The organism is Pseudomonas sp. NBRC 111130 (assembly GCF_001320485.1).
In the GTDB taxonomy this organism is placed as follows: domain Bacteria; phylum Pseudomonadota; class Gammaproteobacteria; order Pseudomonadales; family Pseudomonadaceae; genus Aquipseudomonas; species Aquipseudomonas vlassakiae.
This window is the reverse complement of record NZ_BCBG01000033.1, coordinates 1-57,671: the sequence shown is the minus strand read 5'-3', so window position 1 is coordinate 57,671 and position 57,671 is coordinate 1. Positions and strand designations below refer to the sequence as shown.

Sequence of the window (57,671 nt, the reverse complement as noted above, 5' to 3'; positions counted from 1 at the left end):
CTTCGCGCCGCCGAAAGCCTGGTGCAGGCTGCCGCGCGAGCCGGGGTGGAGCTGCCTGTTTCCTGCGGCATGGGCATCTGCGGTGCCTGCGTGTGCCAGGTCGTCGAGGGTGAGCCGTTGCACCGCGACGACTGCCTGAGCGAGGCCCAGCGCAGCAGCGGCGAATGGATCGCACCCTGCGTCTCGGGGGCTCGCAGCGCTCGCCTGGTGCTGGACGCCTGAACCCGCGCAAATGCGCTGATGGCCCGTGCACAGCACGCGAGTCCCTTGTGGGAGCACTTTTTACGAAAGGGCCGCCAACACTGCATTCACCATGCTGCTGAAAGTAGCCGGAGAGTCCACGACCCGCGCAGGGGCTTTCACTTGCTCGTCGGCTCGCGTGCCGCGTCGGGCCTGATCGGCAGTGGCCGACAGCTTGACGATGACCACTTCGCGGCGGGGGTTGATGTAGATTTTCTGCCCGAAGCGCCCGCTCGCCTCGACCGAACCATCGCCATCGTTTTTCTGGAACCAGTAATTGCGGTAGCCGTAGCCAGGGCGGACCGGGCCGAGGTTGCCTTGGGCAAAGACTGCCGGGTCTGCGGGCTGGAAGGTGCTGTGCACCGCCTGGTTGAAGCTGTCGCCCTTGGCCTCGCGGGCCAGTTCGCGGCGCACCAGTTCGGCGAAGCGAGCGGTGTCGCGCAGGTTGCAACTGATGCCGCCACTGGCCATCTCGGTGCCCAGCGGGTCGACCTGCACGTAGGCATCGTCCTCGGCGAAACGTGACCACAAGCGCTGCTCGACCAGTTGCGCCCAGTTCAGCCCGGTAATGCGCCGCAATGCCCAGGCCAGCGCTTCCGGCGAGCCGTTCTGGTAGAAGAACGGTGCGTGGCTGCCCGGGTTCGGCGCCTGCTGCACCTGCTGGAGGAAGCTGTAGATATCCCCGGGCATGCCCTCACCCCGTGGTATCAGCCCGGTGGCGGCAAACAGGCCGAGGTCCGGCGGCATCTGTGCTGGGTATTGCACTGCCACCTGCATGTCGAGGTTGGCCTGCACGGTCGCCTCGCCAAACGGCGTGCCGCTCAGTTCCGGCACGTAATGCGCCAGCGTGCGCTGCGGGTCCAGCGCCCCCTCGGCGATCAGCTGGGCAGCAATAAGGCCGGTGACCGACTTGGTCATCGAGGCCCAGATATGCGGCTGGCCAGGATGGAAACCTTCTAGATAGCGCTCGTACACCACCTTGCCGCGGTGCAGCACGATCAGCCCGTCGGTGTTGGTCTGCTGCAGGTAATCGGCCAGCGTCAGCGCTTGCTCGCCAGCACCGAAGGTAACCTGGTCGAGCGCCGCCCCGCTGCCTTCGGTCAAGACCAGCGGTTTAGCCGCACGGCCGATGGCACGGGTCGGCGACACCTCGCGGGCATGGCGCATCGACCAGCGCAAGTAGGGTGGCTGAAAGGCATTGGCCTGGGTCACACGCGACTCCGGCGCTGGAGGAAAGCCTTGCATCACCCCCTGCCCGGGTGGTGCCGCCACGGCCAGGGCTGGAGCCAACGCCCCTGCCAGCATCAGGGCAAGGCCGGGCAGGTTGGGTGTTGGGTGCTGCAGAGTGCGCTTGGTCATGGTCCTGCTCCTTGGTTGCATCAGAAATTGGCGCCGACGCTGAACGCCACATAGTCACGGTCGCCGCGGGTGCCGTAATCGCCATCGAGGTAGTCGGTATAGGCAAGGCTTGCCCAGTACTGGCTGGCCAGGCTGACGTCCACGCCCAGGCTGATGGAACGCGAGCCTTCATTGAAAGCCGAGCCGTCTGCGGGTGAGTAACCCTTGACGTCATGGGCCCAGCCGAGGTTCGGGCGAATATCGAGGCCCGGAACAAGGGTCGGGTAGCTCCAGGTTGCACGCAGCCGGTAACCCCACGAAAAGGGCGTCACGAAGCCTTCGCCATTGCAGTCACCCGGGCTTTTCGAGATCGCCTGGCACAGGCTGTTGTCAGCCAGTTCACCGTTGCCGTAGGCACCGGAGCGACCGTAGCGCGGGCCGAAGCGCCCCTCCAGCCCGCCGACATAGGTAGCCCCTGCCTCGCCCATCAGCACCAACTGGTTGGCGCCCATGACCTGGCTGAACGTTTGCACTGCCGACACCTGGGCCTGGGTCACCTCCTTGCGCCGGTAGCCGTCGAATGGGGTGTTGTCGGTCGCCGGGCGCAGGCCATCGGCGTTCAGCGGGCTGCGTCCGGGCGCATTGAGCAACGATTGCAATATATCGTTGCCGTTGAGTTGCACCGGCATGTTCGGGCGGTAGCTCAGCTCACCTTGCACCGCGGTACCGTTACGCAAGGTGGTGGCGAAGGTCACCCCGTACATGCGGATATCTTCGGGGTATTGCGCCCGGTACTGCGATGTCCCCATGCGCAGTGCACCGGCAAGGGTCTGCCCGTTGCTGGACGCCAGAAAGGCGCCGCAGTTGGCCAGCGCCACGCCGACGTTGCCGCACAGCTGCCTGGCGAAGCTGGTATTGGCGTAGTAGCGGCTGCTGACGGTACCCACGTAGGGGAAGCGGCTGTGGTAGTTGGCGGCGAACACGCCGAATTCGGTATCGAGCGGTTCGACGTACCAATGCATCGACAAGCCCCATTGGCCACCGTTGCGCGCATCCTGGTCCGCACCCCGGGGCACGCGCACGCCCTCCTCCGTCAACATCACATCGAATGGCGCCAGGGCCTGCGCAACGGCCGGGTTGGTCACCATCTGCCCGCCGACATCGAGGCCCGTGCAGCCCTCAGGCATGAAGTCGTTGCCGGAGAAGAATGTTGCGCAGTTGTCCAGCCGGGTCTGCTCCCAGTCCAGCTGATAGAACGCGTCGAACGACAACGCCTGGTTGAGGTTCTGTGTCACATACAGCAGGTTGACCGGCGCCAGGGCGTCTTTCACCTCCGAACCGGGACGCCGCAGCGCCGCCTGGTTGAACGGGTTGACGACGTTCAGCCCACCCTGGATGAACAGGCTTTCGCCCCAATTGACCACCTGCTTGCCCAGGCGCAGCGAACCGGGCTCACCGTCGATATCGTAGAGGGCATAGGCAAAGGCATCGAGCAGCTCGGCGCCAGCCGTTTTCGCCGATACCTGACGGTTGTGGTCATCGATATCGACTGCCCGCTGATGATGGTCGCGCTGCGCGGTGTCATACCAGTAAGTGCCACGCAGGAACACGCCGACGTTGTCGCGGCGCAGCTCCAGGTCATGGGTGCCCTTGAACACCGCCGAAAACACGTCGCCTGCGCGGTAGTTGCGCCGCCCATCGTTGCCGTTGGCCGCCTGCAACTGCTGTTTGTCGGGGTTGGCGGTGCTCACGGCGGTACCGAACGACAGGGCCGAGTCGAAACGACCCTGCAACGGCCCAACATCGAACTGCACGCCCGCAACGGGGGTGGCAAGCAGGCAGCACGCAGCCGCCAGCGGCGCACGGCGCCGGCAGAAAAGAAAGGTTGCGCTCACTCTTAACCTCTTTTGGTTTTATTAGAGAGGGAAATGATGGGTTCAGCGCGGACGCGCCGGCCGCCCAGGCCGGCGGTGTCGGTGACGAGGAGTATCAGGCAGGTTCGCCGCCCCTCACAAATAGCGTCTTCAGATCAACGCCATGCCGATTCGTTATGGCGCGGGGTTGCGCCGTCAAACCGGCAGCAAGCGCTCATAGGCGCTGCGCAGCTTGGCCGGAATGGCAACCGGGCGGCTGCTGCTGCGGTCGACGAACACATGGATGAATCGGCCGGCCGCGCACGCTTCAGGTTCGCCCTCGACGAACACGGCCAGGGCGTATTGCACCGAACTGTTGCCCAGCCGCTCCACGGCAATGCCCACCTCGATGCGTTGCGGGAAGGCCACGGCGGCGAAATAGTCGCAGGCAGACCCTGCCACGTAGGCCACTACCGGGTCGCGGTGGACATCCAGGCCGGCATGCTCGATCAACCAGGTATTCACGGCGCTGTCGAAAAAACCGTAATAGACAACATTGTTCACATGCCCATACAGGTCGTTGTCGTGCCAGCGCGTGGTGATCGTCTGGAAGTGGCGGTAGGCGCCGCGCAGCGGGCGCTCCCTGGCCATTCAGAACGCCGCCTGGTAGAGGGCCAGCGCATCGGCGAGGCTCACCTTGCGCGGGTTGTTGACCAGCAACCGTTGCTGTTGCAGGGCGTCCTCGGCCAACAGCGGCAGGCTGTTGCGCGGCACGCCAACATCACGCAACCGGTTGGGCAGGCCGCAGCGTGGTGCCAGCTGTTCCAGCTCATCGATGAATTGGCTGCACAGCTGATGGGGGTCGCCAGGCACCAGGCGCTCGCCCAGCAGGGCTGGCGCCAGCGCCGCATAATCGGCAAAGGCTTCGCGCCGGTTGAAACGCATCACATGGGGAAGCACCAAGGCGTTGGCCAGCCCGTGCGGCACGTGGTAGCGCGCCCCCAACGGGTAGGCCAGCGCGTGCACTGCCGCCACCGGCGCGTTGGCGAAAGCCTGCCCGGCCAGGCAGGCACCGAGCAACATGGCCTGGCGCGCCGCCAGGTTGCCACCGTTGTGCACCGCCTGGTCAAGGTTGCCGGCCAGCAGCGTCAACGCTTCGCGGGCCAACAGGCTCGATAGCGGGTTGCGTTTGAACTTGCTGGTGGTGGCCTCGATGGCATGGACCATGGCATCGATACCGGTGGCCGCCGTGATTGCCGGTGGCAGGCCCAAGGTCCGCTCGGCGTCGAGCAGTGCCAGGTCGGGCAACAGCAGCGGGGAGATCACCGCCATCTTGGCCGCCTCGCCCGTGGTGATCACCGCGACCGGGGTGACCTCCGAGCCGGTCCCGGCGGTGGTCGGCACCTGGATCAGCGGCAGGCGCTGGCCCCTGGCCTGGTCGATGCCGTAGACCGCCTCCAGCGGTTGGTCACAGCCCGGGTGTGCCAGCAGCGCCACCAGCTTGGCAACGTCCATCGAGCTGCCACCACCGAAACCGACAATCAATTCCGCACCGATATAGCGCGCCCGCCCGACCGCGGCGAGCACGCAGGCGTGGCTGGGGTCGGCGCTGACTTCGCTGAAAATCGCCACGCTCAGGTGCGCCTGGGTAAAGCCTGGCAACACATCATCGAGCATGCCCAGGTTGACAATGCCCGGGTCGGTTACGATCAGCACGCGGCGCACGCCGCGTTGCCGGCACAGCTGCGCCAGGCGGCCGACGGCGCCGGTTTCGCACAACAGTTGGGGGGTGGTGGCAAAACTGAATGGCTGCATGGGGGTGTTCCTCTTGTTCTTGTGAGTGAACAACGGCGCAAGGTCAGAACGCGAAGTGCGCCTGATCAAGGCTCATCAGGCACTGCGCGCCGCCGCGCAACGCCTCGCAGTGGGCAGTGGCGCGCGGCAGCACCCGCCGCCAGTAGAACACCGCGGCCTGTATCTTCGCCTGGTAGAAGGCACTTTCCTGGCTGCCGGCGGCCAATGCCGCACTGGCGGTTTCGGCAGCCCGCAGCCACAGGGCGGCCAGCACCACGTAACCCGAGTAAGCGAGAAAATCCACCGACACCGCGCCGATCTCCTGCGGGTCACAGCGGCAGGCGTCTATGATTTCGGCGCTGAGGTTTCGCCATTCCTGCAGGCGCTGGGCAACTGCCTGGGCCATCCCGGCCAGCGCCTCGGCGCGGCAGTTGCGGGTCGCATCGAGCAGCTCATCGATCAGCAGGCGCAACTGCTCGCCGCCATCGCCAAGCAGCTTGCGGCGAATCAGGTCCAGTGCCTGGATACCGTTGGTGCCCTCGTACAGCTGGGTGATACGGCTGTCGCGCATCAGCTGCTCCATGCCCCATTCGCGGATGTAGCCATGCCCGCCGTAGAGCTGTACACCCAGGCTGGCGGCTTCCTGCCCCACATCGGTGAGAAACGCCTTGACGATGGGGATCAGCAAAGCCGCCCTGCGCCCGGCAGACGCCCGCGCCTCAGGCTGCGCGGCGCCGTGCTCCAGGTCCAGTGCCTGGGCGGCAAAAGCCGCCAGCATCCGGCAGCCCTCGCTGAGGGTCTTCTGGGTCAGCAACATACGCCGCACATCCGGGTGACAGATGATCGGGTCGGCCGCGCACTCGGGCGCCACCGGCCCGGCCAGGCTGCGCGACTGCAGGCGCTCGCGAGCATAGGCCAGGCCACCCTGGAACGCCGCCTCGGCAATGCCCAGCCCCTGCAAGCCGACCTGGAAGCGTGCATCGTTCATCATGGTGAACATGCAGGCCAGGCCCTGGTTGGCCTCCCCCACCAGCCAGCCGCGGGCGCCGTCGAAGTTCATCACGCAGGTCGCCGCCCCCTTGATACCCATCTTGTGCTCCAGCGCGCCGCAGGCGACTGCGTTGCGCGGCCCCAGGCCACCGTCATCGCTACATTCGAACTTGGGCACCAGGAACAGGCTGATGCCACGCACCCCGGCCGGCGCATCCGGCAGGCGCGCCAGCACCAGATGGACGATGTTATCGGTCAGGTCCTGCTCGCCGCCGCTGATGAAGATCTTGCTGCCGCTGATGTGGTAGCTGCCATCGCCCTGCGGCTCGGCGCGGGTGCGCAGCAGCGCAAGGTCGGTGCCGGCCTGGGGCTCGGTCAGGCACATGGTGCCGGCCCATTCGCCGCTGACCAGCTTGCTCAGGTAGTCACGCTTGAGCACCGTGCTGCCATGCCGGTGCAAGGCCAGCACGGTGCCCTCGGTCAGGCCGGAATAAATACGGAACGACAGCGACGCGCCCATCAGCATTTCGTGAAAGCAGGCCGCGACCATTTGCGGCAGGCCCTGGCCATCGTGCTCCACTGGGCCGGTCATGCCAGCCCAACCCTGCTCCACATAATGCCGGTAGGCCTCGGGGAAGCCATCGGGCGTGCGCACGCCGCCTTGCTCCAGGCGGCAGCCTTGTTCATCACCTTGGCGATTGAGCGGAGCAACCACCTCGCCGGCAAAACGGGCACCTTGTTCAAGGATGCCATCGATGGTTTCGCGGTCCAGTTCATTGCCCAGGCGAGCACAATGCGCCGTCACATCGAACACTTCGTGCAGCACGAAGTGCATGTCACGCAGGGGGGCTCGGTAGTTCATGCGCGGCCCTCACGTACGTCCGCCAGCTGTTTGCCAGCCGCCACCAGATGCATCAGCAACCCGGCTGGCCGCCAGTGTTCGCCGAACAGCCCTTGCAGGCGTTCGAGCCGCGCCAGCACCAGGCTCAAGCCCTGCTGGTCGGCCCAGCGCATCGGCCCGCCGACGGCGGCCGGGAAGCCATAGCCGTGCAGGTAGACCCGGTCGATGTCGGCGCTGCTGCTGGCTACAGACGCCTCGAGAATCCTGGCGCCCTCGTTGACCAACGCCAGCAGGCAGCGCTCGCGGATTTCGTCGTCGTCGATCTGGCGCTGGTGCATGCCCAGGTCCTGGGCGACCTTGCGCACCAACGAATCGACCGCGGGGTCATGCTCGGCATCGCGGCTACCCGGGGCGTAACGGTAGTAGCCCTGGCCGCTTTTCTGCCCGAACCGCCCTTGCGCGCACAGGGCGTTGTCGACCTGGGCCAGCGGTGCCTCCATGCCCTTGCCGGCCAGCTGGCGCGCTCGCCACTCCAGGTCGATGCCGATCACGTCATACATGCGAAACGGGCCCATGGCCATGCCGAACGCCTGCAGTGCCTCATCCACCTGCCGTGGCGTTGCGCCTTCGAGCAGCAGCTTGCGCGCCTCGGCCACGTAGCTGGCGAGCATGCGGTTGCCAATGAAGCCTGGGCAATTGCCGGCCACCACCACTTCCTTGCCCATGCGCTGGCCGAGGGCCTGCGCGGCATCGAGCACGGCAGGCGAGGTACGCTCGCCGCGCACGACTTCCAGCAACTTCATGACATGGGCCGGGCTGAAGAAATGCAGCCCCAGCACCTGCTCTGGCCGACGGGTCACCGCAGCGATGGCGTCGATGTCCAGGGCCGAGGTGTTGCTGGCCAGGATGGCGTCGGCCTTGAGCGTCCGGTCCAGCGTACGGAAGATCTCCTGCTTGAGCGCCAGGTTCTCGTACACCGCTTCGATCACCAGGTCCGCCTGCGCGAGGTCGTCAAAGGCGCTGACCTGGCGTACCCGCGCCAGGCAGGCATCGGCCTCGGCCTGGTCGATACGCCCCTTGGCCACCTGCTGGGCCCAGGTCTGCGCGAGCATTGCCAGGCCGGCTTGGGTGGCGCTGGGGTCGTTATCCAGCCACAACACCGCAAGGCCTGCTCGGGCCAGGCTGATGACGATACCGCGGCCCATGGTGCCGGCGCCGATCACCGCCGCCTGCTGAAGGGTGTAGGGAGTACTCACGGGTGACGCTCCTGATGGAGGTTGAGAAGGCATTTGCCTCACCCTAGTCAGGCGCCTACTATTTTTGAAATTTTCATTTTCCATCCCATGTATTTTTCGCATGAATATCGCCAACTTCGATCTCAACCTGCTGCGCGTGCTGGACATGCTGCTGCGTGAACAGAACGTATCGCGTGCTGCCGAGCGCCTGGCGCTGACCCAGCCAACCGTGAGCAATGCCCTGGCGCGCCTGCGCGACCTGCTGGGCGACCCCCTGCTGGTGCGCGTCGGCCGGCACATGCGCCCCACGCCACGGGCCTTGGCCCTGGAAGGCCCGATCCGCGCGGCCCTGCAACAGATCGAGCAGACCCTCGGCGCCGGTGACAGCTTCGATCCACGGCTCAGCCACCGGCAGTTGCGTATCGCCCTCACCGACTTTGCCGAGCAGCTGTGCATGCCCGGCCTGCTGGCCAGCTTGCAAACCCAGGCGCCCCATTTGCGCGTGGACGTGCAGCACCTGGCCCCCAACCTGCCGGCCGAAGCACTCGACCGTGGCGAGCTCGACCTGGTGCTGGGGCGCTTCGATGAGGTGCCCGCCCGTTACGAGCGGCGCCATTGGCGCAGCGAGACCCTGCACGTGGCCGTGCGCCAGGGGCACCCCGACGTGGACGGCGCGCTCGACCTGCAGGCCTTCCTGGCGCTGCGCCACCTGTGGGTGCACGGAGGCCAGACCCGTGGCATGGTCGATCAATGGCTGGCCGAACAGGGCCTGGCCCGGCGCATCGCCTACACCACGCCCAATTACCTGCAAGCGGCGCACCTGGCCGCAAGCTCCGACCTTTGCGTGGTGCTGCCCACCGCCCTGGCGCGGCATTTCGCCCGGCTGCTGCCCTTGCAGGTATTCGACCTGCCCTTTGCCCTGCAGCCGTTCCAGCTGGAGCTGGTGTACCTTGCCCATCGCCAGCACGACCCGGCCCTGGCCTGGCTGGTGGCGCGCATCATGGAGGTTGGCGCCGGCTGAGCCATCGCATGGCGGCATGGGTAGCCATGCAAGAGTGGTATTGGTTGGTTGGCAAGCTCTGTCCTTAGAGTGATCGCCCTCGCAACCACAAGGACCCCGCCCATGCGCCTACGATCACTGCCCTGCCTGCTGGCCCTGGCCCTGCCCTTGGCGGCGCTGGCCGAGGGGCCAGCCAAAGACGCCACCGAACTCACCCGCCAGAGCAATCAGCAATGGCTGCAGCACTTGCCCTTCGCCGACCGCAGCGACTTCGACAATGCCCGCCGGGGCCTGCTCGAAGCTGTCGACCAGCCCGTGGTCAATGCCGATGGCAAGGCCGTCTGGGACCTGCAGCGCTACGCCTTCCTCAACGGCGAGGCACCGGCCACCGTCAACCCCAGCCTGTGGCGCATCGCCCAGCTCAATAGCATTGCCGGTCTGTTCAAGGTCACCGACCGCATCTACCAGGTGCGTGGCCTGGACCTGGCCAACATGACCCTGATCGAAGGTGAGCATGGCCTGATCGTGATGGACCCGCTGCTGTCGGTGGAAACCGCCAGGGCCGGTTTGGCGATGTACTTCCGCCATCGCCCGCAACGGCCGGTGGTTGCGGTGATCTATACCCACCCGCACGTCGACCACTTCGGCGGTGTGCGCGGGGTGATCGACGAGGCGCAGGTCAAAGCCGGCGAGGTGCAGGTGATTGCCCCGCAGGGGTTCTTCGAACATGCCATCAGCGAAAACGTCCTGGCTGGGCCTGCCATGAAGCGCCGCGCCCAGTACATGTATGGCGCACCGCTGCCACGCGGGCCACGCGGCCAGGTGGATGCCGGGCTGGGCAAGGGGGTACCGGCCAACGCGACGGTCAGCCTGATTGCCCCGACCCGGCTGATCGAGCAGCCTTTCGAGACCCTGCGCATCGACGGGGTCGATATCGAATTCCAGCTCACCCCGGGTACCGAAGCGCCCGCCGAGATGAACCTGTGGTTGCCCCAGTTCAAGGCCCTGTGCATGGCCGAGAACGCCTCACACGTGCAGCACAACGTGCTGACCTTGCGCGGCGCCCAGGTGCGCGATGCCAAGGTGTGGGCGCACTACCTGGACCAGTCGCTGTTGCGCTATGGCGAGCAGGCCGAGGTGGTGTTCGCACAGCACCACTGGCCGACCTGGGGTGGCGCCGCGATCCGCGAATACCTGGCCGATCAACGTGACATGTACGCGTTCATCGACAGCCAGACCTTGCGCCTGATCAACCGTGGCCTTGGCCCCACGGAGATTGCCGCAGAACTGACCAGCTTGCCGCCACGGCTGGCCAGCAAATGGTACAGCCGCGACTACTATGGCTCGCTCAGCCACAATGTGCGGGCGGTGTATCAGCGCTACATGGGCTTCTATGACGGCAACCCGGCGACCCTCAACCCGCTGCCGCCGAGCGACGCCGGTGCCCGCTACGTCAAGGCCCTGGGCGGTGCCGAGCGGGTGCTGACCCTGGCGCGTGAGGCCTACGACGCCGGCGACTACCGCTGGGTGGCAGAGCTCACCCGCCACCTGGTGTTCGCCGAGCCCGACAACCGCGCAGCGCGCGAGCTGCAGGCCGACGCCCTGGAGCAACTGGGCTACCAGAGCGAGAACGCCACCTGGCGCAACGCCTACCTGACCGGCGCGCAAGAGCTGCGCAACGGTGTCGCTGCAGCCGCCAGCAAGGGCGGCAGCGCCGACGACCTGGTGCGCGCCCTGACCCCGACGCTGTTCTTCGACTACCTGGGGGTACGCGTGGATGCCGCCAAAGCCGCCGCACAGGACCTGACCATCAACTGGCATTTCACCGACCTGAACCAAGACTACGCCTTGACCCTGCGCAACGGCGTGCTTACCCACCGCGACCTCACGCGCCATGGGCAGGCCGATGTCGAGGTGAACATGAGCAAGGCCACCCTGGACCGCATCGCCCTGAAGCAGACCGGTTTTCTCAAGGAAGCGACCGTGGGAGATATCGACATCAGTGGCGAGCGGGTGAAATTCATGCGGTTCATGGCCGGACTGGACGAAGCCGATGGGCGCTTCAATATCGTTACGCCCTGATCCGCCTGTGGCCGCTCACGCACTCGGCAACCTTGTGTCAGCGCAGCCCTTGGCTGCGCAGTGCGCCGGGTGAAAAGTAAGACGCGCTGGTGCGCACATCGAAGGTGTAGGGCCTTGGCTGTTCGTTGGTCAGGCCCGACAGCTGGTAGCGGCCAGTGCGCAGGTCGTAGATCGCCTCCATGGCGTTGACCAGTGCCTGCCCGGTGACATGGTAGTAACTGTGGGCCTGTGCCGTGCGCCACAACGCTCCCTGGTGATCGAAGAAGTCCGCTTCGACGATGGCCCAGCTGTCCTCGTCCAGGTAATAGCGCCGGCTGGCATAGATATGCCTGGCCCCAGGCTTGAGCGTACCCACCACTTCCCACACCCGATGCAGCTCGTAGCGCGTGGGTTGCGGGTTGACGTGGCCAGGGCCGATCAACGCGGCATATCCGAGCAGCGGCGATGCCAGGCGATAGCTGTTGTACGGTATGTGCAGGGCCTTCTTGCCCACCAGCGTCCACTGGTACAGGTCTGGCGCGCCATTGAACATGTCGCGGCTGTCGGCAGTGCGCAGGCCGGCCGTGCCCGGGGTGATGCTGTCATAGGCCAGCGCCGGGGCACGACGCACCCGCCGCTGGCTGCTGCTGTACAGCCACGACAGGCGTGGCTGCGCCACCTGGTCGAGGGTTTCGTGCAATACCACGGCATCACCGGCCAGGCGCGACGGCGCGGTCATACGGTAGCTCAGGTAATACAGCACATTGCCCGCCTGGCCATCCTGCAGCACGTCGGGGCGGGCGAAGGTCTGCTGCAGGCTGATCGTGGCGTAGCGACCATCGCCACGCGGGGTAATGCTGTCCGAGGCCAGGCTGTAACTGCCGTTGCGTGGCCGGGTAAGGTGATTCCACAACACCTGCAAGCCATTGTCTGGACGGGGAAAGGCCAGCACGCCAGAAAAACCCTGCACGCCATTGCCATCGTTGACCAGGCGGGCACTCAGGGCATTGTGCCGGGCCCACTCACCCACTTGCGACGGCACCGCGACACTGCGGTGCGAGGGGTACACCGGCAGGCGAAACGACTGCGGGTAGCGCTTGAGCAAGGCCACCTGTCCCGCCGTCAGCTGGTCGCGGTATTGGGTGTAGTTGCTCGCGGTGATCACATACAGCGGCTGCTCATCTGCATAGGGGTCCAGCGGCGTGCCATTGACCGCCAGCGACACCTGCCCTGCTTGCAGCCCACCGCTCCAGGCCGGAATGCGGCCGTCGCTGTTGGCCCCGCGTTCGGCCCCCACCGGCGTCAGGTCAGCACGCAACGGCGCAGCCCCGACGTGCAGGGCCAGGAGGCTGGCGTTGATGAGCAGAATGTAGCGCAGCAGGTCGGCAGGTTTCATCGGGTTTGCCTCTTTTTGTTGTGTTGTCGCGGCCAGGCTTGCCCTGGCCCGCCCTTTCGGGGTGATACTAGGAGCCGCGCTTCGGACCCCACAAATAACGTGTTCGGATACGTGCCATATCAGTTCGGCATACCTTGGAACCGCTGCAATGACCTTGAAACAGCTCCGCTACCTGATCGCCATTGTCGAAGCTGGCAGCTTCTCGTCGGCCTCGCGCCGGGCCTACATCGCCCAGCCGGCGCTGAGCCGGCAGATCAGCCTGCTTGAAAGTGAACTGGAAATGCAGCTGCTCGACCGCCAGCACGACGGCATTGCCCTGACCGATGCCGGGCGGCAGCTCTACGAAGTTGCCCGGCAGGTGGTGCAAAAGCTCGATTCGGTGAAGGACGAGCTGAAATCCAGCCGCGGCGACCCCAAGGGCCAGGTTGCCATTTCCATCCCGGCCACTGCCGCCGACCTGCTGCTGCCGGAAATCGTCAGGCGTGCCGAACAGCGCTTCCCGGGGGTATCCCTGACGGTGTGGGACGGCCTCAGCCGCGAAGGCGGCCAAGCCATCGAACTGGGCAAGGTAGACTTCGGCGTGGTGCCCAACGCCGAGGAGCTCGACCATGTCGAGGCCGAGCCGATCTTCACCGAGGCGCTGTACTGGGTGGGTGCATCAGCGCCGGGCGCCCCCGACACCATCACCCTGGCTGAAGCCACCGCTACCCGGCTGGTGCTGCCGCCGCGGGCACTGCACTTGCGCCGGCGCATCGAGCAAGCCGCCATGGAAGCCGGCGTGCCACTGAGCGCAGCCTACGAACAGCAATCGGCCCCTGGTATCGCCAGCCTGGTGCGCGCCGGCCTGGCGGCGACCATCAGCAACTGGCCGCCACTGAGCGAGCTGCTCGAACCCACGGCAGCACGGCGTATCGTCGAGCCGCGCATCAGCCGTACCATCGCCTTGGCGCACTCACGGCACAAGCCGCTGTCGTTCGCCGCCGGCTGCCTGCGCGACCTGGTCCGCAGCGTGCTCATCGATCTGGTCAACAGCGGCCGTTGGCGGGGCGAACTGATCGGCAGGGGGGCCGAGCCGCTCGAGTCGGTGCTGGGTGTTCAGCTGGCGGTCTGAGCACGCGCCCGGCTGCCAACGGCATCCGCCTCACGCAAGCGCAACAGGGTGCGCTGGGGGTTCAGGGTCGCCAGGCCGACCAACCCGGCCACCAGCAACACTGCGCCGCATACCACGAAGCCTTGGGCATAGCCCGCCGGATGTGCGGCCCCCGCGCCCTGCACCAGCAAACCGGTCACCACCGGCGCAGCCAACCCGGCCAGCGAGGCGATGCCGTTGCCCATGGCGAGAATGCCACCGCGCTGGGCTGGCGGGGTGAACTCGGCAAGCATCGCCGGGCCAACCGAATACATGACCAAGGCCAGCCCGCCACTGAAGGTCAGCGCCGCAACCCGTACCGCCGTGCTCAGCCCGGGCAGTATCAGCGAAGCCGACAACAGCCCGCCGAGTATCAGGCACACCGAAACGAACACGCCGCGTGCCACCCGCGAAGGGTGGCCACGACGCATGAGGCGCTGGGACAACCAGGCCAGCAGCAGGCTCAGCGGCGTGGTCACGACCACGAACATGACGAAGATGCGCCCGGTCTGCAGCGGGTCGATGCCCAGGCCCACCTGCAGGTAACTGGGCACCCAGGTCAGGGTCAGGGCCAACGACCAGTTGGCGGCGAAGTGGCACAGGTAATTGCCCAACACACTGGGGTCGCTCAACAGTCTGCGATAAGGGACTGTTGCTGCTTCGGCCTGGTGCTGGCTGGCGCGCAGGCGTTCGAGGGTACCTTCCTGACCGAGCCGCCACCACAGCAGGCACCAGACCAGGCCGATCAGCGCAAGGATGATGAAGTTGGTCCGCCAGCCGTAGTGCAGGCTGACCCAGGGGATCATCGCCCCGGCGACCAGCAGCCCCATGGCACTGCCAGCGTGCAGCAGCGCCACCGGCAGGTTGCGCCGGTCGTTGGGGAACCACTTGTACAGCGCATGGGTGGCGACCGGCGAGGCCGGCCCCTCACCGATACCCAGCAGTACGCGGCAGGCGACGATGGCCCACAGTGAGGTGGCGAACAGCATCGGTAACTGGATCAGCGCCCAGAACAGGCCCATGCCCAGCAGCAAAGTGCGGCTGGGGCGGCGGTTGGCCATGAAGCCACCGACCACGGCGGAGAGGGCAAAGAACCAATGCAGGGCGCCGCCGATCAGGCCGAACTCGGTGGCCGTGAGGCCCAGCTCGGCGCTCATCGGCACCGCCACCAGGCCGATCACCACTTTGTCGAGAAAGTTGACCAGCATCAGCAGCGCCAGCAGCGCGGCCACCAGCCAGGCAGTTCGGGGGTTGGGCAGGGAAGAATGCGCAGTCATGGGGAGTACTCTTGTTATTGTTCTGGTGATTGCCAAAAGGGCCGCCGCAGCGGCGGCCCATGGGTCAGGCAGGCATCAGCACGCCTTTGGCGATGGTGTTGCGCTGGATCTCGCTGGTGCCGGTGAGGATACGCATCATCCGCGTGGCACGGAAAATCCATTCCACCGGGTGGCCCTGCATCAAGCCGGCGCCGCCATGCACCTGCACCGCCTTGTCGGCGATGCGGAAGGCGGCCTCGGACACGAACAGCTTGCACATCGGCGCCTGGGTGCGGATATCGCCGCCGGCATCATTCACCTGTGCCGTGGCGTACACCATGCTGCGCGCTGCGTGCAGCTCGGTGGCCATGTCGGCGATCATGTGGTTGACCGCCTGGAACATGGCGATCGGTTGCCCAAACTGCTTGCGGCTGCGCGCATGCTCGATCGACAGGTTCAGGGCCAGCCCGGCCATGCCCAGCAGTGTCGGGCAATGCAGCAGGCGGTTGAGGGTTATGCGCCCCATCGCCAGCTTGAAGCCCTGCCCCGGTTCACCGATCAGGTTGGCCGCCGGCACCCGCACCTGATCGAGCACGATGTCCGCGTGGGCACCGCCACCGGACATCACCGCATAGTCACTTTCGATTCGCACCCCCGGGGCCTTGAGGTCGACGAAGAACGCCGAAATCCCTTGCGCGCCCTGCCCCGGCCCGGTCACTGCCAGCAACACCGCGAGGTCGGCGTAAGTGGCGCCGGAGATGTACCGTTTGCTGCCGCTCAATACATAGTGGTCACCGTCGCGGCGGGCCTGCGTGGCAATGGCGGTCGCGTCCGAGCCGGCCTCGGCTTCGGTCAGTGCAAAGCACACGGCTTTTTCGGCACGGCACACCGGTTTCAGAAAGGTCTCGACCTGATAGGGGCTTGCCACCTTGAACAGATGGCCGACCCGCGGCGGCCCGGACAGCTCACCCAGTACATGCGGCGCGAGCATGGAGCCGGTGAGCACCGTTGCCTCCTTGACCGCGCACAGGTCGGCCACGTTGAGGCCGGCCCCGCCCATGCTTTCCGGCAGCATGATGGTGTACAAGCCTTGCTCGCTGGAGCGCTTCCACACCTCCTGCAGCACCGCCTGCGGATGCGGGCGCGCCCAGCTCAGCTGCGCCTGGCTTTCCAGCGGGCGAACCTGGTCGCGAACGAAACCCTCGATCGCTTCAATGATCTGCGCAGCCTTTGCACTTGGTTGATACATGTTGATGCTCCCTGGTCAGATACGACGTTCGCTGTGTTGCCAGTAGGTCTCCCGGACCAGGCGGCGCACCACCTTGCCATTGGGGTTTTTTGGCAGTTCGCTGACAAAATCGACGCCGCGCGGCTTCTTGAAACCGGCCAGCGCACGCCCGCACCGTTCGATGAGTTCGGCGGCCTCCAGCTGCGCCCCCGGCTTGAGCACCACCACCGCACGCACCGCTTCGCCCCACTGTGCGTCGGGCACGCCGACCACCGCCACCTCGAACACTTCGGGGAAGCCATGGATCACCTGCTCGACTTCGCTGGGGTACACGTTGAAGCCACCGGAAATGATCATTTCCTTCTTGCGGTCGACGATGAACACGTAGCCCTGGGCATCGACCGTCGCCAGGTCGCCGGTGAGGTAGTAGCCGTCACGCATGACTTCGGCGGTGAGCTCCGGCGCGCGCCAGTAGCCCTGCATGACGTCCGGCCCCTTGACCACGATTTCACCGACCTCGCCAGGCAGCACATCCTCGAATGCCTCGTTGACCACCCGCAGGTCGGTCTCGAAATAGCAACGCCCGCAGGAGGCCAGGCGCTGGTAGTCGCCATCCTCGACCAAATGGTCCTGCTCGGTCAGCACGGTCACCAGCGAGCATGTTTCGCCCGCGCCATAGCCTTGGGCGAGGATCGGCCCGAACAGTTCGATGGCTTTTTTCACCAACGACGGCGCCATGGGTGCGGCGCCGTACATGACCAGCTTCAGGCTGGACAGGTCGAAGCGCTCGACGCCCGGGTAATTGACCAGCCGGTTGATCATCGCCGGGACCAGGAACAGCCGCGTCACCCGTTCACGCTGGATGGTCTCGAGCAACAGGCGATCGTCGTAGCGGTCCAGCAACAGGTTGCAGGCACCCACCGCCAGCAGCGGCATGATCTGCATGCCGCTGGCATGGGTGATCGGCCCGACGTGGGCCATGACGTCCCCCGGCCCGGAGCGCCGCGTGGGGCTGGCAATGCTTTTGCGCACCAGCGCCTTGCGGTTGCCGAACGACAGCATGGCGGCCTTGAGCACCCCCGAACTGCCGGAGGTGTAGTGCAGCACGGCCAGGGCATCGTCGGACGGGTCCAGATGCAGCGGTGCTTCACTGCCGCGCTCAAGCAGCGCGCCATAGCACAGGTCGCCGCCCTCACCCTCCAGCACGATCAGCTGGCGCAGCAGCGGCAACTCCGCGCGCCGCGTTGCCAAGGCCGCGGCAAAGCGGGCATCGGTGATCACTGCGACGCTGGAGGAATCTTCCAGTACCCGAACCACTTCATCCACTGACAGCCGCGCATTGATCGGCACCTTGACCATCGCCGCCTTGTACAGCGCGACTTCCGCCTCGACCAGCTCCACGCGGTTGGCGGCGAGGATCGCCACATGCTCGCCCACGCTCACGCCCAACGTAGCCAGCCCTGAGGCCAGGCGGTTGCTGCGGCGTTCCAGCTGGGCGTAGGTCACACGGTTCTGACTGTCGGCCACGGCGATGTGGTCCGGCCAGTAGTGGGCACTGCGGGTGATGATCTTTCCAAGGTTCACGTTGTTGTTCTCGTCGACAGGAAGACATCGACGATGCTAAACAGCCGTGCACAGCCAGGCCTAATACAGGATTCAGATGCCGGCCATATCGATATTAGCTGGCGTAAAGCTCCTGCCGGCTCGCGCTGCCTGATGTGCTGGCTATGGCCCCTGTACCGCCTTGCCCGCCGGGGCTAGCCAACGCACATTGCCCCGACAATGGGTACTGCACACCCAAGCCAGGGCGGCGCGTGCCGTGGCGCAGAGGCATGAAGATGGCGACCGGGAACAGGCAGCAGCGGGCTTCGAGGACCATTGCCGTATCACCCACTTTGTGGTGTTTCACCGAGCTACAGCAATTGCTGTTCCAAGCCTCAGGCAGGCGCGGCGCCAGGCACGACTTTTGTGCAACGAGGAAACAATCTCAAGAACGCCGCATGCCAAGCACGCGCTGGATTTCGGCAACCACCTGGCTGGTCGCCTGGGCTATCGTGCCTTCGTTACGGCACAGCATCCAGCCATGCTCCGCCACCACCTGCTCGAACGCATGGGTACAGGCGACCTGTTCATCGAGCTTGTGGATCACCGTGCTGCCCAGCCCACGGGTGCGTGCCGCCGCCCTCGCCCACGACGTATCGGGTGAGGTGACAACCCCGACATGCAGGTCTGGCACCTGCACATTGCGCGTCCGGTTCATGTGCAGAATCTCGGTAAACGGGACTGTGCGGCGAAACGCGGCATCGGAGGGGTACCAGCGATCGATCAGGATGATGCTGTCCGCAGGTTGCCTGGGCAGCACGTGCTGGGTAATCCATGCACGGCTGTCGGCCAGGCGTGCACAGACCTCCAGCTCCAGATCCTTGCTGGGGTTTCTCGCCAGCTGGTTGACCAGCGCCATGGTTTCACCCCGGAAGGGGTCGCTTTTCTTCTCGCAAAGGCGCACCACCTTGCGCTTGTCTGCCCGCAGGGCTTGGGTGATGGCCTCCAGCAGTGTGGTCTTGCCGGTGCCCTTCGGGCCATCTAGCGCAACAAATAGCGGACGTTTCATTCTTCGGTACGATGGGGAGCGGGTCTGGATAAGCAGATGGACATGATGCACTGAAAGCTGGCCGCGGTCTCGTTTGTCGGCCTGATGGCGGTTATCGGGCAGGAGTACAGATGTACTCCGCCCGTGTTTCGCCTTGATAAGGCTCAGATCTGCGCCTGGCCACCGTCCACGAACAGCTCGGCGCCGTTGACGAAGCTGGCATCATCGCTGGCCAGGAACACCGCAGCATTGGCGATTTCGACCGGTTCCCCTACGCGGCCCAGCGGCACCTGTGCTGCAAGGTAATCGAGCAGACCCTGCTGTTGCGCGGCATCCGGCCCGGCGAGGTCGACCAACCCTGGCGTACGCGTTGCGCCCGGGCTGAGGGTGTTGACCCGAACGGCGCGATCCTTCAGGTCAAGGATCCAGCTACGGGCAAAGGCCCGAACGGCCGCCTTGGAAGCCGAATACACGCTGAATGCCGCCGTGCCGGAGCTGCCGGCCGTGGAGCCGGTCAGGATGATCGACGCGTTCTGCGCCAGCAGCGGCAACGCATTCTGCACGGTGAACAGCACACCCTTCACGTTACGGTCAAAGGTATCGTCATAGTGGGCTTCGGTAATGTCACCCAAAGGCAGCATGGAACCACCGCCAGCGTTGGCGAACAGCACATCCAGGCGCCCCTTTTCCTGAGCGATGCGGGCGTAGAGTTCGTCCAGTTGCTCCAGCCGGGTGGAGTCGACCGCAATACCGGTGGCATTGCCAACCTGCGCCACAGCCTTGTCCAGCTCAGCCTGGCGACGCCCGGTGATGTAGACATGGGCACCCTCCTCTGCAAAGCGTTTTGCCGTGGCCAGGCCGATGCCGGTGGTGCCGCCGGTGACCAGTGCGATCTTGCCTTCGAGTTTCTTGCTCATGGTGTTTCTCCCGTTGAGATGGTGAGTAGCTGTAGGGAGAAGCGTATCGACTAGTAGGCCTTTTCAAAATAGAATCATTTGAAAGCCATCATTGCAGAAATGAAATGCCAAGAATTCCGGATTTCGAAGGCCTGGCGATGTTCGCCAAAGTGGCCGAAGAAGGCTCATACGCCGGCGCCTCACGCGCCATGGGCGTTTCGGTACCCACCGTATCGCGTGCCGTGGCGCGCCTCGAAGAGCGGCTGGGTGCGCGCCTGTTCAACCGCACCTCGCGCCAGCTCTCACTGACGGAATTCGGCCAGCGCATGGTCGAGCAAGCCAGCGCGCTGTATCGCCAGGCTGAAGAAATGGAAAGCGCGGCCCAGGATCTGTCGTTGCAGCCACGCGGGCTGGTGCGCCTGGCAGTGCCGATGTCCTTCGGCTTGCGTTGGGTTGCGCCGCTGCTGCCCGAACTGCTGGCACACTACCCTGAACTCGAAATCGACCTGCACCTGTCCGATTCAACCGTCGACCTGGTCGCTGATGGCTTCGATGCCGCCTTGCGCATCGCCGCCCTGCCCGACTCTTCGCTGGTGGCGCGGCGTATCTGTCCGGTCAGCCAGTACCTGGTGGCCGCGCCGTCGTACCTTGCACGCCACGGTCAGCCCACGCACCCGCGCGAACTGGCTGGCCATGCCTGCATGAGCTACGCCTATCGCGCCCGTAGCCAGGTGTGGCGCTTCAACCACGGCAACGGCAGCGAGCAGGACGTGAGGCCCCATGGGCCGCTGCGGGTGACCAATGCGGATGCCCTGATCGCTCCCCTGCTGGCAGGCATGGCGATTGCCGAGCTACCGGAATTCATCGCCGCCGAGTACCTGGCCGACGGCCGCCTTGTGCACCTTCTGCCCGAATGGCGGATGACCCAGGGAGGGCTGTACTTCGTGACCCCGTCCGCGCGCACCCGGCCACGCAAGGTCCAGGCCGTGGCCGAGTTCTTTATCGAGCGGTTGTCGAACCCGCTGTGGCAATTGCAGCCGTCCGGGTAGCGTCGAGACGTTCAGCTGTACTGTGCGTCACTTCTTTCCAGCAAAAAAAGCCACGATCGCGGCTCTTTCTGTTTGGGCTCAAGCGCGCGGAATGCGTGTGTCGCCGGCCAGGATTTCAGGTGGTTGTTTTCCATCCACCATCAGCGCACCACGGCCAGCAGGCTCGCCGCGTCGCTGACCTCGAACTTGCCCGGCGCCTCCACCGCAATGTGCTTGACCACGCCATCGTCAACCAACATGGCATAGCGCTGCGAACGCCGCCCCAGGCCGCGGGCCGAGAGGTCCTGGATCAACCCCAGCGCCTCGCTGAACTCGCCATTGCCGTCGCCGATCATCTTCACCGCGTCGCCTACCTGCAGGCTGTTGCCCCAGGCGTTCATGACGAAGGCGTCATTCACCGAAACACAGAGAATCTCGTCAACGCCGGCCGCGAACAGCTCCGGCGCCGCGGCGACGTAACCGGGGACGTGGCGCTCGGAACAGGTGGGCGTGAAGGCGCCGGGCAAACCGAAGATCACCACCTTCTTCTGCTTGCAGCGCTCACGCACCGGGAACGCATTCGGGCCGATCGGGCAGGCGCCCTCGGTGTTGTTGTATTCGTAAAGGGTAATGTCTGGCAGTTGCTCGCCTGGCTTGATCATCGCTGACTCCTGGGTAAGTGGATGGCCGAGCTGGCTATCATGCAGCAATCTATCAGGCCAGGTACATGAGTGGTTGGAGCAGCGCCAGCTCGGGATGCTCCTTGGCAACCTGTCACTCAGCCGCGCAACTGATACCAGGTGGTCTTCAGCTGCGAGTACTTGTCGAACGAATGCAGCGACAGGTCGCGGCCGAACCCGGACTGCTTGCCACCGCCAAACGGCACGGTCACATCCAGCGCATCGACGGTGTTCACCGACACCGTACCGGCCTTGAGCGCACGCGCAACCCGGTGCGCGCGATTCAGGTCGTCGCTCCACACCGACGCCGCCAGGCCGTAGAGGCTGTCGTTGGCCAGGCCAATCGCCTCGTCCTCGGTATCGAACGCACTGACCGCCAGCACCGGGCCAAACACCTCGTCCCGGGCCAGGCTCATGCGCTTGTCGACACCGGCGAAGATGGTCGGCTCGATAAAGTTGTCCGAGGTCCCGATGCTCAGACGTTGCCCGCCACAGACCAGCCGCGCACCTTCCTCATGGGCCTGGCCGATGGCCCGGGCAATGCGCGTGGTCTGCTCGGCGTCGACAATGGCACCCGCACGGCTGGCCGGATCCAGCGGGTTGCCTGGCTGCCACTGACGGGCCTTGGCCTGCAGGCGTTCGATGAACGCGTCATGGATCGAGCGCTGCACATACAACCGCGAGTTGGCCGAGCACACCTCGCCCTGGTTGAAAAAGATGCCAAAGGCAGCCTTCTCCGCCGCTAGGTCCAGGTCCTGACAGTCGGCGAACACCAGGTTCGGGCTCTTGCCGCCACACTCCAGCCACACCTGCTTGAGGTTGGATTGGGCCGAGTACTGCATGAAGTACTTGCCGACCTGGGTAGACCCGGTGAACACCAGGCAATCGACGTCCGGGTGCAGGCCCAGTGCACGCCCAGCCGTTTCGCCAAGGCCCGGGACCACGTTGAGCACGCCTTCCGGCAGGCCGGCCTCCAGCGCCAGCTGGGCCAGGCGCAAGGCCGAAAACGGCGATTGCTCGGCGGGCTTGAGCACCACACTGTTGCCGGCTGCCAGCGCCGGGGCGAGTTTCCAGGCGGCCATGTCGAGCGGGAAGTTCCACGGCACCACCGCGGCTACCACACCCAGCGCTTCGCGGGTGATGGTGGCCAGGGCATTGGCGGCGGTCGGTGCGACCTGGTCGTAGAGCTTGTCGAGCGCCTCGCCATACCAGGCGAAGACATGGGCCGAACCGGGCACGTCGATGTTGTAGGCATCCATGACAGGTTTGCCCATGTTCAGCGAGTCCAGCAGCGCCAGTTCTTCGCGATGGGCCATGATCAGCTCGGCCAGGCGCAGCAGTACCTTCTTGCGCTCGACGGGCGCCATGCGCGGCCAAGGCCCTTGCTCGAACGCCTTGCGCGCCGTACTGACGGCAAGGTCGACGTCGGCCTGGTCACAGGCAGCGACACGGGCTAGCAGCTGGCGGGTCGCAGGGTTGATGGCGTCGAACGTTGCACCGCTGGCGGCCCCCAGCTGGCGGCCGCCGATCGAGGCCTTGTCTGGCAAGCTAAGCCCTGCCGCGCGCTGTTGCCAGTATCCGAGATCGTACATACACACTCCTGACGACCGTCCGTGCGGTCCGATTGTTATGGGTCTGGCGAACATTCTTGGCCCAGCCACAGGCCCGGCGAAACCAGCTTTTTGTTGCCCCTTGCAGAGGAAAATACTCGCCAGCGACGGGCGCCAGGGTTTACGCGACCAGCACGCAATGCTCCCCCCAAAGGGTGATTTCGAGGCCTCATCGAGTGTGGGAGCATTCGAGCCGCGCCATCCCAGCCCCACCCCAACTCCCTCGCCAGTAGCGAGCCCGCTCGCCTACTGCAGCTTCCTGCATCCCATTTCAGGAGTCAGCCATGCATACAACAACAACTACAGCCCAGCCCCATCACCCTCAGCCTGCGTCAGCCAGCAAACCTTCAGGCCGCTTCAGAAAGTCCATGGGCATGACCGCGCTGGTCCTGTTCGGCCTCGCCTACATGGTCCCGCTTGCCGTCTTCACCACCTATGGCCTGGTCACCCAGATGACCAAGGGTCACCTGCCCATCGCCTACATCCTCACCCTCGCCGCCATGCTGCTGACGGCCTACAGTTACGGCCGCATGGTCCAGGCCCATCCCTATTCCGGTTCCGTCTACACCTACACACGCAAGGCGTTCGGCAGCCACTTCGGCTTTATCGCCGGCTGGACCTTGCTGCTCGACTACATCTTCCTGCCGCTGCTCAGCTACCTGTTGATCGGCATCTACATGTCCGAGTACTTCCCGGCCATCCATGCCTGGGTATGGGTGGCCGGGTCGATCGCTCTGGTGACCTTCCTCAACCTGATCGGCATCGAGTCGATCACCCGGGTCAACTGGGTCCTGGTGGTGGCTCAGCTGGTGTTCATCGTGGTGTTCGTCGCGCTGTCGATTCGCCACATGGACAGCCAGGCCGCGCCGGTGTCGCTGCTGGCGCCGTTCCATCATGAAGGTTTCAGCGTGCCACTGATCATGACCGGCGCGGCGGTGCTGTGCCTGTCGTTCCTCGGCTTCGATGCGGTGTCGACCATGGCCGAGGAAACCAGCAACCCGACCCGGCGCATCCCGCAGGCGATCATGGCGGTGTCGTTGATCGGTGGCCTGCTGTTCCTGGTGGTGTCGTACTTCGCGCAGATGGTGTTCCCAGACTGGGCCAGCTTCGCCGACCCGGATTCGGCGTCGGTAGACGTGATGCGTCGGGTCGGCGGCGAATACCTGGTGACGGCCTTCACCGCGACCTATGTGGCCGGCTGCTTCGCCTCGGCGATGGTGTCCCAGGCCAGCGTATCGCGGGTGCTGTTCGCCATGGGCCGTGATGGCGCGCTGCCGCGGATGTTTGGCCAGCTGGTGACCAGGAAACGCGTGCCGGCGACGGCAATCATGCTGGTCAGCCTGCTGTCGCTGGTGGCGCTGTTCATCACCTTGGATACCGTGGCCAACATGATCAGCTTCGGCGCCCTGTTCGCCTTTTCGGCGGTGAACCTGGCGGTGGTCAAGCACTACCTGGTGGACCAGCAGTTGCGAGGGATGCGCAACTGCCTGCTGTACGGGGCGATCCCGGCGCTCGGCTTCCTTGGCACGATCTGGCTGTGGACCAGCCTGTCGAGCATGTCCTTCACCATTGGCTTGAGCTGGATGGGCGTGGGGTTCCTTTGCCTGCTCGGGTTGACCAAGGCATTTCGGGTGAAGTTGCCGGAATTGCAGATGGCCGATTGAGCGGGTGCCAGGCGCTGCAAAGCTGTCGTCCACCCCCCCTGCCCCCTCGAATGGTATGATCCCTCATTAAACGTTTCAGCATGTTTCATAAGGGACCGCAATGTCTGTTCAGGAATTACCGCCGCTCGCCACGACCAAGGGCAAGGTCGGCAAGATGGAAGCTGCCATGGCGCTGGGCAGCTTCGCCATCGGCACTGGCGAATTCGCCATCATGGGCCTGATGCCCGATATCGCCAGCAACTTGCAACTGAGCGAGCCGCAAGTTGGCCATGCCATCAGCGCCTACGCGCTGGGTGTGGTGGTCGGCGCCCCGACCCTGGCCATCCTCGGTGCCAAGCTGCTGCGCAAGCACATGCTGCTGTGGCTCATGGCGCTGTATGCCATCGGCAACCTGGCCACCGCCTTTGCCCCGTCGTTCACCAGCATGGTGGCCTTCCGCTTCATCAGCGGCCTTCCCCATGGCGCCTACTTCGGCATCGCCGCCGTGGTGGCGTCGAGCATGGTGCCGAGCAACCAGCGCGCCGGCGCCGTGGCGCGGGTGATGATGGGCCTGACCCTGGCGATGCTGCTGGGCAACCCGATGGCAACCTTCCTCGGCCAGTTGTTCGGCTGGCGTTCGGCGTTCATCCTGGTCGGTACCATTGCCCTGTGCACCATCGCCCTGGTCTGGCGATACGTGCCGCAGCCCGACGATGAGCCCCGCAGCGACCCGCGCAAGGAACTGCAAGCCTTTACCCTGCCGCAGGTATGGATGGCCTTGGGCATTGCCGCGATCGGCTTTGCCGGCATGTTCTGCGTATTCAGCTACCTGGCGCCGACCATGCTGCAGGTTACCCAGGTGGCGCCGGAATGGATCCCCTTCGGCCTGGCCGCGTTCGGCGCTGGCGGCATCATCGGCAACATTGCCGGCGGCAAGCTGTTCGACCGCCTGCAGTTCCGCGCCGTGGGCATCGTGCTGGTGTGGTCGGCGGCGGTGCTGCTGTTCTTCAGCTTCGCCGCCCAGGCGCTGTGGTCGGTGCTGTTGGGGATCGGCCTGGTCGGCACCATGATCGCCCTGGCCGCGCCGCTGCAGATCCGCCTGATGGACATCGCCCATGAAGCGCCAAGCCTGGCGGCCGCTTCCAACCATGCCGCCTTCAACCTGGCCAACGCCCTGGGCCCCTGGCTCGGCGGCATGGCCATCAGCGCTGGCCTGGGCTGGACCAGCACCGGTTACATCGGTGCTGCAACCGCCTTGGCGGGGTTGCTGATCTACCTGGTGGCACGCCGCATGAAGGGCGGGCACTGAGCCCCTTTACCGGCCTCTTCGCAGGCTTGCCGCGACGGGGCCGGGATCAACGCTGGGTAATAGCCAGCAAACGTTCCAGCGAGACCCTGGTCGACGGCGCCAGTTCGACTTCCTGCGCCGCACTGCCGTGCAATGCCTTGCCCACCATGTACAACGCCGTGACGCAGTGCGGCGGCAGGTAGCCTTCGTTACTCCAGGCATGCAGCTGATAGGCAAAGAACGCCGTTGCCTGGGGTTTGTCGGCGACCATATCCTCGATGCGCGCCAATAGCGTCTCCGAGAGCTCCTCGCGCTCACAGGCCTCCGGGCTTTGCGACAAGGCTTCATTCATGCGCGCAAACAGTTCGCCCGCGCGCGGGCACATCAGCTGCATCGCGCAACTCCTCAACTGCTGTTGTGGCGTAAACGTCAGCGGCATTTTGTCTGGCACTCCCGTCATCCGAAAGAGATAACACGTAAGGGTGGGAGTGTCGTGATATCGAAAAAGTGGCACCGCTGTGAAAAAAAAATTTTTGCAGCGGTCAATGGATCGCCTGCGGCGTCGCGAGCTGTGCTCGCGGCTGGTCTTTTTCAGTCCTGTTTAGGTCCATGCAGCGAAGGTATTTTTCACATTCATCTCACTGCTTGATAACACAGCCTGTGTCATCTTTGCATGGCGCATCTTCTAATTAACGGCGCCCCAACTTTTCATTAACTTTTGTTTCATATGAAACCTGCATTTCGTTAATTGCCCCCGCTGTCAAACCGCCTGACAATCGCCTCCGCTCCGAGCTGAACGCCAGTCCCTGCGCGCTCCAGGCACGAGCTAAAACCTCGATAACAGCCAATAAACTTTTCAGAGGAAGTTTATGAACGCGCCTGCCCCACACATTAACTTCGACCTTCACGAACATATACTGCTGACCGGCGCCACCGGGTTTCTTGGCGGTTCGGTAACGGCCCAACTGATTGCCAACGGCCGTAGCGCCAACCTGTGTTTCCTGGTGCGCGCCGACAGCTGTGAGCAAGGCCTCGAACGCCTGCGCGACAACCTGCGCCAGCATGGCGTTGCCGAGCGTGACTGCCTGGCCCTGCGCGCCGACCAGATCCTGTGCGGCGACTTCCTCGATACCCGTTGGCTGACAGACGCCACACCCCGGCTGATGCAAATCGATCGGGTGATCAACTGCGCGGCGGTGGCCTCGTTCTCGAAGAACCCGAACATCTGGCCGGTCAATGTCGAAGGCACCTACGCCTTCGCCGAAGTGATGAGCCGCTCGACGCGCCTCAAGCGCTTCCTGCACGTGGGCACGGCGATGAGCTGCGGGCCGCAACGCGAATCGCCGATCAGCGAGTCCTGGGAGTTCCCGGCTGCCGAGCAGCAGTTGGTCGACTACACCGCCTCGAAGGCCGAAATCGAACGACGCATGAGCGAACAACTGCCGCAACTGCCGCTGGTGGTGGCGCGCCCGTCCATCGTGGTGGGCCACCGCACCCTGGGCTGCCAGGCCTCGGCGAGCATCTTCTGGGTGTTCCGCATGGGCTTTGCCCTGGAGAGTTTCACCTGCGAGCTGGACGAACAGATCGATGTGATCCCGGTGGACTACTGCGCCGAGGCGCTGATCGGCCTGACCCTCAAGCCACGCCTGGAGCACAACCTGTACCACATCTCCGCCGGCCATCAGGCCGCTTGCACCTTTGCCGAGATTGACCAGGCCTTTGCCCAGGCCAATGGCGCGGCACCCGTGGGCGAACGTTACCGCAAGGTCGATGTCGATGACCTGAAGAGCCTGGCGCAGGACTTCGAAGCGCGCATCGGCCCGGCCAACCCACGCCTGGTATTGCGCGCCCTGCGCCTGTACAGCGGCTTCGCCGACCTCAACTACCTGTTCGACAACAGCCGTTTGCTTGAAGAAGGCATCGCCGTGCCACCGCGGTTCACCGATTACCTGGATGTGTGCGTGAAATCGTCCAGTGGTGTGAGCATCGCCACCCAGATGCAGTGGGATTTCAAGTAAGCCACCCTGCCAAGCATGACCCGGCCCACCGGTGGGGGGGCGGGCATGCCCGCGCCCACCGGTTTAGGCGTTACTGCACGTTGACAAGGTTCGGCGGACGCTGGCCTGCCAAGGCACTCAGCAGGTTGTCCACCGCACAGCGCGCCATGGCCTCCCGCGTCTCATGGGTCGCTGAACCGATATGTGGCGTCCCCACCACATTGTCGAGCTGCAGCAGCGGCGAATCGGCAGCCAACGGCTCGCGCACGAATACGTCCAGCCCTGCCCCGCCAATCCGCTTCTGTTGCAGCGCTTCGATCAAGGCGGTCTCATCCACCACCCGCCCGCGGGCAATGTTCACCAGTATCGCCTCGGGCTTCATCAACCCCAGCTCGCGGGCGCCGATCAGGCCCTCGGTCGTGGCACTGAGCGGCACCGTCAGGCACACATAGTCCGACTCGGTCAGCAACCCATCCAGGCTGCGATAACGCGCCCCATGGCGTGCCTCCACTTCTGGCTTGGCCCGCGAGCTGTGGTACAGCACACGCATGCCGAAGCCGGCCGCGCCACGCCGGGCCAATGCTTCACCAATGCGCCCCATGCCGACGATCCCCAGGGTCTTGCCGTGCACATCGGTGCCGAAGTGCGCCGGCCCCAGGCTGGCCTGCCATTTCCCCGCACGCACCCAACCGGCCAGCTCCACCACCCGCCGCGCGGTGGCCAGGAGCAGTGCGAAGCCGGTATCGGCGGTGGTTTCGGTGAGCACGTCCGGGGTATTGGTCAGCATTACCCCGCGCCGTGTCAGGTCCGCGATGTCATAGTTGTCGACGCCCACCGACACGCTGGCAATCACCTCCAGTTGCGGTGCCAGGTCGAGCAGTTCAGTGTCCAGGCGCAAGCTGGCGCCCAGCAGGCCATGCGCCCCGGGTAGCGCATCACGAAGGCGTGCCAGCCCGTCCGCAGCGCGCGTGTCCACCCAGGTGACGTCTACCTGTTCCTCAAGCTTTGCCAGCAAGGCGTCGGACAGGTGCTTGTACAAGACGATGCGTTTTTTCATTGCAGCTTCCTATTGGCTCATGGCCAGGCGTGGGCCGCCGCGCTTGGCCCGGCCCGAGGTCTGTGAGGTTTTCAATACCGCGGTCAGCGCCACGGCCGTCAGCAGTGCCCCCGACATGAACAGGTAAGAGGCACCCGGGCCGCCAGTGGCGCCGTTCAGGTAGCCAACCAGCCAAGAGCCAGCAAACGAACCCAGCGCGCCCATGCTGTTGATCAGCGCCATGGCCCCGCCGGCCACGTTGCTCGGCAGAATCTCCGGCACGATGGCGAAGAACGGGCCATAGGGTGCGTACATGCAGGCACCGGCAAGCACCAGCAGCGCGTAGGACAGCCAGAAATGCTCGGTGCCCAGCGCGTAGGAGCCATAGAACGCCACGGCAGCGATCAACAGCGGTGGCCAGACGAAACGCTTGCGCTTCTGCAGGCGGTCCGAGGCCCATGACACCCCGACCATGGCCAGCACCGCCGCCATGTACGGCACCGAGGCCAACCAGCCGGCCTCGACGATATCGACATTGGCTGCCTGCTTGAGTATCGATGGCAGCCACAGCACGAAGCCATATACACCGATGCTCCAGCAGAAGTACTGCAACGACAGCACGATCACCTGCGGCGAGCGGAATGCTTCGCGGTAGTTCTTCACCGGCTTGATGCCTTGCTGTTCGGCCGCCAGGGCCTGCTCCAGGCTGGCCTTTTCCCGCTCGCTCAGCCACGTCACCTGGGCCGGCCGGTCATCCACCAGGCGCCACCAGATAAAGGCCCAGAGCACCGCCGGCAGGCCTTCGATGATGAACATCCAGCGCCAGTCGAAGTGCTTGATCAGGTAGCCCGAGACCACCGACATCCACAAGATGGTCACCGGGTTACCCAGCATCAGGAAGGTGTTGGCCCGCGATCGTTCGGCGCGGGTGAACCAGTGGCACAGGTACACCAGCATGGCCGGCATCACCGCCGCTTCCACCACACCGAGCAGGAAGCGGATGGCAATCAGCAGGTAGACGTTGCTGATCATCCCGGTCAGCGTGGCCAGGCCGCCCCAGAGGATCAGGCTGACGAAGATCAGTTTCTTCACGCTGCGCTTTTCGGCGTAGATCGCGCCGGGCACCTGGAAGAAGAAGTACCCCAGGAAGAACAGCGCACCCAGCAGCGAAGACAGCACGGGGGTGATTTTCAGGTCGTCGGCCATGCCCGAGGCCGCGGCGAAGCCGTAGTTGGCGCGGTCCAGGTAGGCCAGGCTGTAGGTGATGAAGACGATCGGGATGATGTACCACCAGCGGCGTGGTGAGAGGCGAGTCGATTGCATGAAACGTTCTCCTGAGCTTGTTGTTTTTGTCGCAACAGGGCCGGCATGCCGGCGTTCAGCGGTTCAGGCACTTCTGCGCAGTTCGTGCGCTTGCAATTGGTGGCGGTGTGGCAGGCCTTCCATGTCGCCACGTGATTGCACGGCGCGGCTGCCGCACCAGTTGCCGCGCGCCACCGCGTCGGCCAGCGGGCGGCCTTCGAGCAGCGCGCTGACCACGCCGACGGCAAAGGCATCGCCGGCGCCCACGGTGTCCACCACCTTGGCCACCGGCACCGGGGCAACCTGCCCTGCGCCATGGCCAGTGCGGTAATAGGCACCCGCATCGCCAAGCTTGATCACCACGTGCTCCACCCCCTGGTCGAGGTAGAAGGCAGCGATGTCGGCGGGTGTCTGCCGGCCGGTCAGCAAACGGCCTTCTTCCAGGCCCGGCAGCACCCAGTGGGCCTTCACGGCCAGGGCGTTGATCTCACGGATCATGGTCGTGCGTTCAGGCCACAGTGACGGGCGCAGGTTCGGGTCGAAGGACACGCTGCGCCCGGCCTCGCGCATGCCCTCGACCAGAGCATGGGACAGTGCCCGGCAACTGGCCGACAGCGCGGGCGGAATGCCGGTGGCATGCAGGTGGCGGGCCTGCAGCAATGTCGGGTCGAGCAGCGCAGTGGAGAGGCGGCTGGCGGCGGAGTCGCTGCGAAAGTACTCTACAACCGGGTCGCTGCCATCATCGCAGCGGCTTTTCAGCTGAAAGCCCGTCGGGCGGCTGCCATCGACTTCGACGCGGCTGCAATCCAGGCCTTCCTGGCGCAGGCTGGCCAGCACGAAGCGCCCCAGCGAGTCATCGCCCACGCGGCTCAGCCAGCGCACGCGAAAGCCCAGCCGGGCCAGACCGATGGCCACGTTGCTGTCGGCGCCGGCAATGCGCTTGCCAAAGCGGCCCACACTGGCCAGGTCGCCGGTCTGTTCGGCAACGAACATGGCCATGGTTTCACCGAAACACAGCACGTCATGTTCAAGCATGGCTCACCTCCTCGCCCAGCCCCAGCCTGGCCAGGTTGTGCACCTGGGCGCGGGTCAACGCCAACAGGTCATCGCCAACCAGCGGGTATTCGACCGCACGCACCAGCCCGGGGCTGAATTCATCGAACAGCGCCTCCCAGGCCAACAGGTCGGCCGCCTTTGGCGGTACGGCGTGCAAGCGGCCATCTGCGCCTTGCAGCACCGCCTTGCAGTGCACGTAGCGTACCCAGCGGCCGAGCTGGCGAGCGGCCTGCAGCGCGGACTCGCCCTGCCATTGCCAGTTGCCGATGTCGAAGGTCATGCCCAGCGGCAAGGCCCAACCTTGTGCGTGCTGGAAGAACCGCAGCAGCGGCTCGATGCGCCCGCCTTGTGCGGTCTGGTCATTTTCCACCAGTAATACAGGGTTACCCTCGCGCAGCAGCGCCTGCAAGGCAGCGACATCGCATTGCTCATGGTAATGCCCAAGCGAGACCTTCAGCGCCACGGCGCCCAGGGCCTTGGCCAGCGCCAGCTTCGCCGGCAGCTGCGGGGCTGGCTCGCCTTGCGCCGTCCACAGCTCCAGCGGCGAGGAGTACAGGCACTCAAGGCCCGAGGCAGCGATCGCTGCCGCAAGCGCGGCCGTGTCGGGAGCCTCGTCGAACAACTCTTCGCGCAGTTCGATGCGAGTGACGCCAGCAGCCGCCAGCAGTTCGATGAAGCCCATCTGGCCACGCTGCCGCACAAGGCTGGCGCCGTAGCTCGAGAGGCTGATGGAAACGGGGTTCTCATGCATTGTTGTTGTCCTTATGAAACCGGTTTCATTTTTGATTGCAGCCCTGCGGGCAGCCTGGCTGCCCGCAGTTATCCCTGTGCTTGAGTGGAACCTCGGGTGATCAGCTGCGCCTTGAAATCGATGCGTCGCGGCGCATCGCCACTGCCGCGCAGGCGCTCGAGCAGGCACTCGAACGCGGCCACGCCAATGCGCTCGGTAGGCTGGGCCAGGGCAGTGATGCCGCTGCCGACCAGCGGGTACCAGTCCAGTTCGTCGAGGGCAATCAGGCCCACGTCGCTGAACAGCTTGCAGCCTGAATCGTGCAACACCCGGGTAACCGCCAAGGTGGCCACGCCGTTGAAGGTGAAGATCGCCTGCGGGCCGTGGCCCTTGCTGGCCAGGAAGGCACCGAGCTTGGCCGGCAGGCCGGTATCGACCTCCAGCAGCTGCTGGCGCATGCCGTTGCGGTTGCTGATCGACGCGGTGAAGGCTTGCACCCGCTCCAGGCGCGAGCTGGTGCCATCGAGCGGTTCGGTGACCGCGAGAATGTCGCGGTAGCCTTGGGCCTGCAGGTGGTCCAGGGCCTGTTCGACGGCATCGGCGTTGTCCAGGCCGACCAGGTCGACCTTCAGCTCCGGGAGTTGCCGGTCGACCAGCACCATGGGGATGTCGCGCTGCAGGTTGAGCAGTTCGCCGGGGTGGCGGCCGAGGGTGTTCACGATCAGCCCTTCGACGTTGTACGACTGCAGGGCCGTCAGGTGGTGGCGCTCCTGCTCGTCGTCACGGTTGGTGTTGCACACCACCAGGCTGTAACCGTGCTGGCGGCAGGCGGTTTCCACGCCATGCATCACGGCCACTGAATAGGGATTGAGGATATCGGCCACGAGCATGCCGATCAGACGCGTCTGGCCACGCTTGAGGCCGCGGGCCATCTGGTTGGGCCGGTAGCCCAGGCGCTCGATGACCTGTTCCAGGCGCTTGGCGGTAGCCTCAGCCAGCAGCTGGCGATCGCCGCCGATGTAGCGCGAGACCGTGGCCTTGGAAACCCCGGCCACACGTGCCACTTCGCTGATAGTCACCCGCTCGCGGGGACTGGAGGGTGAATCGGTCATTGCGGGTCCCTTGTGATTGTTGTCGGTGACAGCGAATGAAACCGGTTTCAATACAGCAAAACCTTGCGCGTTCGTCAACCTGCCTTTTTAGGGGAGTGTCACAAGGAGAATAAGGTAAAGCAACAGGTATGGTTCTTAACTTATTGATCTTTATAAATATTAAATAGGAAACACTTGTGGGAGCGGGCTTGCCCGCGAAGCAGGCAAATCGGTGTATGGCACCGGCTTCGCCGGTGTTCGCGGGCAAGCCCGCTCCCACGGTGGTTTTCTGCTGGGCTCAGCGGAGAGGTTTCACATCAGCGGCGCTGACTGGGCTGCCCTGGTTACCCCAGCTGCTGCGAATGAAATTGACCACATCCGCCACTTCCTGGTCACTCAGGCGCCAGCCGAATGGCGGCATGCTGAAGTTCGACGGCGCCGTCTGCGTGGCCGGCACGGTCGCGCCCGCCAGCACCACATGGATCAGCGAGGTGGCATCGGCCGTCTGCACGACCGGGTTGCCGGCCAGCGCCGGGAACACCCGGCTGTAGCCATGGCCATCGGTGCGGTGGCACGCTGCGCAGTTGTCGATGTACACCGACGCCCCCGGCTTGCTGTCATCGCCCTGCCACAAGGCCTCGGCCACCTGCTTGTCATACACGTGCGGCGTGTCGTTCGGATCGCCTGGCGGCAAGGTCTTCAGGTACCGGGCGATGGCGGTCAGGTCGGCATCGCTCAGGTGCTGCATGCTGTGCTCGACCACATCGCTCATGCCACCGAACACTGCGCTGCGGTCACTGCGGCCAGTCTTGAGGAACTGCACCAGCTGCGCCTCGCTCCAGTTGCCCAGGCCGTCCTTGTGGTCGCCCCGCAGGTTCTTGGCGATCCAGCCCTCCAGCGGCGCACTGCCGGCCAGGAACTGCTCGCCATCCGCAGGACTCAGGGCCTCCTCCTGCATTGTCAGGGCGCGCGGGGTGTGGCAGGCGCCACAGTGGCCCAGGCCTTCGACCAGGTAGGCGCCACGGCTGACCACCGGGTCCGCACCCGCCGGCGCCTGCCAGGCCTTGACCTCGGGGGCGAACAGCCCGCGCCAGATCGACAGCGGCCAGCGCATGCTCAGCGGCCACGGTATATCGGTCGGTTTGTTGGGCTGCGCCACCGGTTCGACGCCTTGCATGAAGTACGCATACAGCGCCTGCATGTCGTCGTCGCTGACCCGCGCATAGGACGGGTACGGCATCGCCGGGTACAAGGTACTGCCGTCCTTGGCAATGCCTTGACGCACGGCCCGGTCGAAGTCGGCGAAGCTGTACTGGCCGATGCCGCTGGCGTCCGGGGTGATGTTGGTGGAGTACACCGTGCCGATCGGGGTTTCCATCGGCAGCCCGCCGGCAAAGGGCTTGCCGCCCTTGGCGGTGTGGCAGGCCACGCAGTCACCGGCGCGGGCCAGATATTCCCCTTGCCTCACCAGGGCCTCGTCGGCCTGGGTGGCCGTGGTAGCGCCCAGCAGCAGGGTGGCGATCAACAGGTTCTTCATGTTCATCGCTCCTCAAGCCTGGACCAGCGGGCCGGGGTTCTTCAGGTACTGCTCGCGGATCGCCCGGGCCGACCAATAGGTCAGCGCCGCCACCAGGCCAGTGGGGTTGTAGCCCAGGCCCTGAGGGAATGCCGAAGCACCGGGGACGAACACGTTGTGCACGTCCCAGCTCTGCAGGTAGCGGTTCAGCGCGCTAGTCTTCGGGTCGTTGCCCATGATCGCGCCGCCGTTGAGGTGGGTGGTCTGGTAGCTGGCGGTGTTGAAGTGTTCCTTGACCTTCTTGCCAAGCACGGCGATCGACTTGGGGTTCATCGCCTGGGCGATCTTGCTCAGCTTGTCGACCATGAACTGGTTCATCCTGATGTCGTTTTCCTGCCAGTCGAAGGTCATGCGCAGCAGCGGCTGGCCGTAGGCGTCGCGGTAGGTGGGGTCGAGGTCGAGGTAGTTGCCGCGGTACGACTGGTGCGCACCGTGGGCGTCCATCGACACCTGGTGGGTGTAGTAGTCGGCCGTGGCCTTTTTCCAGGCGCTGCCCCAGGCCGGGGTGCCCGGTGGCGTGCCGCCTCCGGCTATCGGCCGGGTGCCGGCCTGGTTCACCCACATCGGCGAGCCGCCGACGAAACCATGCGGGCCATGGTCGAAGTTGTCGGCGTTGAAGTCGTCGATGGCCACGCCGTTGCCGCCGGCACCGATGAAGTTGTTGGTGTAGGTGTCCTTGTCGAAGAACGCCTTGACCGTGCCCATGTTCTGGTAGGCGAAGTTGCGCCCGACCACGCCTTCGTTCTTGATCGGGTCGTAAGGCTTGCCGATGCCGGACAGCAGCATCAGGCGCACGTTGTTGAACTGGAAGGCGGCGAGGATGACGATGTCCGCTGGCTGCTCCACTTCGCGGCCCTGGGCGTCGATGTAGGTCACGCCGGTGGCCTTGCGCTTGCTGTCGTCGAGGTTCACCCGCAGCACATGGGCGTTGGCGCGCAACTCGAAATTCGGCACCTGGCGCAGGGCCGGCAGGATGTTCACGTTCGGCGAAGCCTTGGAGTACATGTAGCAGACGTAGCCGCTGCAGAACCCGCAGAAGTTGCACGGCCCCATCTGCGCGCCGTACGGGTTGGTGTACGGCCCGGAGGTGTTGGCCGACGGCAGGTTGTAGGGCCTGTAGCCGAGGCTGGCGGCGGCCTGTTCGAACAGCTTGGCCGATACCACGTTCTTCTGCGCCGGCAGTGGGAACGGGCTGGAACGGTCAGGCGCGTAGGGGTTGCCGCCCTTCCCTTCGCCCACCAGCTTGCCATTGACGGTCCAGGCCTGGCCCGAGGTGCCGAACACCTTCTCGGCGAAATCGAAGTGCGGCTCGAGTTCTTCGTAGCTGACGCCGAAGTCCTGGATGGTCATGTCTTCGGGAATGAAGCGCTTGCCGTAGCGTTCCTCGTAATGGCTGCGCATGCGCAACTCCATCGGGTCGACCCGAAAGTGCACGCCTGACCAGTGCAGGCCCGCGCCACCGACGCCCTTGCCCGGCAGGAAGGCGCCAAGCTGGCGGTTGGGCAGCGCGACATCGTTGACGCTGTGGCGGATGGTCACCGTCTCTTTCGATACATCGACGAACAGCTTCTTGCGCACGCTGTAGGTCAGCTCGTCGATCACCTGGGGGTAGCTGCCATCCGGGTAGGTGTCCTGCATCGGCCCGCGCTCCAGCGCCACCACTTGCAGCCCGGCTTCAGTGAGTTCTTTGGCCATGATCGCGCCGGCCCAGCCGAAACCGACGATCACCACGTCTGCCTTCTTCATTGCATTGGCCATGCCTTACGCCCTCTCGCCACGAATCGAAACCGCCGGGAACGGGTACGGCTCGTTGCGCTCGACCCAGTCCATGAAATCTGCCCGGGCGCCGGGGAAGCCGATCTGCGTCCAGCCGACCATGCCCTTGTTGCCGCCGTGCATTGGGTCGCAGAAGAAGCCTTCCCGGGTGTTCTGCAGCAGCAGGCTGAAGAACACCTTGGCCGGCAACTGCTCGAAAACGATCTCCCCGGCTTCGATCTTGCCGAGTATCTTGTCTCGGGTAGCGCTATCTTGCTCGGCGAAGGTTTTACCGCTGGCGTTTTTGCACCAGGCCTCCACGGCAGCGATGCCCAGACGGTAGATCTGTTGCGGGCTGAGTTGCAGCTGGTAGCCGAGCTCCGGGGCGGCATCGGCCTTGAACGGGCCTTGCATGTACCACTGGGCGCCCGTGGCGTAAGGGGTGTTCATCTGGCGATCGATGAATTCCGCGGCGCCCGCTTCCAGGGCGCCGGGGCCGAGTTCGTCGGCGGGAATGATGCGTGACACGGCCGCTTGCACGAAGGCCCATTCTTCGGCGGTGAAGAAGGTTGGCTGATAGTTGCCCGCAGGAGGGGTAGCCGGGACCTTGTCGCGTATGAATTGATCGCGCACAGGCTCAGCCAGCAGCTGGCTGGCACCCAGGCCGGTACTGGCCACGGTGACCACCGGGATCAGGGTCAGGGTCTTGCGCAGGAAGTCCCGGCGCGGGTTGTCGGGAGCATGCTCAGGCATTTCGGGTCCTCATCAGCATAGGGGCGGCCTTGGGTTGCGCCATCTGGTGTCCCGGCCTGGGCCGGAAAAGCCGCGTAATCTAACGGGTTTGGAAATCTTTTGAAACCGGTTTCATGCCCTGCGACATCCTGAACCTTGACACTCATCCCTCCAGGGGACCCTGCAACACTTCAAAAATCGAAGGTGTACCCCACGATCACCCGGTTCTCGTCCGCCGCATCGGCAAAGTTCGAGCGCATGCTCGCATTGCGCCAGCGCAGCGACACGTTCCTGAACGAACCTGACTGAACCACATAGGTGATGTCCGTGGTCCGCTCCCACTCCTCGCCTTCACCGCCGCGTGCCGCGAGCGCCCTGCCCTTGGCCGTGGCGATACGCTGCGGGTCGACCTGGTCACCCTTCACGTAGCGCACGTTGAAGGTCAGCCCCGGCATACCCAAAGCGGCAAAGTTGTAGTCATAACGCAGCATCCACGCACGCTCGTTGGCCAGGGCGAAGGTGCTGACCTGCTGTTCACTGAACAGGTAGGTATCGGTGCCGCCCACATAGGCGTAGGCGGTATCGCCGCTGACCTTCTGGTAGCCACCACTGAAGGTATGGCCGTGCAGGCTGTAGCCGAAGTTGGTGCTCAAGGTACGGTTGTCCACCTCCCCCAGCAACGCCCTGCCCTGTTCCCTGGCGTTGAACCAGCGCCACTCGGTGAACGCCTCACCCGGCCCCGCGGCGAGGCGGTACCTGAAGCCAGCGAAATCACGGCGGAACAGGTCTTCGAGCTCGCTGGTGTGCAGGCTCACGGTCAGGTTCTTCAGCGGCTGGTAATCCGCCCCGGCGTAATACAAGCGGTCACTGCTCACCGTCGCTGAATAGGCGCCCTGTTGCGCCATCGCTGTCAGGTCCTCGAAATCGCTGGAGTCGCGCAGTTTGGTCGCATCGACCTGCAGCACGGTGAAACTGAAATCGTCCAGATCCTTGCTGACCAACTGCGCCCCGTTGAACCACTGCGGGAACAGGCGACTGTAGTTCGACGCCAGCAACGGCAATTGTGGGCTCAGCCCACCGACCTGCAACTCGGTCCGCGACAGCTTCGCCTTGAACGTGGCAACCGCCTTGCCATACTCATCCGCTGCGCGCTTGTCGCTGCCTCGCGGCAACAACCCGGTGCCGCTGCGGTCGGGCGAAGAATCGAGCTTGAGGCCCAGCATGCCGGCCGCATCCAGGCCAAAGCCGACAACCCCGTCGGTGTAGCCAGACTGCCACTTGAGCATGAAGCCCTGGGCCCACTCGCCGCGCCGCGACTGGCTGGCGGTATCGCCATGGAAATCACGGTCGAAGTAGAAGTTGCGCAGCTCCAGGCTGCCCTTGCCATCGTCGACAAAGCCTGCCTGTGCCGCCTGGCACGCGCAGCCAAGCGCCGCGAGCATCAGCGATGCCCGCCGGGGGAGGTAAATGTTCATGGTTACGCCTTGTTGTTGTTCTTGTTGGAAAGCGTTGCTGTTCAGGCCTTGGGGTTTCTGACGTAGCGCATCACCACCAGGCAGGCGATCAGGATCAGCGGGGCAATCGACAGCATGCCCATGTAGCTGCTGCCGGTCAGGTCGTTGATCTTGCCCACCATCACCGGCGCGACGATGCCGCTCAGCTGGCCGACCGAGTTGATCGCTGCGGTGCCGGTGGCAATGGCCAGGCCAGAGAAGGTCGACTGCGGAATGGTCCAGAAGATCGGAATGGCGATGAAGGTGCCCGCCGTGGCCAGTATCAGCGCCGCCATCATCGCCCAGGACGAATCGGCGTACAGGCAGGCCAACAGGTAACCCAGCGCCGAGGCCAGCAGACAATAAACAAGGTAGCGCTTGCGCTCGCCGGTGCGGTCGGAGCGCCGGGTCAACAGCACCATGCCGATGCAGGCCACCGCATAGGGGAGTGCCGACAGCATGCCGACCCACAGCATGTCCTGCACGCCGGACGACTTGATCAGGTGCGGCATCCAGAAGTTCAGCCCGTAGGAAGCGGTTTTCACCACGTAGTAGATGAACGCCATGATCGCCACTTCACGGGTCAGCAGCACCCGCCAGATCGAGCCCAGCACCGGCTTTTGCACGCGCCTGTCCTGGGCCAGGTTCGCCGCCAGCAGGTCTTTTTCCGGGCGGCTCAGCCATTTGGCCGACTCGATGTCGCGGTCCAGCTTCCACAGCACCAGCCCGCCCAGCAGCACGCACGGCAACCCCGACATCAGGAACAGCCAGTGCCAACCCGCCAGGCCCAGCACGCCGTCCATGGTCCCCAGCAGGAAACCCGCTGCCGGCCCACCCACCGCGCCGGCCAGGGGCACGGCGAGGAACCACAGGCCGTTCATCTTCGCCAGGTGCTTACGGGGGAACCAGCAGGCCAGGTAGAACAGGATCGCCGGGCCGAAACCGGCCTCCATCACCCCGATCAGGAAGCGCAGGAAATACAACGTGTACTGGGTGTAGGCGAACACCAGCGCTGCCGTGGCCAGGCCCCACGACACCATGATCCTGCAGATCCAGGCCGGCGCTCCGTAACGCTTGAGGCCCAGGCTGCTCGGCACTTCGAACAACACGTAGCCGATGAAGAACATGCTCGCAGCCAGGCCATAGGCCGCGTCGCTCAGGCCCAGTTCAGCCTGCATCTGGGTCTTGGCAAAGCTGATGTTGATGCGGTCGAAATAGGAAAACAGGAAGCAAATGATGGCCAGCGGCATGATGCGCCAGGCCACGCGGCGGTACAGCAGCAGTTCGTCAATGTGGCTGTCGGCGCGCTCGCGCGCCACTTCGCCAGTCAAGGCAACCATGGTGGATCTCCATTCTTGTAATTATTGGAGAGCGACGGCGCCCGGTGTGGGCGCCGCGTGCAACGAATCAACCAATGCGCACGAGCTTGTCCTTGAACGCCTGGCCCTTGCGCACGTATTCGGCGGCATTGGCGTGCATGCCGGCGATGGCCTCAGGGCTCAGTTCACGCACCACCTTGGCTGGCGCCCCTAGGATCAGCGAGTTGTCGGGGAACACCTTGCCTTCGGTGACGATGGCGCCGGCACCGACCAGGCAGTTGCGGCCGATCACCGCGCCATTGAGCACCACGGACTGGATCCCGACCAGCGTGCCATCGCCGATGCTGCAGCCATGCAGCATGGCCTGGTGGCCGATGGTGACATTGCGGCCCACGGTCAGGGCAAAGCCCGGGTCGGCATGCAGCACCGCCCCTTCCTGCACATTGCTGTGCTGGCCGATACGGATCGGCTCGTTGTCACCGCGCAGCACCGCCTGCGGCCACACGCTCGTGCCCTGTTCCAGGGTGACGTCGCCGATGACCGTAGCATTCTCGGCAACGAAGGTTTCCGGATGAATGTGCGGCGTCAGTGTGTCGTATCGATAGATCGCCATTCAGTGCACTCCTTGGGCCGGCTCGTCGGTTTTCAGCACGCCCGCCGCACTCAGCTCGGCGATGCGTTCATCGCTGTAGCCCAGCTCGCGCATGACCGTGTGCGTGTGTTCGCCAATCCGCGGGATCGGCCGGCGCGGCTGCAGGCGCTGGCCGTCCAGCGACAGTGGCAGCAAGGGCATCGGCGTGCTGCTGCCATCCTCCAGCAACAGGTCCGCCATGCCGCCGCTCTGGGTCAGGTGCGGGTCGTCGAACAGTTCTTCCGGGCGGCGGATCGGCGCGAACGGAATACTGTTCGCCTCCAGTTCCGCCGCCAATTGCCGGGCATCGAGGTTGGCGAAAACCTCGGCCAGGTGCGCCAGCAGCCGCGGCCGCTGCAACACCCGGTCATTGTTGGTCGCCAAAGTCGGGTCGTCGAGCAAGGCGGTCTGGCCCAGCAACTGGCACAGGGCCTGCCACTGGCCTTCACCCGTGGCAGCGACGAACATCTGCTCGCCGCCGGCGAAGGTGAACACGTCGTAGATCGCCCAGGCACTGATCCGGTTGGGCATCGGCGCCGCGGCCTGGCCGGTTACCACGTACTGCTGCATGTGCTGGGCCGCGAGCAACACGCAGTTTTCGTACAGTGCACTCTGCACTTCGCGGCCGACACCCGTGCTGTTGCGCTCATTGAGCGCGGCCAGCACGCCAATGGCGCCGAACATGCCGCCCATGATGTCGTTCACCGAACTGCCGGCGCGCAGGGGGCGGCCCACCGGCCCGGTCATGTAGGCCAGGCCCGCCATCATCTGCACCACTTCATCCAGGGCCAGGCGGTTGTCGTACGGGCCACTGAGGAAGCCCTTGTGCGAGGCATAGATCAGCCGGGGGTTACGCTGGCGGAGCGTGGCGTAATCGAAACCCAGCGTGTGCATGCGCCCGGGCTTGAAGTTTTCGATGAACACGTCGGCGCTGTCGATCAGCGCCAGCACCGCCTCTCGGCCCTGGGGCGTGTCGAGGTCGACGGCGATGCACTGCTTGTTGCGGTTGAAGGTACGGAAGAACCCCGCCCCCGCCCCGAGCAACCGGCGTGTGCCGTCACCACGGGTGGGCTCGACCTTGATCACTTCGGCACCCAGGTCGCCAAGGATCATGCCGCAGGTGGGGCCCATGACCATGTGCGAAATCTCGACGACACGAATGCCGTCCAAAGGGAGTCTGGACATTAGGCATTTCCTGGATAGTTGAGCGGCAGGCCGGCGCGGGCGATGGCGCCGTAGAGCGGTTCATCCGGCAGCGCCTCACGCAGCAGCTGGCGCGAGGCGATCAGCGCCGGCAGGTCGATGCCGGTGTCGAAGCCCATGCTCTGCAGCATGAACACCAGGTCCTCGGTCACCGTGTTGCCCGAGGCACCCGGTGCGAACGGGCAACCGCCAAGCCCGGCAAGCGATGCATCCAGCTCGCGGATGCCCTGCTGCACCGCCACCAGGCTGTTGGCCAAGGCCAGGCCACGGGTGTCGTGGAAGTGCGCGGCGCGCAGGCGTTCGCCGACAATGGCACGCACGGCCTGGATCACCGTCGCTACCTGGCCGGGGTTGGCATAGCCCGTAGTGTCGCCTAGCGAAACCAGATCGCAGCCGGCCTCGATCACCTGTCGGGTCAGCTCGCACAGGTCGGCCAAGGGCACCGCACCCTGGCGGGTACAGCCAAAGGCCACCGACATGCCGGCGATCATCTGCACCTCATGACGCCCCAGTTCGCTGCGCAGCTGGCACATGCGCCCCAGCTCCTCGACCATCTCCTGTGGCGTGCGGCGCACGTTGGCCAGGCTGTGGGCCATGCTGACCGATACCGGCGCGACAATCCGCTGGGCGCCGGACTCCAGCGCATCCTGCGCACCGCGCAGATTAGGCGCCAGCACCGTCACCAGCAGGTCGGGATAGGTCAGGGCGTGGGCCACCACTTGCCTGGCATCGGCCATCTGCGGCAGCAGCCGGGCCGGCACGAACGAGGCGACTTCCATATGGCGCACGCCAGCGGCATAGGCACCGTCGATCCAGCGCAGCTTGGCGGCAGTCGGCATCACCGCTTGCAGGCTTTGCAGCCCATCGCGCATGCCGACTTCGTTGATTGTTATTGTTGTCATCACGGTCTCTCTGTCTGAAGCGTGGGGCCAGACTAAGAGCAGCACGGCAGGCAGAAAAGACGTGTTTCACGGGCTGATCCATCGTCAGCCGCGATGGATCAGTCGCGTGACTGCCAGGCCGGCGCGCGCAGCAGCAAATGGTCGAGCAGGCGACGCGCAGACAGGCTCAAGGCATGCCGGTCGCGCATGCAGATGACAAACTCGCCCAGCGCCCAGTTATCGGTCAGCGGGATCACCCGCAGGTCGAACAGCTGCGCATAGCGCGCCACAGCCTCCTGCGGGAACACCGCCAGGCCCAGGCCGAACTGCACCAGGCGATAGGCCGCGTCGAACGACGACACGTAAGAGCGAAAGCGCAGTTCCTTGCCCGCTGCCTCGGCGCTGTTGCGCATGAAGGTATTGAGCGTGGCGAAGGCCGACAGGCCCAGGTGCTCGTAATCCAGCGTCTCTTCGAAGGCGATGCTGCCACGCCCGGCCAACGGGTGATCGGCGCCGACCACCACGGCCAGGTGATCCTGACGGTACGGCACGAACTCCAGGTCGCCGACGGCCATGGACTTGCGGCAGATGCCCAGGTCGGCACTGCCCTCTGCCACCCCGCGTACCACGTCGGGGCTGAAGCGCTCCTCGATATCGGCCTGGACCAGCGGGTTGTCGAACATGAACGCCGACAGTTCCTCGGGCAGGAACTCCATGATCGACGACACATTGGCCAGCACCCGCACATGCCCACGAGCGCCTTCGGCGTACTCGCTCAACTCGCTGTCCAGGCGCTCCATGGCCCGGGTCAGGCCACGCGCATGGCGCAACAGTGCAAGGCCCGCCGGGGTCGGCTCGACACCCCGCTTGCTGCGCTTGAGCAAGGCCGTGCCAAAGCGTGCCTCGATATCCGATATCCGCTTGCTGACCGCCGACGGCGCCATGAATGCCCGTTCGCTGGCGCGGGCGATGGTGCCGGCTTCGCAGACCACGATGAACAGGTGCAACGACAGGTGATCGAGAGGCTGCATGGCGGTACCTGATCGGGAAATGGCAGCCATCCTAGCACCTGCCAGGCCGCATAAGGCCGTATCATGGCCGCTCTACTTCAGAGGCCCGCCATGTTCGACTGGGAAGATCTGCGCCATTTCTCCGCCTTCATCAGCACCGGCTCGCTGTCCGCTGCGGCCAGGCAGCTGGGCGTCGACCACGCCACCGTGGCCCGGCGCATCGCCGCGCTGGAAGCCGCCTTGAACCTCAAGCTGGTCGACCGCCGCCCCAGGGCCTACGCGCTGACCGACGAAGGCCGCCGGGTCGGCGAATACGCCGAGCAGATGAGCCAGTCGTCGTTCGCCCTGGAGCACTTTGCCAATGCCGGCCAGCAGCAGGTCGAAGGCGAAGTGGTGCTGGCCGCCCCGCCCGGGCTGCTCGGCAGTATCATCGCCCGGCACCTGGGTGCGCTGTTGCAATGCTACCCGCAGTTGCGCCTGAAGCTGGTCGGCAGTAAGTCGCGGGCGTCGCTGGCCCGCCGTGAAGCCGATATCAGCATCACCCTGGCCAGGCCCACCGAGCCGACGCTGGTCGCCAGCCTGCTGGGTTATCTGGACTACCGCTTGTATGCCGCGCCCAGCTACCTGCGCAACACTGGCATACCACGCTACATCGGCTACGACGAATCCCAGGCCAAATCACCGCAGCAGCAGTGGTTGCTCAGCCAGACCGGCAACCAGCCCTTCGTGCTGCAGAGCAACGACCTGCGCATCCAGGCTCAGGCGGCTGCCGGCGGGGTCGGTATCGCGTGCTTGCCGGCGTTCATGGCGCAGGAACATGGCCTGGCAGTCGCCGGCAAGGATGAACAGACCATGAGCATCGAAATCTGGCTGGCCGTGCACGAGGATGTACGCAGCACGCCGCGCATCAAGGCCGTCACCGACTTCCTGCAGCACCAGGTCAAGCCGCTGCTGCGCTTGTGAATTTTTGCGGATGGCGCCTGCGCCGATTCGGGATTTCCGCAGCCTGCCATCACCGCTAAGCTTCCCTGCATCGCACAACCGATCACTGAGGAGCAGCGGATGCAATACGTCAAACTGGGCAACACTGGCCTGGACATCTCGAAACTGTGCCTGGGCTGCATGACTTTCGGTGAACCCGATGCCGGTACCCATCCCTGGACCCTGGGCGAAGCCGACAGCCGGCCGATCATCCGCCGCGCCGTCGAGCACGGCATCAACTTCTTCGACACCGCCAACAGCTACTCGGCCGGCACCTCGGAAATCATCCTCGGCAAGCTGCTCAAGGAATTCACCCGCCGCGACGAGACGGTGATCGCCACCAAGGTGTTCTTCCCCGCCAACATGTGGGAAGGCAGCACCCGCCCCAACGAACAGGGCCTGTCGCGCAAGGCGATCATGGCCAACATCGACGCCAGTCTGACCCGTCTGGGCACTGACTACGTCGACCTGTACCAGATCCACCGCTGGGACTACCACACGCCCATCGAAGAGACCATGGAAGCCCTGCACGACGTGGTCAAGGCCGGCAAGGCGCGTTATATCGGCGCGTCGTCGATGTATGCCTGGCAATTCGCCAAGGCCCAGCAGGTGGCGGCCAGCAACGGCTGGAGCCGCTTCGTGTCGATGCAGAACTACCTGAATCTGATCTACCGCGAGGAAGAGCGCGAAATGATCCCGCTGTGCCTCGACCAGGGTGTCGGCCTGATGCCATGGAGCCCGATGGCCCGCGGCCGGCTGACCCGCCCCCATGGCCAGCAGACCGAACGCACCCGCACCGACATTTCCGGGCAGTCGTTCTACGAGAAGACCGAAGTGGAAGACGGCCGGGTGATCGATGTGGTCGAGCAGATCGCTGGTGAGCGCGGCGTGCCGATGGCGCAGGTGGCGTTGGCCTGGGTGTTGGGCAAGCGTGGGGTGTCGGCGCCGATTGTCGGGGCCTCGAAAGTGGCGCAGCTGGATGATGCGATCGCAGCGCTGGCGTTCCAGCTGAGCAGTGATGAAATTGCCCGGCTGGAAGCACCCTATGTGCCGCATGCGGTGACGGGGTTCAAGTAAGCCTGCACCGGCCTCTTCGCGGGTGAACCCGCTCCCACAGGGACTGCACAGTATTCAAAGCCTGTGCAGTCCTTGTGATATTGCACTGGTTTCGAAGCCTGAGGTGATCCCTGTGGGAGCGGCTTTAGCCGCGAAGAGGCCATCAGCCCCCATGGATGAACGAGCTAATACCCCGTCATCTCCAGATACCCCCGCCCTTGAGCGCTGCCACTTACCCGCACCGGCCCTTCCCAGTAGGGAAATCGCGTGCCCATCCAGGCCTTGGCCGGCACCGCCTCGACCTGCACATCCAGGGCCATGGCGGGGACCTGCACCCGCCAGTGGGTCGGCACGCGCTTGCCGTTGTCCTGCTCGGTCCAGGCCAGCGGCGTCAGTTCGACCTCAGCCCCTTGCAGCGCCCTTACTTGCCCGTCAGGGCCAACCCAGGTGCCAGCCCGGTACGGCTGCCCCTGGTCTTCGCGCACCTGAAACAGCATCAGCTTGGCGCCACTGCCCAAGTGCAGCGAAAACCAGTCCCAGCCACTTTGCCCGGCCGCCAGCGGCTGGCTGCTCCACTCCCGGTCAAGCCAGGCCTGCCCGGTTACTGGAATGCGCTTCCCGTCCCGCACAACCTCGCCACTGACCTGATAGAACGGCTGGCTGTAGTAGTACGAAGCCTGGCCCTTGCCGGACTTCTCGCTGTAACCGCGGTCACCGTGCAGCACCAGCGGCTTGTCGCTGGCCAGGGTCAGGTCATAGCCAAATCCCTGGCCGCTGGCACGCATCTGCAAGCGACGGATATGGTCATCCCCTTGCAGCGACCAGTCGTTGATCCACGCCCGGAACGGCCCGGTTTCGACACCGGCCTGGCCAATGCCACCACGTGCCAGCGTTTCGCTGACCCGGTGGCCGCTCGGGTCGGTCAGCGCGGCGTGGCCCATCCACAGGTTGGGGCTGTTCCAGCCAGAGGTCTCGGCGCCGGGACGCAGGGCCGAGCGGAACAACGTCCATTGCACGCCCCAGTCACGGCCCTGGGCATCGCGCAGGTTGGCGGTGATGTACCACCACTCGATGCGATAGCCATCGTGGGCGCCGTGGTCGCGGGGGAATATCAGCGCGGTGTCCCGGGTAACCTGCTTGAACGCTGCCGCCTCGGCACCGAGCCCTGCATAACTCCTGGCCGGCGGCGCAGGGGCGTCACACCCGCCCAGCAGCAGGCAGGCCAGCAACAGCCAGCTTTCAACCCTCATCGGCGAACCGCCGCAACAGCTCGCCCGGCTGTCGCCGCGCCAGTTGCCACAAAGGCCAGGCGCTGGCCAGCAGGCTGCTCAGCACACCGAGCGCCGCCAGCTGCGCGAGCTGGCTGGCAAACACGTGCCAGGGCAGCCGCCAGCCGAAGGCCTGCACATTCACCACCGCCACCAGGCACCACGCCAGCAACAGCCCGAGTGGGATCGCCAGCAGTACGGTGAAACCACAGAGCATCAGCGCCTGGCCCAGGCTCAGCCAGGCCAGCCAGTGGCGCGGCACGCCCAGCGCCCACAGCGGTGCCAGCTGACCCAGGCGCTGCTGGCCCAGGGTCAGCTGGCTGATGAACAGGGCCACGCCAGCCACGCCGAGGGTAAGGCTGTTCAGCGCTGCGGTCACGGCGAAGGTACGGCTGAATATCTGCGTCGACCAGGTTTTCAGGCTGGCCTGTTCGACCAGTTGCGCTTCGTCAACGCCGAAGCGCTGCTGCACGCTATCCCTGACCTTCGCAACCTGCCCGGGCCGAATCAGCAGACTCAGGCCGCTCAGGCTCGCTGCCGCTGCGTGCTGGCGCAGCCAGTCGGCATTGACCAGCACATGCCCTTTCGGGTTGCCATAATCGGCGTAAATGCCCACCACCTGCATCCGCTGCGGCGGCTCGCCCGGCAGCTCGATTTCATCGCCGGTGCCTACCCCGAGGCGCCGCGCCAATTGTTCGCTGAGCATGGCGCCCTGCCCGCTGGCCACCTGCTGCCAAGCCGTCGGCGCCTGCTCGAGCAACGGCCAGTGTTGGCGATAGAACGGATGATCGATCACCCCTTGCACCTGCACCGGCCAATGCTGCAGGCGCCATTCGACTCGCCAGCTTGGCAGCACGGCATTGACGTCGGGGTCCTCTTGCAACTGCCGGTAAATCTGCAGCGCCTGAGTGCCATCGCGAGGCGTCACATACAAGTCTGCGGCCAGGCGCTGGTCGAGCCAGCCGACAAAGGTACGGCGGAAGCCTTCGGTCATGCCGCCCACGCCTATGCTCGCGGCCAGTGCCAGAAGCAGAGCCATCAGCGCCAGGCTCAGCGCCGGCAATTGCTGGCGGCTGTCGGCAACGAACCACTGCGCCAACGGCCGCCGGGCATGCCGCGCCAGGCCAGCGAGCAACAGCGCCAGCACGCCCGGCAACGACAGTGCGGCCGCCAGCAGCAGCGCGGCGAGCAGGCTGAAGGCACTGGGCAGGCTGTTGCCGTACAGGCCGCAGCCCAGGGCAATGACCGCCAGCACCGCGGCGGCCATGGCCTGGCGTTTCAACCAGGGCACCTGTGCCAAGCGCCAGGCCTGAGGTTGGGCCAACGCCAGCAACGGCAACCGTGCTGCACGCAGCAGGCTGTCGGTGCCGGCCAGCAGGGCACCGAGCAAGCTGACGCCAATGCCGATCAGCCACCAGTGCAGCGGCAAGTGCAGCTGCCCGGACACCTGGGCGCCATACAGGCCGCGCAGGCTGGAGGCAAAATCGGGCAGCAACAGCGCGGCCAGCAGGTAACCCGCCGCAACACCCGCCAGGCCACCGGCCACGGCGAACAATCCAAGCTCGACGGCCAGAGCCGCCAGCAACACCTTCAGGCTGACACCACACGCGCGCAACGTGCGCATCAGGCCCCGTCGTTGCTCCAGCGCCAGGCCGATGGCCGCATGGGCGATGAACAGCCCGACCACGAATGCCAGCAGGCCGAGGGCCGTCAGGTTCAGGTGAAAGCTCGCGGTCAGGCGCTGCAGGTCAGTGTCATCCTGCGCTGGCTGAACCTTCAAACGCTCGGCAAGCGTCGGCGGCAACGGCTGATCGGTGTCGCTGACCAGCCGTGTCACTTGCCCCGGCGCATCGAGCAAGGTCTGCGCCACGCCGATATCGACCAGCATCACGCCGGGCGCCACGTGTTGCATGAGGGACAGCGGCGGCAATGGTTGGCCATCGGCCGCGCGCTGCCGGCCGGCCAACATGCGCAAGGTATCCGCGCCGACCCAGGCTTGCCCGGGTGTGCCGATGAAGGCCTGCACGTCGAAGCTTGCCGGGTCGGCGCCGGCGACAGCCATGCCCGGCAGCAGGCTCAGGGGCTCGATGCCGATCAGCCTGACCGCAACGGCTGGCTCGCCGGCCAGGCGCAAGCGGCCCTCCAGCACCGGTGTCACCTGCCAGCCTTGCCTGCGCAGTTGCACGTAAAGCGCCTGGTCGAAACGCTGGCCATCGCGGGCCACGATCTGCAAATGCGCTGCCCCGCTCAGCACCGCGCTGGCCTGGGCATAGTCGCTGCGCGCCTGGGCGTTGAGGGCCTGCACGCCGGTCCACAACGCCGTCGCCAGCCACAGGCCGGTGAAAATGCTCAGGCACTGCAAACGGTGCCGCCACCAATGGCTGCCCAGCGCCTGCAGGGCAATCAGCAGGTTGTTCATGAGCCTTGCACCCGCCCCTGATGGAGCACGCAACGGTGCTGCAGGCAGGCGGCCAGGCGCGGGCTGTGGGTGACCATCAGCACACTGCTGCCAGCCTCGCCGACCAGTTGCAGGAGCAAGGCCAGCACTTCGTCGCTGCTGGCTTCGTCGAGGCTGCCGGTGGGTTCGTCGGCGAGTAACAGCGCCGGCCGGCTGGCCAGTGCCCGGCCGATGGCGACCCGTTGCTGCTGGCCGCCGGACAACTGCTCCGGGTAGCGATCCAGCAACGCCATCAAACCAAGGCGTTCGGCCAGATAGGCCAGCCATTGCGGGTCGTGGCGCCTGGCCAGGCGCGCCTGAAAGGCCAGGTTGGCCGCCACGTCGAGGCTGCTGATCAGGTTGTACTGCTGGAACACCAGGCCGATGCCCTCGCGCCGCCAACAAGCCAGGGCGGCTTCGCCGTGACCGTGCAGGGGCTTGCCATCGATGAGGATGCGCCCGCTGTCGGCACGGTCGAGGCCGGCAACCAGGTGCAGCAAGGTGCTTTTGCCGCTGCCGGACTCGCCCATCAGCGCCAGGCTGCTGCCGCGTGCGAGGTTGAGATCGACGCCGCGCAGGACCTGGAGCGGGCCTTGGGCGGTGAGGAATGACTTGTGCAGTTGCTCGATCACCAGCATCGGGCGATGGCCTTTTGGTGAGGTCAGACCTAAGGCATAGCTGCTTCCAGCGCTTGTTGGCAAATGCTTTTGTTGACTTTGAGGGCCCTTTCGCGGGCACGCCCGCTCCCACAGGATTACCTTGATCTTCAGAACTGCGCTGTACCTGTGGGAGCGGGCGTGCCCGCGAAAGGGCCAGTACAGGCGACCTAGTTCAGCAACGCATGCTGCACTTCCCCCACAGTCGCCGCCAGGCTGTTCAGGTGCAGGCTCAACACCTGTTCCACCGGTGCCTGGTCCAACGGCCAGTGCAAGGCAATGCTCCCGGCCAGCTGCCCCTGCACCCGCACCGGCAAGGCAATCGCCCGGATCAGGAACGGCAAGCGCACCGGATACTCCCAATACCCCTCGGTGCGCTGCCCGAACCCCTTGTGCGCATCCCCTTCCAGGCCACGCATCAGCTCTTCGCCGCCAACCCGCTCATGCCGGGCCAGGCGCTGCACCTCATCGACCGCCAGCTCCTTCAGGCACGCCCGGCCCATCGCCGAATGGAACAGGCTGGCATGCTGGCCAACGATCTGGCAGTTGTTCGGATAACGCTTGCGCAACACTTGTGGAATGGCGCTTTCCATCACCTCCAGCCGCTCGCCGTCGAAGCACGACAGGTCGACCACCAGCCCGGTGCGCTCGCTCAGCTCCAGCAGCATCGGCGCAGCGGTTTCCACCAGCTGGCGCTTGAAGCGCTGCTGGCGGTCGCCGAACAGCCGGCGGGCACACAGGCGGTAACGCCGGTCGCTGAGCCCGCGGTAAACCCAGCCCTGCTCCTGCAAGGTGGCGAGCATGCGCGAGGCCGTGGCCTTGGGCAGGCCGGTGAGGTAATGCAGCTCTTCAAGGCCCAGGGCCTGATGCTCGCCAAGCAGTTCGACGATGGCCAGCGCGCGCTCCACCGAGCGCACGCCGCCGCTGTCTGTCGCTGTGCCCATGGATCCGACCTCCCTGTCTGTGCGTGGATGGTCATGATGCCCAGCAAGATACGGGCCGGGCCAGCCCCTTAGCGGGCCAAGAGGCTGGGCGGCGGGCGTCGCTCCACCCAGCGGGTCAGCTGTTCATGGGCGTAGGCCAGCTGCAGCACGGCATGGTCGGCCTGGGCCGGGCCTATGATCTGCAAGCCCATGGGTAGCCCGGCAGCATTGAAGCCGACCGGCACGCTCATGCTAGGCAGGCCGGCCAGGGTTGGCCCGATCACCACTTCCATCCAGCGGTGATAAGTGTCCATGGTCCGCCCCCCGACCTCCTTCGGCCAGGCCTCGGCTGCGTCGAAAGGGAACACCTGGGCCGAAGGCAGCAGCAGGAAATCGTAACGCTCGAACAGTTTGTGCAGGGCCTGGTACCACGCGCTGCGGTCCAGCGACGCCTGATAGACAGCGGCGGCGCTAAGCTGCAGGCCCCCCTCCACTTCCCATTGCGCCTCGGGTTTGAGCAGCGCCCGCTTGCCTGGGTCGGCATAGGCCGCTGCCAGGTTGCCGTGCACCAGGAAGTGGCGGTGAGTCAGCCAGCATTGCCACAACCGGGCCTGATCGAACGCCGGCTGGCAGGCCTCGACTTCACAGCCGAGCTCGGCGAAATCGGCCAAAGCTGCTTCGCACAGGCCCAGCACACCGTCTTCCATTGGCAGATAGCCGTCGTAGTCGCCCAGCCAGCCGATACGTGCGCCTTTGAAATCTCGCTGCAGCCCGGCCGCGAAATCCCGCCTACCGTCGTTGAGCGACAAGGGCACCCGCGCATCATGCCCGGCCTGCACTGTCAGCAAACGGGCGACATCGGTGACGCTGCGCCCCATCGGCCCCTCGGTGGCCAGTTGCTGTATGAACAGCTCCGGCGTCGGCCCGTACGGCACGCGCCCCAGCGACGGGCGCAAACCGAACACGTTGTTGAACGCAGCCGGGTTGCGCAGAGACCCCATCATGTCGCTACCATCGGCCACCGGCAGCAGGCGCATGGCCAATGCCGCCGCCGCACCGCCACTGCTGCCACCCGCCACGCGGCTGTGGTCATAGGCATTGGTGGTGGTGCCGAACAGCGTGTTGTAGCTCTGCGAGCCCAGGCCGAATTCCGGCACGTTGCTCTTGCCGACGATGATCGCCCCACTGGCCCGCACCCGCGCCACGCTGATGGCGTCGTGTGCCGGCACCTGCCCGGCGAACAGCGGCGAGCCCAGGGTGGTGCGCAGCCCGGCGGTGGCGGCCAGGTCCTTGATCGCCTGCGGCATGCCATGCATCCAGCCGCGGGACTGGCCACGCGCCAGTTCGCGGTCGCAGGCATCGGCCTCGGCCAGCAGGTCTTCACCAGCGCGCAGCGATACCAGCGCATTGACCTGCGGGTTGCAGCGCTCGATATGGCCCAGATAAGCCTGCATCACCTCGCGGCACGCCACCTGGCGGTCATGGATGGCCCGGGACAAGGCCTCGGCGTCGAGGGCGACGATCGGGTCGATGGCTAACGCGTTCACGGTTTCACTCCCAGGTTGTAGGCGACGGCCTTGCCGGCGCGCGGTGCTTCTTTCAGGCAATAGGTACCCAGCAGGGTCAGCAGGCAGGCGAACAGCACGTAGAACGACGGCGCCACCGGGGTACCGAGCACCTTGCTCAGCCAGGTGACGATCAGCGGAGCGAAGCCGCCGAACACCATTACCGCCACGTTGTAGGCCACCGACACACCCGTTGAGCGTACCGCGACCGGGAACTGCTCGGCCAAAGCAGTCGGCGCCGGGCCGAAGAAACCGCCGATGGCCGTGCACAACAGCAGCTGCATCACCAGCAGGCGCTCGATCGAAGGCGCTGCGGCCACCCATACGTACAGCGGGTAGACCATGACGAAGAACGCCAGGGTAAAGGCCATCAGCACCGGCCGTCGGCCGAGCCGGTCCGACAGTGCGCCGGCCAGCGGAATCACCACGGTCATCAGGCCGACGGCCAGCATCTGCACCAGCAGCACCTGGTCCAGCGGCAGGCCAAGGTTCTTGTGGGCGAAGGTCGGCATGTTCACCAGCACCACGTAGAACGACACTGTCGCGCCACTGGCCAGGCCCATCGACACCAGCAGGCTGCGGCGCTGCTCGCGCAGCACCTGCCACAGGCTCGGCGCCTGGCCCCTGGCCTGTTTGCGCGCTTCCAGGAACTCCTCAGGTTCTGCCATGTGCTTGCGGATCCACAGCCCCACCGGGCCGATCAGCAAGCCGAGCACGAACGGGACCCGCCAGCCCCAGCTGTCCAGCGCCTCGGGCGTGCACAGATGGGTGACCAGCGCCACCATCGCCGCGCCGGAGAACACCGCCAGGCACTGCCCCACCAATTGCCACGAGCCATACAGGCCCTTGCGGTCGGCCGGCGCGCTTTCTACCAGAAACGCCGTGGCGCTTGCGTATTCGCCACCGGTGGCAAAGCCCTGCAGCATGCGCGCTACCACGATCAGCAACGGCGCACCCATGCCTATGGCCAGGTAGTTCGGTGCGAACGCGATCATGGCAATGGACACCGTCATCAGGCGGATGATCATCTGCATCGCCGCCTTGCGCCCCTTGCGGTCGGCATACACGCCCAGCAACACCCCACCCACAGGGCGCATGAAAAAGCCCACGCCAAAGGTGGCCAAGGCCATCAACAGGGAGCTGTATTCATCGTCCGAGGGGAAGAACTGGCGGGCGATGATGCTCGCCAGAAAGCCGTACACGATAAAGTCATACCACTCCAGCGCATTACCGATGACCGCCGCCACCACTTGCCGGGTACGCGACGCGCCTGTATTGGAAATCTGCATGCGGAACACTCCATTCAGGTTCAAGTGATCGCCCAGGCGCAGCCGCGCCCGGGTTCCAGCGGCAGTCGTCAATACAGCGAAGTCAGGCCGGCTTGAGCCAGCTCTCGGCCAGCGCGCCCCAGTAGGCGGCGCCGGTCAGCAGGATGTCGTCGTTGAAGTCATAGGCCGGGTTGTGCACCATCGGCCGCTGCACACCATTGCCGATGAACAGGTAGGCGCCGGGGCAGCGTTGCAGCATCCAGGCAAAGTCCTCGCTGCCCATCAGCTTGCGGGTGTTGCCATCGACCTTGTCGGCGCCCAGCAGCGCTTCGCCGACCTGCCGGGCAAAGGCGTTTTCCGCGGCATGGTTGACCAGCACCGGGTACGCCGGCCGGTGTTCGATGCTGGCCTTGCAGCCAAAGCTTTCGGCCTGGCTGACGATGATCGCCCGCACCCGCTCCAGGGTCTGCGCCCGCACCTGGGCATCCAGCGCCCGCAGGCTCAGGCGCAGCAGCGCCTGCTGCGGAATCACGTTGGCCGCCTCGCCCGCCTGCAGCGCACCGACCGTGACCACCGCCGCCTCCTGGGCATCGATATTGCGCGCCACCACCGTCTGCAACGCCATCACCACACTGGCCGCCGCCACCAGCGGGTCGACCGTCAGGTGCGGCATCGAACCATGCCCGCCGACGCCCTCGAGGGTGACCGTCAGCAGGTCCTGCGAGGCCATCATCGGCCCTTCACGAAAGCCCAGGTGCCCAGCCGGCAGCCCCGGCATGTTGTGCATGCCGAACAGTGCGTCACAAGGGAAGCGCTCCAGCAGCCCATCGGCGAGCATCGCCTCGGCCCCGCCCTGGCCTTCCTCGGCCGGCTGGAAGATCAACGTCAGCGTGCCATCGAACTGCCGTGTAGCAGCAAGGTAACGCGCCGCACCCAGCAGCATGGTGGTGTGGCCATCGTGGCCGCAGGCGTGCATGCAGCCTTGGTGGCGGCTGCTGTAGGCGGCACCGGTGGCCTCGTGGATCGGCAGCGCGTCCATGTCGGCACGCAGGCCCAGCTTGCGCGGGCTGCTGCCGTTGCGCAGTACACCGACCACACCGGTCTTGCCGATGCCGGTGTGCACCTCGTAGCCCCACTGCTGCAACAGCGTGGCGACCAGGGCCGAGGTGCGGCTTTCTTCGAAGCCGAGTTCGGGGTGGGCGTGGATATCGTGGCGGATGGCGTGCAGGTCGCTGGCTACGTCGTTGAGCCAGGCCAGGATGTGCTGGTGTTGCTGCATGGGGAATCTCCTCGCGCGGGTGGGGCCCGTTCTTGTTGTTCGCTTCGAGATCACGACGGGAAAGGCAGGTCGTGCTTGGCGACAGATAAGCGCGAGTGGCGAGGGAGTACAAACGAATGTGGTTCCGCGTGGTGGAACCACCTTAGGCTCTGTCTGAAAATAGCCGTCGCATACACCGCAAGACACAAGCTAGCGAGACCATCGCGGCATAACTTTTTGCGAGCTTGTCGAAGCGCGTGTCGACTCGGCGCTTCTCTTTCAGCCAGCCAAACATGCGTTCGAAGATGTTGCGCTGTCGGTATTTGGGCCGGTCGAACAGTCTGGTAGCGCTTCGGCGTCGTAGCCCTTGTCGGCGAGCAGCCATTTGCAGCGCTTGCGCGGGTGGCCACGTTGGCTCGAGGGAATGCTGACCTCGTCCAACAGTGGTTGTGCGTAGCTGATGTTACCGGCTTGACCGCCAGAGAGAAGGAAGCGCAACGGTATCCCGTTGGCGTCGCAGAGCATGTGGATTTTGGTTATCAGGCCGCCACGGCTGCGGCCTAGAGCGTGATCGGCAGGCTCGTCAGGCTCCCGCTTTTCCGCGCTCCAGAAGCACGGTTGCTCTAACAGCGGTCGAATCGATCATCCAGGTGCGGGGATCGATCAAGCCTTTGTCATTGAGCCTGAGGTGCAATCGTCTGAGCATTTGATCGAACGTTCCGCGATTTCGCCAGACTCGGAAGCGGTGATAGACCGTCGCCCAAGACCCGAAACGCTTTGGCATATCTCGCCAGGCTGCTCCTGAGCAGAGCACCCAGAGCACACCATCGAGCATCAAGCGATCACTGCTGCCGGGCCTGCCCCTAACGTGGGCTGCCGTGAAGAGATCGGCGACTACTGCCCACGCTTGATCCGAGAGTTCGTAACGCTTTGCCATCACAGAATTCCTTTCCGTAGATGTTCGGCGACTGTACAGAACCCAAACGGTTCCAGGGCCACATATGAGTCTCTTGGGATTTCAGACAGAGCCTAGTTATAGCTCATCAAAGTCTGACCATGGATCATATCTATAATTCTCATCTACCGCAACGAATGAAATTCCTTTCAATTCCTTCGCAGCCGATTTAAATCTATCACTGCAAAAAATCTGTAGTGTTTCCTGACAACGAAATATATCACTTTTTATACCTGGCAAAACCACAAACGAGTCTATCTTTTCAATAGTAACCTCGCCGGGATATAGTGGACTAGCAATAACACTTCCGGTTTCCAAGTCCTTCGCAGCCTCATAGCGAGATGACGTCTTGTCTAAAACAGGCAAGCTTTCACCCGGCAAGAAAATAAAATACTCATCTTTTCTGACCTTGTTGCCAAATGATATCTCGAGCGGAATAGCCCTATAGCGCGCACCTAATAAATCACAAACCCCCAAAAACTTTCGTGAAACATACGTCACGCTAACCTGATAAAAATCAAAATCCAGGATATCGATATTAATATTCGAATCCGAAAGAGCAAGATGATATGAATTCCTTACCTCCAACCGCTCAGGATGACATTCATACGGGGACCACTCAAATCTATCGTGATTAAAAGAACCCGTCAAATTATCTGGGCACCCCGCACCCGCACAGTTATAGTGCATTGCGTAAAACATATTTACCTCAAGACTCATAACAATCACCCCGTGATTGCATCCACAATAAATTTATTCGCCTCAAGTCTCTCTAGCGAAATTTTGAACTTCCCAATGCCCAAGGCTCGTTGCGTATAAGAATATCTCCCACCTCGAAGTATGAATTTAGCTTAGACACTTTCGCTTCAATTACAGCTGCATACTTGCCGTGATTTGACCAATGCCCAGGCAAATTAATTCGCTGCGTTAGTGTTTTACCGATCTCAGCCTGTTTAGCCACCCGTCGCCCCAGGCTGTCGTACCGATACTGCCCGGTACTCTCCAGCTTGCCGTTAACCAGGCTCTCAGCCCGAACCAGCCGGTTCTCGCAGTCACAGGTAAAGGTCTGCAGCTTGCTGTGCCCCGAGCGCTTCTCGATCAGGTTGCCCCAAGGATCGTAGCGGAACTCTTCACTGCCCAGCAGCGAGCCGGTATCGCGACGCGCAACTGGCCGTTGGCTTCGTACTCGTACTTGATCTCTCCACGCAGCTTGTCGAGGGTCCGCACCAACTCTCCGGCCGGGTCGTACTGGTAGCGGCGGTGAATCGGGTTGTAAGCGTGGTCCACCAGCAGCGAGGTATTGATGCCGGTGTTGTGAATCTGCGAGAGCTTGTCCGCGGGCAAGGTCGAGGCAAACTGCCAGGCCTTGCGCCCCATCGCGTCATAGCCAAAGCAA

46 protein-coding genes and 3 pseudogenes (1 of these 49 running past the window's edge) are annotated in these 57,671 nt (G+C 64.8%); 10 read left to right on the top strand and 39 right to left on the bottom strand.

Annotation, left to right across the window (positions count from 1 at the left end; all coding sequences use genetic code 11):
- On the top strand, positions 1–222 hold the final stretch of the coding sequence (locus APH33_RS16045; protein ID WP_054886091.1) for a PDR/VanB family oxidoreductase. It extends 723 nt beyond the left edge of the window; the window shows 222 of its 945 coding nt (coding positions 724–945); its start codon lies beyond the left edge, outside the window; it ends in the stop codon at positions 220–222.
- Between the two features lie 60 nt (positions 223–282).
- Here the strand turns inward: APH33_RS16045 and APH33_RS16040 are convergent, their stop codons facing one another.
- The 6 genes from APH33_RS16040 to APH33_RS16015 form a co-directional block, all read right to left on the bottom strand.
- Positions 283–1,599, bottom strand: coding sequence for a serine hydrolase (locus APH33_RS16040; RefSeq protein WP_054886090.1), 1,317 nt, complete (start codon positions 1,597–1,599; stop codon positions 283–285).
- A gap of 20 nt (positions 1,600–1,619) precedes the next feature.
- Complete coding sequence (locus tag APH33_RS16035; protein ID WP_054886089.1) at positions 1,620–3,473, bottom strand: DUF1302 domain-containing protein; 1,854 nt, start codon at positions 3,471–3,473, stop codon at positions 1,620–1,622.
- A gap of 174 nt (positions 3,474–3,647) precedes the next feature.
- Positions 3,648–4,082 carry a thioesterase family protein gene (locus tag APH33_RS16030; RefSeq protein ID WP_054886088.1) on the bottom strand — a complete coding sequence of 145 codons (435 nt, stop codon included), beginning with the start codon at positions 4,080–4,082 and terminating at the stop codon, positions 3,648–3,650.
- On the bottom strand, positions 4,083–5,246 hold the full coding sequence (locus APH33_RS16025) for an iron-containing alcohol dehydrogenase (RefSeq protein WP_054886087.1): 1,164 nt from the start codon (positions 5,244–5,246) through the stop codon (positions 4,083–4,085).
- 43 nt (positions 5,247–5,289) lie between these two features.
- Positions 5,290–7,077 carry an acyl-CoA dehydrogenase C-terminal domain-containing protein gene (locus APH33_RS16020; protein WP_054886086.1) on the bottom strand — a complete coding sequence of 596 codons (1,788 nt, stop codon included), beginning with the start codon at positions 7,075–7,077 and terminating at the stop codon, positions 5,290–5,292.
- On the bottom strand, positions 7,074–8,345 hold the full coding sequence (locus APH33_RS16015; protein WP_371263255.1) for a 3-hydroxyacyl-CoA dehydrogenase NAD-binding domain-containing protein: 1,272 nt from the start codon (positions 8,343–8,345) through the stop codon (positions 7,074–7,076). The genes APH33_RS16020 and APH33_RS16015 overlap by 4 nt, the downstream gene beginning before the upstream one ends.
- Before the next feature lie 67 nt (positions 8,346–8,412).
- Here APH33_RS16015 and APH33_RS16010 point away from each other — a divergent pair, with 67 nt between their 5' ends.
- Together APH33_RS16010 and APH33_RS16005 are read left to right on the top strand one after the other, a co-directional pair.
- Entirely contained in the window at positions 8,413–9,312 is a 900-nt protein-coding gene (locus tag APH33_RS16010; RefSeq protein ID WP_054886084.1) for a LysR family transcriptional regulator, read from the top strand.
- Between the two features lie 102 nt (positions 9,313–9,414).
- Positions 9,415–11,373 (top strand): alkyl/aryl-sulfatase, encoded by a 1,959-nt coding sequence (locus APH33_RS16005; RefSeq protein WP_054886083.1) that lies wholly within the window; start codon positions 9,415–9,417, stop codon positions 11,371–11,373.
- Between the two features lie 37 nt (positions 11,374–11,410).
- On the opposite strand, the gene APH33_RS16000 is transcribed toward APH33_RS16005, so the two are convergent.
- Positions 11,411–12,748: a DUF1329 domain-containing protein gene (locus tag APH33_RS16000; RefSeq protein WP_054886082.1), complete on the bottom strand. Its 1,338-nt coding sequence runs from the start codon at positions 12,746–12,748 to the stop codon at positions 11,411–11,413.
- A 148-nt stretch (positions 12,749–12,896) separates the two neighbouring features.
- Here APH33_RS16000 and APH33_RS15995 point away from each other — a divergent pair, with 148 nt between their 5' ends.
- The gene (locus APH33_RS15995) at positions 12,897–13,859 is read left to right on the top strand and encodes a LysR family transcriptional regulator (RefSeq protein WP_054886081.1); all 963 of its coding nucleotides are present in this window, start codon (positions 12,897–12,899) and stop codon (positions 13,857–13,859) included.
- On the opposite strand, the gene APH33_RS15990 is transcribed toward APH33_RS15995, so the two are convergent.
- From APH33_RS15990 to APH33_RS15970, 5 genes are all read right to left on the bottom strand, one after another.
- The gene (locus APH33_RS15990) at positions 13,844–15,154 is read right to left on the bottom strand and encodes an MFS transporter (protein WP_054886080.1); all 1,311 of its coding nucleotides are present in this window, start codon (positions 15,152–15,154) and stop codon (positions 13,844–13,846) included. The two genes, APH33_RS15995 and APH33_RS15990, sit on opposite strands and share 16 nt — an antisense overlap.
- A gap of 64 nt (positions 15,155–15,218) precedes the next feature.
- Positions 15,219–16,382: an acyl-CoA dehydrogenase family protein gene (locus tag APH33_RS15985; protein WP_054886079.1), complete on the bottom strand. Its 1,164-nt coding sequence runs from the start codon at positions 16,380–16,382 to the stop codon at positions 15,219–15,221.
- 15 nt (positions 16,383–16,397) lie between these two features.
- Positions 16,398–17,945: an AMP-binding protein gene (locus tag APH33_RS15980; protein WP_054886078.1), complete on the bottom strand. Its 1,548-nt coding sequence runs from the start codon at positions 17,943–17,945 to the stop codon at positions 16,398–16,400.
- Positions 17,946–18,348: 403 nt separating this feature from the next.
- The gene (locus APH33_RS15975) at positions 18,349–18,972 is read right to left on the bottom strand and encodes a dTMP kinase (RefSeq protein WP_054886077.1); all 624 of its coding nucleotides are present in this window, start codon (positions 18,970–18,972) and stop codon (positions 18,349–18,351) included.
- Positions 18,973–19,115: 143 nt separating this feature from the next.
- On the bottom strand, positions 19,116–19,868 hold the full coding sequence (locus APH33_RS15970) for an SDR family NAD(P)-dependent oxidoreductase (protein WP_054886076.1): 753 nt from the start codon (positions 19,866–19,868) through the stop codon (positions 19,116–19,118).
- Between the two features lie 104 nt (positions 19,869–19,972).
- Between APH33_RS15970 and APH33_RS15965 the strand changes: the two genes are divergently transcribed.
- On the top strand, positions 19,973–20,896 hold the full coding sequence (locus APH33_RS15965) for a LysR family transcriptional regulator (RefSeq protein ID WP_054886075.1): 924 nt from the start codon (positions 19,973–19,975) through the stop codon (positions 20,894–20,896).
- Between the two features lie 140 nt (positions 20,897–21,036).
- Here APH33_RS15965 and APH33_RS15960 read toward each other — a convergent pair whose 3' ends face one another.
- Both APH33_RS15960 and APH33_RS15955 read right to left on the bottom strand, forming a co-directional pair.
- Positions 21,037–21,537: a peroxiredoxin gene (locus APH33_RS15960; protein WP_054886074.1), complete on the bottom strand. Its 501-nt coding sequence runs from the start codon at positions 21,535–21,537 to the stop codon at positions 21,037–21,039.
- A gap of 116 nt (positions 21,538–21,653) precedes the next feature.
- Positions 21,654–23,147 (bottom strand): aldehyde dehydrogenase, encoded by a 1,494-nt coding sequence (locus tag APH33_RS15955; protein ID WP_054886073.1) that lies wholly within the window; start codon positions 23,145–23,147, stop codon positions 21,654–21,656.
- A gap of 302 nt (positions 23,148–23,449) precedes the next feature.
- Here APH33_RS15955 and APH33_RS15950 point away from each other — a divergent pair, with 302 nt between their 5' ends.
- Positions 23,450–24,829, top strand: a complete 1,380-nt coding sequence (locus APH33_RS15950; protein WP_054886072.1) for an APC family permease — start codon at positions 23,450–23,452, stop codon at positions 24,827–24,829.
- A gap of 100 nt (positions 24,830–24,929) precedes the next feature.
- Positions 24,930–26,117, top strand: coding sequence for an MFS transporter (locus APH33_RS15945; protein ID WP_177332406.1), 1,188 nt, complete (start codon positions 24,930–24,932; stop codon positions 26,115–26,117).
- A 46-nt stretch (positions 26,118–26,163) separates the two neighbouring features.
- Here APH33_RS15945 and APH33_RS15940 read toward each other — a convergent pair whose 3' ends face one another.
- Complete coding sequence (locus APH33_RS15940) at positions 26,164–26,490, bottom strand: hypothetical protein (RefSeq protein ID WP_054886071.1); 327 nt, start codon at positions 26,488–26,490, stop codon at positions 26,164–26,166.
- Positions 26,491–26,965: 475 nt separating this feature from the next.
- Here APH33_RS15940 and cprA point away from each other — a divergent pair, with 475 nt between their 5' ends.
- A complete protein-coding gene (gene cprA, locus APH33_RS15935) occupies positions 26,966–28,114 on the top strand; it encodes a cationic peptide resistance protein CprA (protein WP_054886070.1) in 1,149 nt (382 codons plus the stop codon).
- Positions 28,115–28,184: 70 nt separating this feature from the next.
- On the opposite strand, the gene APH33_RS15930 is transcribed toward cprA, so the two are convergent.
- From APH33_RS15930 to APH33_RS15865, 14 genes and pseudogenes are all read right to left on the bottom strand, one after another.
- The gene (locus APH33_RS15930; protein ID WP_054886069.1) at positions 28,185–29,150 is read right to left on the bottom strand and encodes a D-glycerate dehydrogenase; all 966 of its coding nucleotides are present in this window, start codon (positions 29,148–29,150) and stop codon (positions 28,185–28,187) included.
- Positions 29,151–29,167: 17 nt separating this feature from the next.
- Positions 29,168–30,452: pseudogene (locus tag APH33_RS15925) on the bottom strand (MFS transporter).
- Between the two features lie 63 nt (positions 30,453–30,515).
- Entirely contained in the window at positions 30,516–31,466 is a 951-nt protein-coding gene (locus APH33_RS15920; RefSeq protein WP_054886067.1) for a sugar kinase, read from the bottom strand.
- Positions 31,459–32,238: a sugar phosphate isomerase/epimerase gene (locus APH33_RS15915; protein WP_054886066.1), complete on the bottom strand. Its 780-nt coding sequence runs from the start codon at positions 32,236–32,238 to the stop codon at positions 31,459–31,461. The genes APH33_RS15920 and APH33_RS15915 overlap by 8 nt, the downstream gene beginning before the upstream one ends.
- A gap of 68 nt (positions 32,239–32,306) precedes the next feature.
- Positions 32,307–33,329 carry a LacI family DNA-binding transcriptional regulator gene (locus tag APH33_RS15910; RefSeq protein ID WP_054886065.1) on the bottom strand — a complete coding sequence of 341 codons (1,023 nt, stop codon included), beginning with the start codon at positions 33,327–33,329 and terminating at the stop codon, positions 32,307–32,309.
- A 277-nt stretch (positions 33,330–33,606) separates the two neighbouring features.
- Entirely contained in the window at positions 33,607–34,845 is a 1,239-nt protein-coding gene (locus tag APH33_RS15905; protein ID WP_054886064.1) for a cytochrome c, read from the bottom strand.
- 12 nt (positions 34,846–34,857) lie between these two features.
- Positions 34,858–36,642: a GMC family oxidoreductase gene (locus tag APH33_RS15900; RefSeq protein ID WP_054886063.1), complete on the bottom strand. Its 1,785-nt coding sequence runs from the start codon at positions 36,640–36,642 to the stop codon at positions 34,858–34,860.
- Between the two features lie 3 nt (positions 36,643–36,645).
- Entirely contained in the window at positions 36,646–37,392 is a 747-nt protein-coding gene (locus APH33_RS15895) for a gluconate 2-dehydrogenase subunit 3 family protein (RefSeq protein ID WP_054886062.1), read from the bottom strand.
- A gap of 170 nt (positions 37,393–37,562) precedes the next feature.
- Positions 37,563–38,846, bottom strand: a complete 1,284-nt coding sequence (locus APH33_RS15890) for an OprD family porin (RefSeq protein WP_054886061.1) — start codon at positions 38,844–38,846, stop codon at positions 37,563–37,565.
- Positions 38,847–38,887: 41 nt separating this feature from the next.
- On the bottom strand, positions 38,888–40,204 hold the full coding sequence (locus APH33_RS15885) for an MFS transporter (protein ID WP_054886060.1): 1,317 nt from the start codon (positions 40,202–40,204) through the stop codon (positions 38,888–38,890).
- Positions 40,205–40,271: 67 nt separating this feature from the next.
- Entirely contained in the window at positions 40,272–40,796 is a 525-nt protein-coding gene (locus APH33_RS15880) for a gamma carbonic anhydrase family protein (RefSeq protein WP_054886059.1), read from the bottom strand.
- Positions 40,797–41,999 carry a CaiB/BaiF CoA-transferase family protein gene (locus APH33_RS15875; RefSeq protein WP_054886058.1) on the bottom strand — a complete coding sequence of 401 codons (1,203 nt, stop codon included), beginning with the start codon at positions 41,997–41,999 and terminating at the stop codon, positions 40,797–40,799. It lies immediately after the preceding gene.
- Positions 41,999–42,919 (bottom strand): hydroxymethylglutaryl-CoA lyase, encoded by a 921-nt coding sequence (locus APH33_RS15870; protein WP_054886057.1) that lies wholly within the window; start codon positions 42,917–42,919, stop codon positions 41,999–42,001. The genes APH33_RS15875 and APH33_RS15870 overlap by 1 nt, the downstream gene beginning before the upstream one ends.
- 98 nt (positions 42,920–43,017) lie before the next feature.
- Complete coding sequence (locus tag APH33_RS15865; protein ID WP_054886056.1) at positions 43,018–43,929, bottom strand: LysR family transcriptional regulator; 912 nt, start codon at positions 43,927–43,929, stop codon at positions 43,018–43,020.
- Positions 43,930–44,019: 90 nt separating this feature from the next.
- Between APH33_RS15865 and APH33_RS15860 the strand changes: the two genes are divergently transcribed.
- Entirely contained in the window at positions 44,020–44,871 is an 852-nt protein-coding gene (locus APH33_RS15860) for a LysR family transcriptional regulator (protein ID WP_054886055.1), read from the top strand.
- Between the two features lie 99 nt (positions 44,872–44,970).
- On the top strand, positions 44,971–45,966 hold the full coding sequence (locus APH33_RS15855; protein ID WP_054886054.1) for an aldo/keto reductase: 996 nt from the start codon (positions 44,971–44,973) through the stop codon (positions 45,964–45,966).
- 164 nt (positions 45,967–46,130) lie between these two features.
- Here the strand turns inward: APH33_RS15855 and APH33_RS15850 are convergent, their stop codons facing one another.
- The 10 genes and pseudogenes from APH33_RS15850 to APH33_RS27430 form a co-directional block, all read right to left on the bottom strand.
- Positions 46,131–47,195 (bottom strand): lipocalin-like domain-containing protein, encoded by a 1,065-nt coding sequence (locus APH33_RS15850; protein WP_054886053.1) that lies wholly within the window; start codon positions 47,193–47,195, stop codon positions 46,131–46,133.
- A complete protein-coding gene (locus tag APH33_RS15845) occupies positions 47,185–49,632 on the bottom strand; it encodes an ABC transporter permease (protein WP_054886052.1) in 2,448 nt (815 codons plus the stop codon). Before APH33_RS15845 ends, APH33_RS15850 begins: the two co-directional genes overlap by 11 nt.
- Positions 49,629–50,288: an ABC transporter ATP-binding protein gene (locus APH33_RS15840; protein WP_054886051.1), complete on the bottom strand. Its 660-nt coding sequence runs from the start codon at positions 50,286–50,288 to the stop codon at positions 49,629–49,631. The genes APH33_RS15845 and APH33_RS15840 overlap by 4 nt, the downstream gene beginning before the upstream one ends.
- 188 nt (positions 50,289–50,476) lie before the next feature.
- Complete coding sequence (locus APH33_RS15835; protein ID WP_054886050.1) at positions 50,477–51,250, bottom strand: IclR family transcriptional regulator; 774 nt, start codon at positions 51,248–51,250, stop codon at positions 50,477–50,479.
- A gap of 68 nt (positions 51,251–51,318) precedes the next feature.
- Entirely contained in the window at positions 51,319–52,776 is a 1,458-nt protein-coding gene (locus APH33_RS15830; protein WP_054886049.1) for an amidase, read from the bottom strand.
- On the bottom strand, positions 52,773–54,083 hold the full coding sequence (locus APH33_RS15825) for a citrate-proton symporter (RefSeq protein WP_054886048.1): 1,311 nt from the start codon (positions 54,081–54,083) through the stop codon (positions 52,773–52,775). Before APH33_RS15825 ends, APH33_RS15830 begins: the two co-directional genes overlap by 4 nt.
- Positions 54,084–54,165: 82 nt before the next feature.
- Entirely contained in the window at positions 54,166–55,341 is a 1,176-nt protein-coding gene (locus APH33_RS15820; protein ID WP_054886047.1) for a M20 aminoacylase family protein, read from the bottom strand.
- 142 nt (positions 55,342–55,483) lie between these two features.
- Positions 55,484–56,257, bottom strand: a pseudogene (locus APH33_RS26700) (IS5 family transposase).
- A gap of 96 nt (positions 56,258–56,353) precedes the next feature.
- Positions 56,354–56,995: a hypothetical protein gene (locus tag APH33_RS26695; RefSeq protein WP_256218662.1), complete on the bottom strand. Its 642-nt coding sequence runs from the start codon at positions 56,993–56,995 to the stop codon at positions 56,354–56,356.
- Between the two features lie 199 nt (positions 56,996–57,194).
- A pseudogene (locus APH33_RS27430) lies at positions 57,195–57,671 on the bottom strand (RHS repeat domain-containing protein); the annotation flags it as partial.

What these genes read in the sequence shown, in the direction of transcription:
- APH33_RS16040 (WP_054886090.1), bottom strand. Translation starts at nt 1,599, where the DNA reads ATGACCAAGCGCACTCTGCAGCACCCAACACCCAACCTGCCCGGCCTT.
- APH33_RS16030 (WP_054886088.1), bottom strand. Translation starts at nt 4,082, where the DNA reads ATGGCCAGGGAGCGCCCGCTGCGCGGCGCCTACCGCCACTTCCAGACG.
- APH33_RS16025 (WP_054886087.1), bottom strand. Translation starts at nt 5,246, where the DNA reads ATGCAGCCATTCAGTTTTGCCACCACCCCCCAACTGTTGTGCGAAACC.
- APH33_RS16020 (WP_054886086.1), bottom strand. Translation starts at nt 7,077, where the DNA reads ATGAACTACCGAGCCCCCCTGCGTGACATGCACTTCGTGCTGCACGAA.
- APH33_RS16015 (WP_371263255.1), bottom strand. Translation starts at nt 8,345, where the DNA reads ATGCCTTCTCAACCTCCATCAGGAGCGTCACCCGTGAGTACTCCCTAC.
- APH33_RS16010 (WP_054886084.1), top strand. Translation starts at nt 8,413, where the DNA reads ATGAATATCGCCAACTTCGATCTCAACCTGCTGCGCGTGCTGGACATG.
- APH33_RS16005 (WP_054886083.1), top strand. Translation starts at nt 9,415, where the DNA reads ATGCGCCTACGATCACTGCCCTGCCTGCTGGCCCTGGCCCTGCCCTTG.
- APH33_RS16000 (WP_054886082.1), bottom strand. Translation starts at nt 12,748, where the DNA reads ATGAAACCTGCCGACCTGCTGCGCTACATTCTGCTCATCAACGCCAGC.
- APH33_RS15995 (WP_054886081.1), top strand. Translation starts at nt 12,897, where the DNA reads ATGACCTTGAAACAGCTCCGCTACCTGATCGCCATTGTCGAAGCTGGC.
- APH33_RS15990 (WP_054886080.1), bottom strand. Translation starts at nt 15,154, where the DNA reads ATGACTGCGCATTCTTCCCTGCCCAACCCCCGAACTGCCTGGCTGGTG.
- APH33_RS15985 (WP_054886079.1), bottom strand. Translation starts at nt 16,382, where the DNA reads ATGTATCAACCAAGTGCAAAGGCTGCGCAGATCATTGAAGCGATCGAG.
- APH33_RS15975 (WP_054886077.1), bottom strand. Translation starts at nt 18,972, where the DNA reads ATGAAACGTCCGCTATTTGTTGCGCTAGATGGCCCGAAGGGCACCGGC.
- APH33_RS15970 (WP_054886076.1), bottom strand. Translation starts at nt 19,868, where the DNA reads ATGAGCAAGAAACTCGAAGGCAAGATCGCACTGGTCACCGGCGGCACC.
- APH33_RS15965 (WP_054886075.1), top strand. Translation starts at nt 19,973, where the DNA reads ATGCCAAGAATTCCGGATTTCGAAGGCCTGGCGATGTTCGCCAAAGTG.
- APH33_RS15960 (WP_054886074.1), bottom strand. Translation starts at nt 21,537, where the DNA reads ATGATCAAGCCAGGCGAGCAACTGCCAGACATTACCCTTTACGAATAC.
- APH33_RS15955 (WP_054886073.1), bottom strand. Translation starts at nt 23,147, where the DNA reads ATGTACGATCTCGGATACTGGCAACAGCGCGCGGCAGGGCTTAGCTTG.
- APH33_RS15950 (WP_054886072.1), top strand. Translation starts at nt 23,450, where the DNA reads ATGCATACAACAACAACTACAGCCCAGCCCCATCACCCTCAGCCTGCG.
- APH33_RS15945 (WP_177332406.1), top strand. Translation starts at nt 24,930, where the DNA reads ATGTCTGTTCAGGAATTACCGCCGCTCGCCACGACCAAGGGCAAGGTC.
- APH33_RS15940 (WP_054886071.1), bottom strand. Translation starts at nt 26,490, where the DNA reads ATGCAGCTGATGTGCCCGCGCGCGGGCGAACTGTTTGCGCGCATGAAT.
- cprA (WP_054886070.1), top strand. Translation starts at nt 26,966, where the DNA reads ATGAACGCGCCTGCCCCACACATTAACTTCGACCTTCACGAACATATA.
- APH33_RS15930 (WP_054886069.1), bottom strand. Translation starts at nt 29,150, where the DNA reads ATGAAAAAACGCATCGTCTTGTACAAGCACCTGTCCGACGCCTTGCTG.
- APH33_RS15920 (WP_054886067.1), bottom strand. Translation starts at nt 31,466, where the DNA reads ATGCTTGAACATGACGTGCTGTGTTTCGGTGAAACCATGGCCATGTTC.
- APH33_RS15915 (WP_054886066.1), bottom strand. Translation starts at nt 32,238, where the DNA reads ATGCATGAGAACCCCGTTTCCATCAGCCTCTCGAGCTACGGCGCCAGC.
- APH33_RS15910 (WP_054886065.1), bottom strand. Translation starts at nt 33,329, where the DNA reads ATGACCGATTCACCCTCCAGTCCCCGCGAGCGGGTGACTATCAGCGAA.
- APH33_RS15905 (WP_054886064.1), bottom strand. Translation starts at nt 34,845, where the DNA reads ATGAAGAACCTGTTGATCGCCACCCTGCTGCTGGGCGCTACCACGGCC.
- APH33_RS15900 (WP_054886063.1), bottom strand. Translation starts at nt 36,642, where the DNA reads ATGGCCAATGCAATGAAGAAGGCAGACGTGGTGATCGTCGGTTTCGGC.
- APH33_RS15895 (WP_054886062.1), bottom strand. Translation starts at nt 37,392, where the DNA reads ATGCCTGAGCATGCTCCCGACAACCCGCGCCGGGACTTCCTGCGCAAG.
- APH33_RS15890 (WP_054886061.1), bottom strand. Translation starts at nt 38,846, where the DNA reads ATGAACATTTACCTCCCCCGGCGGGCATCGCTGATGCTCGCGGCGCTT.
- APH33_RS15885 (WP_054886060.1), bottom strand. Translation starts at nt 40,204, where the DNA reads ATGGTTGCCTTGACTGGCGAAGTGGCGCGCGAGCGCGCCGACAGCCAC.
- APH33_RS15880 (WP_054886059.1), bottom strand. Translation starts at nt 40,796, where the DNA reads ATGGCGATCTATCGATACGACACACTGACGCCGCACATTCATCCGGAA.
- APH33_RS15875 (WP_054886058.1), bottom strand. Translation starts at nt 41,999, where the DNA reads ATGTCCAGACTCCCTTTGGACGGCATTCGTGTCGTCGAGATTTCGCAC.
- APH33_RS15870 (WP_054886057.1), bottom strand. Translation starts at nt 42,919, where the DNA reads ATGACAACAATAACAATCAACGAAGTCGGCATGCGCGATGGGCTGCAA.
- APH33_RS15865 (WP_054886056.1), bottom strand. Translation starts at nt 43,929, where the DNA reads ATGCAGCCTCTCGATCACCTGTCGTTGCACCTGTTCATCGTGGTCTGC.
- APH33_RS15860 (WP_054886055.1), top strand. Translation starts at nt 44,020, where the DNA reads ATGTTCGACTGGGAAGATCTGCGCCATTTCTCCGCCTTCATCAGCACC.
- APH33_RS15855 (WP_054886054.1), top strand. Translation starts at nt 44,971, where the DNA reads ATGCAATACGTCAAACTGGGCAACACTGGCCTGGACATCTCGAAACTG.
- APH33_RS15850 (WP_054886053.1), bottom strand. Translation starts at nt 47,195, where the DNA reads ATGAGGGTTGAAAGCTGGCTGTTGCTGGCCTGCCTGCTGCTGGGCGGG.
- APH33_RS15845 (WP_054886052.1), bottom strand. Translation starts at nt 49,632, where the DNA reads ATGAACAACCTGCTGATTGCCCTGCAGGCGCTGGGCAGCCATTGGTGG.
- APH33_RS15840 (WP_054886051.1), bottom strand. Translation starts at nt 50,288, where the DNA reads ATGCTGGTGATCGAGCAACTGCACAAGTCATTCCTCACCGCCCAAGGC.
- APH33_RS15835 (WP_054886050.1), bottom strand. Translation starts at nt 51,250, where the DNA reads ATGGGCACAGCGACAGACAGCGGCGGCGTGCGCTCGGTGGAGCGCGCG.
- APH33_RS15825 (WP_054886048.1), bottom strand. Translation starts at nt 54,083, where the DNA reads ATGCAGATTTCCAATACAGGCGCGTCGCGTACCCGGCAAGTGGTGGCG.
- APH33_RS15820 (WP_054886047.1), bottom strand. Translation starts at nt 55,341, where the DNA reads ATGCAGCAACACCAGCACATCCTGGCCTGGCTCAACGACGTAGCCAGC.
- APH33_RS26695 (WP_256218662.1), bottom strand. Translation starts at nt 56,995, where the DNA reads ATGAGTCTTGAGGTAAATATGTTTTACGCAATGCACTATAACTGTGCG.